General features: G+C 58.7%; 56 protein-coding genes and 1 pseudogene. 24 read left to right on the top strand and 33 right to left on the bottom strand.

What is annotated here, in order from left to right; genetic code table 11:
• Nucleotides 1-456: 456 nt before the first annotated feature.
• Nucleotides 457-1,233: an enoyl-CoA hydratase gene (locus tag DK391_RS29485; protein WP_109481536.1), complete on the bottom strand. Its 777-nt coding sequence runs from the start codon at nucleotides 1,231-1,233 to the stop codon at nucleotides 457-459.
• A gap of 136 nt (nucleotides 1,234-1,369) precedes the next feature.
• Here DK391_RS29485 and paaN point away from each other — a divergent pair, with 136 nt between their 5' ends.
• The 5 genes from paaN to paaK all read left to right on the top strand — a co-directional run bounded on the left by paaN (nucleotide 1,370) and on the right by paaK (nucleotide 7,080).
• Complete coding sequence (gene paaN, locus DK391_RS29480; RefSeq protein ID WP_109481535.1) at nucleotides 1,370-3,061, top strand: phenylacetic acid degradation protein PaaN; 1,692 nt, start codon at nucleotides 1,370-1,372, stop codon at nucleotides 3,059-3,061.
• Nucleotides 3,062-3,200: 139 nt separating this feature from the next.
• Entirely contained in the window at nucleotides 3,201-4,403 is a 1,203-nt protein-coding gene (pcaF, locus tag DK391_RS29475; RefSeq protein ID WP_109481534.1) for a 3-oxoadipyl-CoA thiolase, read from the top strand.
• 42 nt (nucleotides 4,404-4,445) lie between these two features.
• Nucleotides 4,446-5,237, top strand: coding sequence for a 2-(1,2-epoxy-1,2-dihydrophenyl)acetyl-CoA isomerase PaaG (gene paaG, locus DK391_RS29470; protein WP_109481533.1), 792 nt, complete (start codon nucleotides 4,446-4,448; stop codon nucleotides 5,235-5,237).
• A gap of 1 nt (nucleotide 5,238) precedes the next feature.
• Nucleotides 5,239-5,700, top strand: a complete 462-nt coding sequence (gene paaI / locus DK391_RS29465) for a hydroxyphenylacetyl-CoA thioesterase PaaI (RefSeq protein ID WP_162600947.1) — start codon at nucleotides 5,239-5,241, stop codon at nucleotides 5,698-5,700.
• 75 nt (nucleotides 5,701-5,775) lie between these two features.
• Complete coding sequence (paaK, locus tag DK391_RS29460) at nucleotides 5,776-7,080, top strand: phenylacetate--CoA ligase PaaK (RefSeq protein WP_109481532.1); 1,305 nt, start codon at nucleotides 5,776-5,778, stop codon at nucleotides 7,078-7,080.
• Nucleotides 7,081-7,158: 78 nt separating this feature from the next.
• Here paaK and DK391_RS29455 read toward each other — a convergent pair whose 3' ends face one another.
• A complete protein-coding gene (locus tag DK391_RS29455; RefSeq protein WP_109481531.1) occupies nucleotides 7,159-8,391 on the bottom strand; it encodes an MltA domain-containing protein in 1,233 nt (410 codons plus the stop codon).
• Between DK391_RS29455 and DK391_RS45010 the strand changes: the two genes are divergently transcribed.
• Nucleotides 8,312-8,482 carry a hypothetical protein gene (locus DK391_RS45010; RefSeq protein ID WP_204117463.1) on the top strand — a complete coding sequence of 57 codons (171 nt, stop codon included), beginning with the start codon at nucleotides 8,312-8,314 and terminating at the stop codon, nucleotides 8,480-8,482. The two genes, DK391_RS29455 and DK391_RS45010, sit on opposite strands and share 80 nt — an antisense overlap.
• A gap of 35 nt (nucleotides 8,483-8,517) precedes the next feature.
• Here the strand turns inward: DK391_RS45010 and apaG are convergent, their stop codons facing one another.
• Nucleotides 8,518-8,892 carry a Co2+/Mg2+ efflux protein ApaG gene (gene apaG / locus DK391_RS29450; protein WP_109481538.1) on the bottom strand — a complete coding sequence of 125 codons (375 nt, stop codon included), beginning with the start codon at nucleotides 8,890-8,892 and terminating at the stop codon, nucleotides 8,518-8,520.
• A 267-nt stretch (nucleotides 8,893-9,159) separates the two neighbouring features.
• Between apaG and rpe the strand changes: the two genes are divergently transcribed.
• The 7 genes from rpe to DK391_RS44495 all read left to right on the top strand — a co-directional run bounded on the left by rpe (nucleotide 9,160) and on the right by DK391_RS44495 (nucleotide 15,234).
• Entirely contained in the window at nucleotides 9,160-9,843 is a 684-nt protein-coding gene (gene rpe, locus DK391_RS29445; RefSeq protein ID WP_109481530.1) for a ribulose-phosphate 3-epimerase, read from the top strand.
• 1 nt (nucleotide 9,844) lies between these two features.
• Entirely contained in the window at nucleotides 9,845-10,567 is a 723-nt protein-coding gene (locus tag DK391_RS29440) for a phosphoglycolate phosphatase (RefSeq protein WP_109481529.1), read from the top strand.
• Nucleotides 10,568-10,977: 410 nt separating this feature from the next.
• Complete coding sequence (trpE, locus tag DK391_RS29435) at nucleotides 10,978-12,471, top strand: anthranilate synthase component I (protein ID WP_109481528.1); 1,494 nt, start codon at nucleotides 10,978-10,980, stop codon at nucleotides 12,469-12,471.
• A 188-nt stretch (nucleotides 12,472-12,659) separates the two neighbouring features.
• Nucleotides 12,660-14,003 carry a site-specific integrase gene (locus DK391_RS29430; RefSeq protein ID WP_109481527.1) on the top strand — a complete coding sequence of 448 codons (1,344 nt, stop codon included), beginning with the start codon at nucleotides 12,660-12,662 and terminating at the stop codon, nucleotides 14,001-14,003.
• 198 nt (nucleotides 14,004-14,201) lie between these two features.
• Complete coding sequence (locus DK391_RS29425; RefSeq protein ID WP_109481526.1) at nucleotides 14,202-14,624, top strand: hypothetical protein; 423 nt, start codon at nucleotides 14,202-14,204, stop codon at nucleotides 14,622-14,624.
• Between the two features lie 51 nt (nucleotides 14,625-14,675).
• Nucleotides 14,676-14,888, top strand: coding sequence for a hypothetical protein (locus tag DK391_RS29420; RefSeq protein ID WP_109481525.1), 213 nt, complete (start codon nucleotides 14,676-14,678; stop codon nucleotides 14,886-14,888).
• Nucleotides 14,889-14,964: 76 nt separating this feature from the next.
• Nucleotides 14,965-15,234, top strand: a complete 270-nt coding sequence (locus DK391_RS44495) for a hypothetical protein (RefSeq protein WP_162600946.1) — start codon at nucleotides 14,965-14,967, stop codon at nucleotides 15,232-15,234.
• Nucleotides 15,235-15,676: 442 nt separating this feature from the next.
• Here DK391_RS44495 and DK391_RS29415 read toward each other — a convergent pair whose 3' ends face one another.
• The 23 genes from DK391_RS29415 to DK391_RS29330 all read right to left on the bottom strand — a co-directional run bounded on the left by DK391_RS29415 (nucleotide 15,677) and on the right by DK391_RS29330 (nucleotide 29,744).
• The gene (locus DK391_RS29415) at nucleotides 15,677-15,883 is read right to left on the bottom strand and encodes a hypothetical protein (RefSeq protein ID WP_162600945.1); all 207 of its coding nucleotides are present in this window, start codon (nucleotides 15,881-15,883) and stop codon (nucleotides 15,677-15,679) included.
• A gap of 53 nt (nucleotides 15,884-15,936) precedes the next feature.
• Nucleotides 15,937-16,569 (bottom strand): hypothetical protein, encoded by a 633-nt coding sequence (locus tag DK391_RS29410; protein ID WP_109481523.1) that lies wholly within the window; start codon nucleotides 16,567-16,569, stop codon nucleotides 15,937-15,939.
• A 730-nt stretch (nucleotides 16,570-17,299) separates the two neighbouring features.
• On the bottom strand, nucleotides 17,300-17,950 hold the full coding sequence (locus DK391_RS29405) for a hypothetical protein (RefSeq protein ID WP_162600944.1): 651 nt from the start codon (nucleotides 17,948-17,950) through the stop codon (nucleotides 17,300-17,302).
• A 9-nt stretch (nucleotides 17,951-17,959) separates the two neighbouring features.
• Nucleotides 17,960-18,160, bottom strand: a complete 201-nt coding sequence (locus DK391_RS29400; RefSeq protein WP_109481521.1) for a hypothetical protein — start codon at nucleotides 18,158-18,160, stop codon at nucleotides 17,960-17,962.
• An 18-nt stretch (nucleotides 18,161-18,178) separates the two neighbouring features.
• Entirely contained in the window at nucleotides 18,179-18,418 is a 240-nt protein-coding gene (locus tag DK391_RS44490; RefSeq protein ID WP_162600943.1) for a hypothetical protein, read from the bottom strand.
• A gap of 249 nt (nucleotides 18,419-18,667) precedes the next feature.
• Nucleotides 18,668-19,966 (bottom strand): hypothetical protein, encoded by a 1,299-nt coding sequence (locus tag DK391_RS45440; RefSeq protein WP_109481520.1) that lies wholly within the window; start codon nucleotides 19,964-19,966, stop codon nucleotides 18,668-18,670.
• Nucleotides 19,963-20,562 carry a hypothetical protein gene (locus DK391_RS29390; protein ID WP_109481519.1) on the bottom strand — a complete coding sequence of 200 codons (600 nt, stop codon included), beginning with the start codon at nucleotides 20,560-20,562 and terminating at the stop codon, nucleotides 19,963-19,965. The genes DK391_RS45440 and DK391_RS29390 overlap by 4 nt, the downstream gene beginning before the upstream one ends.
• Before the next feature lie 56 nt (nucleotides 20,563-20,618).
• Complete coding sequence (locus DK391_RS44485) at nucleotides 20,619-20,849, bottom strand: hypothetical protein (protein ID WP_162600942.1); 231 nt, start codon at nucleotides 20,847-20,849, stop codon at nucleotides 20,619-20,621.
• A gap of 37 nt (nucleotides 20,850-20,886) precedes the next feature.
• Complete coding sequence (locus tag DK391_RS29385; RefSeq protein ID WP_109481518.1) at nucleotides 20,887-21,411, bottom strand: hypothetical protein; 525 nt, start codon at nucleotides 21,409-21,411, stop codon at nucleotides 20,887-20,889.
• 231 nt (nucleotides 21,412-21,642) lie between these two features.
• A complete protein-coding gene (locus tag DK391_RS44480) occupies nucleotides 21,643-21,879 on the bottom strand; it encodes a hypothetical protein (RefSeq protein WP_162600941.1) in 237 nt (78 codons plus the stop codon).
• The gene (locus DK391_RS29375; RefSeq protein WP_109481516.1) at nucleotides 21,876-22,139 is read right to left on the bottom strand and encodes a hypothetical protein; all 264 of its coding nucleotides are present in this window, start codon (nucleotides 22,137-22,139) and stop codon (nucleotides 21,876-21,878) included. The genes DK391_RS44480 and DK391_RS29375 overlap by 4 nt, the downstream gene beginning before the upstream one ends.
• A 9-nt stretch (nucleotides 22,140-22,148) precedes the next feature.
• Complete coding sequence (locus tag DK391_RS44475; protein WP_162600940.1) at nucleotides 22,149-22,349, bottom strand: hypothetical protein; 201 nt, start codon at nucleotides 22,347-22,349, stop codon at nucleotides 22,149-22,151.
• A gap of 9 nt (nucleotides 22,350-22,358) precedes the next feature.
• Nucleotides 22,359-22,679: a hypothetical protein gene (locus tag DK391_RS44470; protein ID WP_162600939.1), complete on the bottom strand. Its 321-nt coding sequence runs from the start codon at nucleotides 22,677-22,679 to the stop codon at nucleotides 22,359-22,361.
• A gap of 41 nt (nucleotides 22,680-22,720) precedes the next feature.
• Nucleotides 22,721-24,736, bottom strand: coding sequence for a lytic transglycosylase domain-containing protein (locus DK391_RS29370; RefSeq protein ID WP_109481515.1), 2,016 nt, complete (start codon nucleotides 24,734-24,736; stop codon nucleotides 22,721-22,723).
• A gap of 18 nt (nucleotides 24,737-24,754) precedes the next feature.
• The gene (locus DK391_RS45000; protein ID WP_204117462.1) at nucleotides 24,755-25,522 is read right to left on the bottom strand and encodes a hypothetical protein; all 768 of its coding nucleotides are present in this window, start codon (nucleotides 25,520-25,522) and stop codon (nucleotides 24,755-24,757) included.
• The gene (locus tag DK391_RS29360; protein ID WP_109481514.1) at nucleotides 25,515-25,739 is read right to left on the bottom strand and encodes a hypothetical protein; all 225 of its coding nucleotides are present in this window, start codon (nucleotides 25,737-25,739) and stop codon (nucleotides 25,515-25,517) included. The genes DK391_RS45000 and DK391_RS29360 overlap by 8 nt, the downstream gene beginning before the upstream one ends.
• A 72-nt stretch (nucleotides 25,740-25,811) precedes the next feature.
• Nucleotides 25,812-26,138, bottom strand: coding sequence for a hypothetical protein (locus DK391_RS29355; RefSeq protein ID WP_109481513.1), 327 nt, complete (start codon nucleotides 26,136-26,138; stop codon nucleotides 25,812-25,814).
• A 15-nt stretch (nucleotides 26,139-26,153) separates the two neighbouring features.
• Nucleotides 26,154-26,492, bottom strand: a complete 339-nt coding sequence (locus DK391_RS29350; protein WP_162600938.1) for a hypothetical protein — start codon at nucleotides 26,490-26,492, stop codon at nucleotides 26,154-26,156.
• 1 nt (nucleotide 26,493) lies between these two features.
• Nucleotides 26,494-26,649, bottom strand: a complete 156-nt coding sequence (locus DK391_RS44465) for a hypothetical protein (RefSeq protein WP_162600937.1) — start codon at nucleotides 26,647-26,649, stop codon at nucleotides 26,494-26,496.
• Between the two features lie 30 nt (nucleotides 26,650-26,679).
• Nucleotides 26,680-27,291, bottom strand: coding sequence for a hypothetical protein (locus DK391_RS29345; RefSeq protein ID WP_109481511.1), 612 nt, complete (start codon nucleotides 27,289-27,291; stop codon nucleotides 26,680-26,682).
• Nucleotides 27,288-27,794, bottom strand: a complete 507-nt coding sequence (locus DK391_RS29340; RefSeq protein ID WP_109481510.1) for a hypothetical protein — start codon at nucleotides 27,792-27,794, stop codon at nucleotides 27,288-27,290. Before DK391_RS29340 ends, DK391_RS29345 begins: the two co-directional genes overlap by 4 nt.
• A gap of 6 nt (nucleotides 27,795-27,800) precedes the next feature.
• Complete coding sequence (locus DK391_RS29335; RefSeq protein WP_109481509.1) at nucleotides 27,801-28,022, bottom strand: hypothetical protein; 222 nt, start codon at nucleotides 28,020-28,022, stop codon at nucleotides 27,801-27,803.
• 429 nt (nucleotides 28,023-28,451) lie between these two features.
• Nucleotides 28,452-29,744, bottom strand: a complete 1,293-nt coding sequence (locus DK391_RS29330; protein ID WP_109481508.1) for a hypothetical protein — start codon at nucleotides 29,742-29,744, stop codon at nucleotides 28,452-28,454.
• Nucleotides 29,745-30,830: 1,086 nt separating this feature from the next.
• Between DK391_RS29330 and DK391_RS29325 the strand changes: the two genes are divergently transcribed.
• The 5 genes from DK391_RS29325 to DK391_RS29305 all read left to right on the top strand — a co-directional run bounded on the left by DK391_RS29325 (nucleotide 30,831) and on the right by DK391_RS29305 (nucleotide 34,847).
• The gene (locus tag DK391_RS29325; RefSeq protein WP_109481507.1) at nucleotides 30,831-31,418 is read left to right on the top strand and encodes an aminodeoxychorismate/anthranilate synthase component II; all 588 of its coding nucleotides are present in this window, start codon (nucleotides 30,831-30,833) and stop codon (nucleotides 31,416-31,418) included.
• A gap of 15 nt (nucleotides 31,419-31,433) precedes the next feature.
• Nucleotides 31,434-32,462 carry an anthranilate phosphoribosyltransferase gene (gene trpD, locus DK391_RS29320; protein WP_109481506.1) on the top strand — a complete coding sequence of 343 codons (1,029 nt, stop codon included), beginning with the start codon at nucleotides 31,434-31,436 and terminating at the stop codon, nucleotides 32,460-32,462.
• Between the two features lie 10 nt (nucleotides 32,463-32,472).
• Nucleotides 32,473-33,258 (top strand): indole-3-glycerol phosphate synthase TrpC, encoded by a 786-nt coding sequence (trpC, locus tag DK391_RS29315; protein ID WP_109481505.1) that lies wholly within the window; start codon nucleotides 32,473-32,475, stop codon nucleotides 33,256-33,258.
• A 30-nt stretch (nucleotides 33,259-33,288) separates the two neighbouring features.
• Nucleotides 33,289-33,915, top strand: coding sequence for a CYTH domain-containing protein (locus DK391_RS29310; RefSeq protein WP_109481504.1), 627 nt, complete (start codon nucleotides 33,289-33,291; stop codon nucleotides 33,913-33,915).
• 125 nt (nucleotides 33,916-34,040) lie between these two features.
• Nucleotides 34,041-34,847, top strand: coding sequence for a uracil-DNA glycosylase (locus tag DK391_RS29305; protein ID WP_109481503.1), 807 nt, complete (start codon nucleotides 34,041-34,043; stop codon nucleotides 34,845-34,847).
• A gap of 146 nt (nucleotides 34,848-34,993) precedes the next feature.
• Here DK391_RS29305 and DK391_RS29300 read toward each other — a convergent pair whose 3' ends face one another.
• The 4 genes and pseudogenes from DK391_RS29300 to DK391_RS29285 form a co-directional block, all read right to left on the bottom strand.
• Nucleotides 34,994-35,590 (bottom strand): NAD(P)H-dependent oxidoreductase, encoded by a 597-nt coding sequence (locus tag DK391_RS29300; protein ID WP_109481502.1) that lies wholly within the window; start codon nucleotides 35,588-35,590, stop codon nucleotides 34,994-34,996.
• Nucleotides 35,591-35,769: 179 nt separating this feature from the next.
• A pseudogene (locus tag DK391_RS29295) lies at nucleotides 35,770-37,563 on the bottom strand (PDZ domain-containing protein).
• An 85-nt stretch (nucleotides 37,564-37,648) separates the two neighbouring features.
• Nucleotides 37,649-38,374 (bottom strand): DsbC family protein, encoded by a 726-nt coding sequence (locus DK391_RS29290; RefSeq protein ID WP_109481537.1) that lies wholly within the window; start codon nucleotides 38,372-38,374, stop codon nucleotides 37,649-37,651.
• A 223-nt stretch (nucleotides 38,375-38,597) separates the two neighbouring features.
• Nucleotides 38,598-39,770 (bottom strand): UbiH/UbiF family hydroxylase, encoded by a 1,173-nt coding sequence (locus tag DK391_RS29285; protein ID WP_109481501.1) that lies wholly within the window; start codon nucleotides 39,768-39,770, stop codon nucleotides 38,598-38,600.
• 425 nt (nucleotides 39,771-40,195) lie between these two features.
• Between DK391_RS29285 and ychF the strand changes: the two genes are divergently transcribed.
• Nucleotides 40,196-41,290 carry a redox-regulated ATPase YchF gene (ychF, locus tag DK391_RS29280; RefSeq protein ID WP_109481500.1) on the top strand — a complete coding sequence of 365 codons (1,095 nt, stop codon included), beginning with the start codon at nucleotides 40,196-40,198 and terminating at the stop codon, nucleotides 41,288-41,290.
• A gap of 93 nt (nucleotides 41,291-41,383) precedes the next feature.
• Here ychF and DK391_RS29275 read toward each other — a convergent pair whose 3' ends face one another.
• Together DK391_RS29275 and DK391_RS44460 are read right to left on the bottom strand one after the other, a co-directional pair.
• Nucleotides 41,384-41,593 (bottom strand): hypothetical protein, encoded by a 210-nt coding sequence (locus DK391_RS29275; RefSeq protein WP_162600936.1) that lies wholly within the window; start codon nucleotides 41,591-41,593, stop codon nucleotides 41,384-41,386.
• A 69-nt stretch (nucleotides 41,594-41,662) separates the two neighbouring features.
• Nucleotides 41,663-42,112 carry a hypothetical protein gene (locus DK391_RS44460; RefSeq protein ID WP_162600935.1) on the bottom strand — a complete coding sequence of 150 codons (450 nt, stop codon included), beginning with the start codon at nucleotides 42,110-42,112 and terminating at the stop codon, nucleotides 41,663-41,665.
• Between the two features lie 21 nt (nucleotides 42,113-42,133).
• Between DK391_RS44460 and DK391_RS44455 the strand changes: the two genes are divergently transcribed.
• Nucleotides 42,134-42,448: a hypothetical protein gene (locus DK391_RS44455; RefSeq protein ID WP_162600934.1), complete on the top strand. Its 315-nt coding sequence runs from the start codon at nucleotides 42,134-42,136 to the stop codon at nucleotides 42,446-42,448.
• Nucleotides 42,449-42,458: 10 nt separating this feature from the next.
• On the opposite strand, the gene DK391_RS44450 is transcribed toward DK391_RS44455, so the two are convergent.
• Nucleotides 42,459-43,013 (bottom strand): hypothetical protein, encoded by a 555-nt coding sequence (locus DK391_RS44450; RefSeq protein WP_162600933.1) that lies wholly within the window; start codon nucleotides 43,011-43,013, stop codon nucleotides 42,459-42,461.
• Nucleotides 43,014-43,343: 330 nt separating this feature from the next.
• Here DK391_RS44450 and ugpB point away from each other — a divergent pair, with 330 nt between their 5' ends.
• The 4 genes from ugpB (at nucleotide 43,344) to DK391_RS29245 (ending at nucleotide 47,574) form a co-directional block, all read left to right on the top strand.
• Complete coding sequence (gene ugpB, locus DK391_RS29260; protein ID WP_109481496.1) at nucleotides 43,344-44,669, top strand: sn-glycerol-3-phosphate ABC transporter substrate-binding protein UgpB; 1,326 nt, start codon at nucleotides 43,344-43,346, stop codon at nucleotides 44,667-44,669.
• A 74-nt stretch (nucleotides 44,670-44,743) separates the two neighbouring features.
• Nucleotides 44,744-45,628 carry a sn-glycerol-3-phosphate ABC transporter permease UgpA gene (ugpA, locus tag DK391_RS29255; protein WP_109481495.1) on the top strand — a complete coding sequence of 295 codons (885 nt, stop codon included), beginning with the start codon at nucleotides 44,744-44,746 and terminating at the stop codon, nucleotides 45,626-45,628.
• Entirely contained in the window at nucleotides 45,625-46,470 is an 846-nt protein-coding gene (ugpE, locus tag DK391_RS29250) for a sn-glycerol-3-phosphate ABC transporter permease UgpE (RefSeq protein ID WP_109481494.1), read from the top strand. Before ugpA ends, ugpE begins: the two co-directional genes overlap by 4 nt.
• Nucleotides 46,471-46,482: 12 nt before the next feature.
• Complete coding sequence (locus DK391_RS29245; RefSeq protein WP_109481493.1) at nucleotides 46,483-47,574, top strand: sn-glycerol-3-phosphate import ATP-binding protein UgpC; 1,092 nt, start codon at nucleotides 46,483-46,485, stop codon at nucleotides 47,572-47,574.
• Nucleotides 47,575-47,709 lie beyond the last annotated feature (135 nt).

Raw genomic sequence — 47,709 nt, 5'->3', positions numbered from 1 at the left:
AACTCTTCAGTTCAAACCTGTTACTGTTTTTCGGTTTCGTTAGAAACCGGTCGCTCACTCAAAATCACTGACGAAAGATCTGATTACTCAAACCTTCCTCAATTACTTCTGTGTGAGACTCGATTACTTTCGCTATCTCGGCGACCCGAAGATCACCGCGCGTCGCCATCGAGCACCCACACTTATCGGCTGTTGATTTTTAAAGAACATTCGCGGGAAGCGCCTTGCTTTCACCGCGTTGCTGCGTCAGCAGCAGAGAAACGAGATTATGAAGAACCTTTTTCGTTTCGTCAACCGGTTTTTTAACTTCTTAACCCGTCGACTCCACTGGAAAGCTTGTCAATACTGGCTTTCCGGCCTTCCCCGTCTCTTTCGCACCGCGTTGTCCGCAGCGCGAAAGACCGGAATTCTAGACACTCAAGGCATCACTTGCAAGCGGTTTTTTGAGCAATGTCATCAACGATGCTTAAAGAGAGGTTTGCGCTTCTCGACGAAAGCGGCCATCCCTTCTTTCTGATCTTCCGTCGCGAACAGCGAATGGAACAGTCGACGCTCGAAATGCACGCCTTCCGCCAATGTCGACTCGTACGCGCGGTTGACCGACTCCTTCACCATCATTACCGCGGGCATAGGGAACTCGGCGATAGTTGCCGCCGCTGTGATTGCCTCGCCGATCAGATCCGCTGCAGGAATCACGCGCGATACCAATCCAGATCGCTCGGCCTCCGCAGCATCCATGAAACGTGCGGTCAGGCACATGTCCATCGCCTTGGCTTTCGAGACCGCACGTGGCAAACGCTGCGTACCACCGGCGCCGGGCATGACGCCCAGCTTGATCTCTGGCTGACCGAACTTCGCGGTGTCCGCGGCAAAAATGATGTCGCACATCATCGCGAGTTCACAGCCGCCGCCCAGGGCGAAACCGGCTACCGCCGCGATGATCGGTTTGCGAACTGATCGGATAGCTTCCCAGTTTCGGGTGATGTAGTCGCCCTTATATACATCCATATAAGAGTAGGTCGCCATCATTCCGATATCTGCGCCCGCTGCGAACGCTTTTTCGCTCCCGGTGATGACTATCGCGCCAATGCCCTCATCCGAATCGAAAGTTCGCAGCGCCTCACCCAGCTCATCCATCAGAGCGTCATTGAGCGCATTCAGCGCCTTCGGACGATTCAACGTGATCAGACCGACGCGGCCCCGCGTCTCAACCAGAATGTTCTCGAATGCCATCCACTCCTCCTAAGTGTTTACCAGCAGGCGCAAGGGACTCGCGCCACATCCCAATAATGCTAACATTCACCAACCAACCGGTCGGTCAATAAATCGACAAGGTTTTCTCTAACGTTCAGTGAGCCTTTTGCCCGCCATGACCCATCCACTCTTTACGAAGCACGAAGACACGCTGCAGAAAGCCCTCGCCGCCATCGAGACCCGCGGCTACTGGAGCCCGTTCTCCGAAATGCCGAGTCCCAAAGTGTACGGGGAAACTGCAAACGCAGACGGCGAATCGGCGTTCAAGACCCATCTGAACAATAACTTCGAACTCGATCAGCCGAGCACAGGCGAGACCGTCGGAACGGAGCAATCTCCTTTCGGCTTCCCCCTCGGCATTCGCTATCCTCAATCGACGCCCGACGCGCTGATCACGGCGGCGGCGCAAGCCCAACGCGGATGGTGCGAAGCAGGCCCGCAAGCCTGGATCGGCGTGAGCCTCGAGATCCTCGCGCGTCTCAACCGCCTGAGTTTCGAGATCGCCTACGCGGTGATGCACACCACAGGCCAGGCTTTCATGATGGCTTTCCAGGCAGGCGGTCCTCATGCTCAGGATCGCGCCCTCGAAGCCGTCGCTTACGCCTGGGATCAGCTGCGACGCATTCCCGCCGACGCTCATTGGGAAAAGCCGCAAGGTAAGAACCCTCCGCTCGCGATGCAAAAGCGTTTCAACATCGTGCCGCGCGGCACGGGCCTCGTTCTCGGATGCTGCACGTTCCCGACGTGGAACGGCTACCCCGGCCTGTTCGCGGACCTGGCAACGGGCAATACCGTCATCGTCAAGCCCCATCCGGGCGCGATCCTCCCGCTCGCGATCACCGTGCGTGTCGCCCGCGACGTCCTACGCGAAGCAGGCTTCGACCCGAATGTCGTGACGTTGCTCGCGACTGAGCCGAACGACGGCGAACTCGTCCAGAACCTCGCAAAGCGCCCGGAAATCAAACTGATTGACTTCACCGGCAGCACGCAAAACGGCACCTGGCTGGAACGCAATGCGCACCAGGCGCAGGTGTTCACTGAGAAAGCCGGCGTCAACCAGATCGTGATCGACTCCGTCGATGACATCAAAGCGGCCGCACGCAACATCGCTTTCTCGCTGGCGCTGTATTCCGGCCAGATGTGCACAGCGCCACAAAACATCTACGTTCCGCGTGACGGCATCCGCACAGCCGAAGGCACGATTCCGTTCCAGGCCGTCGCGGACGCAATTGGCAGCGCTGTCCAGAAGCTTGGCTCGGATGCCGCTCGCGCTGTCGAACTGCTGGGCGCAATCCAGAACGAAGGTGTCGCGCAGCGCATCGACGAAGCGCGCAAACTTGGCCCTGTTCTCGCAGATAGCCAGTCGCTCGAACATCCGGCATTCGCGGGCGCCCGTGTGCGTACACCGCTGGTGTTGCAACTCGATGCCGCGAAGGACGAAACCAAATTCACGAAGGAATGGTTCGGCCCGATCTCATTTGTGATCGCGACCGACTCCACCGAACACTCCCTCGACCTCGCAGGCAGCATCGCCGCGGAGCATGGGGCGCTGACGTTCTCCGTCTACAGCACAGACGACAAGGTGATCGAAGCAGCAACGCAAGCCTCGATTCGAGGTGGTGTAGCACTCTCCATCAACCTGACGGGCGGTGTATTCGTCAATCAGTCTGCCGCGTTCTCGGACTTCCACGGCACGGGCGCCAACCCCGCGGCAAATGCAGCACTCGCCGATGCCGCTTTCGTCGCCAACCGCTTCCGCGTCGTTCAAAGCCGGGTTCATGTTGAACCGAAGGCCGTTGCCGCGTAAGTCGACCGAACGGCATAGGACGTTTGACCGACGTTTTGGCCTATAACTTCTGGCCGACTCAACGTGCGTCAGACGTCGAACTAATATGCAGTCCAAGGGCCGGCACGCTTGCCGGTCCGCTCTTCGCAGGAACTCCGACATGACCGACGCTTTTATCTGCGACGCGATTCGCACTCCCTTCGGCCGCTACGGCGGCGCTTTGAAAGACGTCCGCGCCGACGATCTCGGCGCCGTCCCGATCAAGGCGCTAATCGAACGTAATCCGGGCGTGGATTGGCGTGCGCTCGACGACGTGATCTATGGCTGCGCCAACCAAGCCGGTGAAGACAACCGGAACGTCGCCCGCATGTCAGCGCTGCTCGCCGGCTTGCCGACTGACGCGTCCGGCACGACGATCAACCGCCTTTGCGGCTCCGGCATGGATGCCGTCGGCACCGCGGCCCGCGCTATCAAGGCGGGCGAAGCGAGCCTGATGATCGCGGGCGGCGTCGAGAGCATGACGCGAGCCCCGTTCGTGATGGGTAAAGCGACGTCGGCGTTCTCGCGTCAGTCGGAGATTTACGACACGACGATCGGTTGGCGCTTCGTCAACGCACAGATGAAGCGTCAATATGGTGTGGATTCGATGCCCGAGACAGCCGAAAACGTCGCTGTCGACTTCAACATCAGCCGCGCAGATCAGGATGCGTTTGCGCTGCGTAGTCAGGAGAAGGCTGCACGCGCTCAACGCGATGGCACGCTCGCGCCCGAAATCGTCGCTGTCGAGATTCCGCAGAAAAAGGGCGAGCCTGTTCGAGTGATGCTCGACGAGCATCCCCGCGAAACGTCGCTCGAAGCGCTCGGCAAATTGAAGGGCGTTGTTCGTCCGGATGGCTCGGTGACGGCAGGCAACGCATCGGGCGTCAATGACGGTGCTTGCGCGCTGCTCATCGCCAGCCGCGCAGCGTCGGAGCAATACGGCCTGCGGCGCCGCGCTCGCGTGCTCGGCATGGCGACGGCAGGTGTCGAGCCCCGCATCATGGGTATCGGGCCGGCGCCCGCTACGCAAAAGCTGCTGAAGCAACTCAACATGACGCTCGAGCAGTTCGATGTGATCGAACTGAACGAAGCATTCGCATCGCAAGGTCTGGCCGTTCTGCGTCAACTCGGCTTGCGCGATGACGACCCGCGCGTCAATCCGAACGGCGGCGCCATCGCGCTGGGACACCCGCTCGGCGCATCCGGTGCGCGTCTGATCACGACGGCGCTATATCAGCTCGAACGCATCAGTGGCCGCTATGCATTGTGCACGATGTGTATCGGCGTCGGGCAAGGTATTGCACTCGCCATCGAGCGCGTCTGAACAAGACGACATACGAAACCGCAGGAGACGAGGAGACAACCGATGTCCTATGAAGCGATTCGCGTCGACATCGACGCCGCCGCGCACGTCGCTACCGTGACGCTGAACCGCCCTGACAAGCTGAACAGCTTCACGCGTGCGATGCATCAGGAGCTGAGCGCAGCGCTCGACGAAGTCGAAGCTGCGGGCGCACGGGCGCTCGTGCTGACAGGTGCCGGCCGCGGCTTCTGCGCCGGACAGGATCTGGCCGATCTCGATTTCACGCCGGGCGCCATGACGGATCTCGGCGACCTGATCGACCAGTACTTCAATCCGTTGATCCGTCGTCTGCAAGCCCTTCCGCTGCCCGTCATCGCTGCCGTGAACGGTACGGCTGCGGGCGCGGGCGCAAATCTGGCGCTCGCCTGCGACCTCGTGCTGGCCGCACGCTCTGCGAACTTTATTCAGGCCTTCGTGAAGATCGGGCTTGTGCCCGATTCAGGTGGCACGTGGTTCCTGCCGCAGCGGGTCGGGATGGCTCGCGCATTGGGACTGGCGATCACGGGAGACAAGCTGGGCGCCGAAAAAGCGGAAAGCTGGGGACTTATCTGGCAAGCGATCGACGACGCCGACCTCCAGGGCGCAGCGGCTCAGCTTGCAGCGCAACTGGCACAGCAGCCCACGCACGCCATCGCCGCCATCAAGCAAGCGATGCGCTCGAGCGCAACACAAACGCTCGATCAGCAACTCGATCTCGAACGCGACATGCAGCGCCAACTCGGCGCATCGCATGACTACGCGGAAGGGGTCCGTGCATTCATCGAAAAGCGCGCACCACGCTTCGAAGGCCGCTGATATGTCCACGCAACCCAACCCGAGCAACGCAATGACGCCCGACGAACTCGCCCGCGCAACCGCTGAAGCCATGTATGCGAACGACGCGTGCAGCAAGGCACTCGGCATCGAAATTCTCGAAGTTCGTGCGGGCTACGCGCGCCTTTGCATGAGCGTACGGCCCGACTTCCTGAATGGACACGAGATCTGTCACGGCGGTCTGATGTTCACGCTGGCCGACTCTGCATTCGCGTTCGCCTGCAACTCGTACAACATCAATACCGTCGCCGCCGGCTGCTCGATCGAGTTTCTGCGCCCGGTGCAAGGCGGTGACGTCCTGACGGCGGAAGCCGTCGAACAGACATTGAGCGGTCGCAACGGCATCTACGATATTCGCGTGACGAATCGCGCGAACGAAACCGTTGCGATGTTCCGCGGCAAGTCCGCGCAGATCAAAGGCACGGTGATCCCGGTCGACGACTGACGGGCAACCTCACCCTATCAAGCAATTGCGTCGCCTTTCGCGCGGCATCCTATTCTGAAAGCAAGGAGACATTCGATGACTAACCCGCTTCCGCTCGATCCAATCGAAAAGGCGAGCCGCGACGAACTCGCTGCACTTCAGCTCGAACGGCTGAAATGGTCGCTCACGCACGCGTATGAAAATTCGCCCGTCTATCGCCGCAAGTTCGATGAAGCTGGCGTGCATCCGTCGGAAGTGAAGACGTTGTCCGACCTGTCGCGCTTCCCCTTCACCACGAAAAAAGATCTGCGCGACAACTATCCATTCGGTCTGTTCGCCGTGCCGCAAGACCAGATTTCGCGGATTCACGCGTCATCGGGCACGACTGGCAAGCCGACTGTGGTTGGCTATACCGCGCGAGATATCGACAACTGGGCAAACCTCGTCGCACGTTCGATCCGCGCAGCAGGGGCACGGCGTGGCGACAAGGTGCACATCAGCTACGGCTACGGCCTCTTCACGGGCGGTCTCGGCGCGCATTACGGTGCGGAACGCGCGGGTCTCACGGTCATCCCGTTCGGTGGCGGCCAGACCGAAAAGCAGGTTCAGCTGATCCAGGACTTCCGCCCGGACATCATCATGGTGACGCCGAGCTACATGCTGTCGATCGCCGATGAACTGGAGCGCCAGGGCATCGATCCCAAGACGTGCTCGCTGCGCATCGGCATCTTCGGCGCTGAGCCGTGGACCAACGACATGCGCCGCGCGATTGAAGAACGCATGGGCATCGACGCTGTCGACATCTACGGCTTGTCCGAAGTCATGGGTCCAGGCGTTGCGTCGGAATGCGTCGAAACCAAAGACGGCCCGACCATCTGGGAAGACCACTTCTATCCCGAGATCATCGATCCCGAAACGGGCGAAGTACTGCCCGACGGTGAACTCGGTGAACTCGTCTTCACGTCGCTGACCAAGGAAGCGCTGCCCATCATTCGTTATCGCACGCGCGATCTCACTCGTCTGTTGCCCGGCACTGCCCGCACGATGCGTCGGATGGAAAAGATCACGGGCCGCTCGGACGACATGATGATCATTCGCGGCGTCAACGTCTTCCCGACGCAGATCGAAGAACTGCTGCTCAAACAGCATGCGCTCGCGCCGCACTATCAGATCGTGCTGACCAAAGAGGGTCCGCTCGATGTCATGACGCTGAACGTCGAACCGTGCCCGGAGACGGCACCGGACAAGACCGCGCTCGAAACCGCAAAACAGGCGCTTGCTTACGACATCAAGGCGTTGATCGGTGTGACGGCGAATGTGGTGCTGCAAGGCGTGAACGGCATCGAGCGCTCAGTGGGCAAGGCCCGCCGCGTGATCGATAAACGCAAGGCTGGCGCATAAAAGCAAACAGCCCGACGGCAATCAATCAAACCGTCGGGCTGTTCAGCCTGACTTAAAGTCAGGCCGAAATCACACAGATCAGGAGTTTGGCAGCAGCAGCCACATCCGGCCACCTTGCTTCATCTTGCCGGCGAGATCGCCCGCTTCGGCGCCGAGGCCCCAGAAGTAATCGGCTCGCACCCCGCCCTTGATTGCCGATCCGGTGTCCTGTGCGAAAACGAGACGATTCATCGGCGAATTGGTCAACGGGCGCGGGGTCTGAAGGAAGACGGGCGTGCCGAGCGGAATCGACGCCGGATCCACGGCGATCGAACGCTCTGGCGTAAGCGGAACACCCAGTGCGCCGATCGGGCCATCGGCCCCGCCGGATGGCGCAGCCTCGTTAGACGGCATTTCGCGGAAGAACACGAAGCGCGGATTCGTATCCAGCAGGCCGTCCACACGCGTCGGGTTCGCCCGAGCCCAAGCCTTGATGCCTTGCATGGTCGCCTGTGCCGGCGTCAGTTCACCGCGATCGAGCAGCCAACGACCAATCGACTTGTATGGCTGGTTGTTCGTGCCGCCAAAGCCAACCCGCATCACGCTGCCGTCTTCCATCACGACGCGTCCCGAGCCTTGCACCTGGAGGAAGAAAGCCTCGATTGGATCGTCGACCCATACGAGTTCGTTGCCATTCAATGCACCCGAGCGCTCGAGTTGCGCCCGCGCCGGCATCGCGGAACCCGGACGGTACGCCGAAGGCCAACGATACAAAGCCGTCTGATACACGCCATGCCGCACGCGAGACCCGCGCAGCAGCGGCTCGTAGTAGCCTGTCACGAGTCCGTCGAGGGTGCCGTCGGTGTTCGCGAACTGGAATGGCGTGAAGTACGTTTCGAAGAAGGTGCGCGCGCTTGCTACGTCCAGGTCATCCAGCATCAGCGCGGCCGCGCAGGCGCGCCGCCACGTCGGCTGGCTGGCGAGGCGCACGCAATTCTGGCGCAGCGCCGCAGCCGCGCCGATCAGCGAATCGTCCTGCCAGCCGGGCACCTGCTGCCACGCGACAGGCGTGAGCCGCTGCGCGGCCATCTGACCGGGAATAACGGCAGCCCCGGTCGGCGGCGAAACGGTCGGTCTTACAACACCGCCGCCTCCGCACGACGCCAGCAGCACAGCAAGCGACAGCGCTCCCGCCCAGCCCACAGCCCGGCTGGCGAAACGCATACAATGTTTGTTCTCGATGGAAACTGCCATGTCTGATCTGTTCGACGAATACCCGATGCTCATCTTCGCGCTGGAATCGCTCGTAGCGCTTTTCCTGCTGATTTTCATCGTTGTGTGGACGGCGTCCGGCAAGAAAAAGAATGCCGCGCGCCAGAAGCAGGATGCAAAACCGGTCCCGCCGCAGCAACCGCGTGGCTGACTGACCCGCCGCGGCAGCCTAGGTTCAATACGCTTTCAATGCAGCGTACGCGGCATGCGCAGAACGAATTCGGGCACTGGCGCGTCCCAGCGCTCGCCATCTTCCGCGACGCAGAAGTATTCGCCACGCATTGTCCCGACGGGCGTCGCGATCACGGCGTAACTCGTGTACTCGAACTGCTCGCCCGGCTTCAGCAACGGCTGATGCCCGACCACGCCGAGTCCTTTCACTTCCTGAACACGGTTTTCGCTATCCGTGATAACCCAGTGCCGCGCGATCAGCTGCGCAGTCACCTGACCGGTATTGCGGATAGTGAGCGTGTAGGCAAAAGCGTATTTCCGATGCTCCGGGTCCGACTCTTCGGCGATGTAGCGAACCTGTGAAGACACGCTGAATTCGTACTGACTCATGCTGATTCCGATGGTGAGCGAAGCGCGCAATCGATTCACGCGAGGCCGCATGCAGGCGATTCGGCGCGAATAGCGGCACGCCGCGGCACAGGCGTTGACATGGTTTGGCATTCTGCTTGATGCAGCGCGGCCCCGCAACCGCTAAGGCTTGCGGGACAAGACCCCGACGATCCCGAAAGCCCGGCAGCACCCGTGCCGCGTCCAGGGCCACGCCACGCCTACCAGCGCTAAAATAGCGCTTTTCCGTCTCCTGCCCCCCCCCACGCCATGACTCAATTCCGCATCGCTCCCAGCATTCTGTCTGCCGATTTCTCGCGGCTCGGCGAAGAAGTCCGCAACGTCGTCGCCGCAGGCGCCGACTGGATTCACTTCGACGTGATGGACAACCATTACGTGCCGAACCTGACCATCGGTCCGCTCGTGTGCGAAGCCATCCGTCCGCACGTGCAGGTGCCCATCGACGTGCATCTGATGGTGCGCCCCGTCGATCGCATCATCCCCGACTTCGCGCAGGCCGGCGCGAACGTGATCAGCTTCCATCCGGAAGGCTCGGACCACATCGACCGCTCGCTGTCGCTGATTCGCGATCACGGTTGCAAGGCGGGCCTCGTGTTCAATCCCGCCACGTCGCTGAACTATCTCGACCACGTGATGGACAAGGTCGATCTCGTGCTGATCATGTCGGTGAATCCAGGCTTTGGCGGCCAATCGTTCATTCCCGAGGCGCTGAACAAGCTGCGCGAAGCGCGCGCGCGCATCGACGCGTACAAGGAAAAGACCGGCCGCGAGATTCATCTCGAAGTGGACGGCGGCGTGAAGATCGACAACATCGCGGAAATTGCAGCGGCGGGCGCGGATACGTTCGTGGCCGGCTCGGCGATTTTCGGCCACCCGGACTACAAGACGATCATCGATCAGATGCGCGGCAAGCTGGCATCGGTTGGACGCTGAGATGGAAACGACGCCTCATTACCCCGCTCCCGCGTTCACGACCGGGAAGATTCGCGCAGCCATCGTCGATCTCGACGGCACGATGGTCGATACCGCTGACGACTTCACGGCATCGCTGAACGGCATGCTCGCCCAGCTCGACGCGGACGAAACCACGCGCGAAGAAGTGATGGACTATGTCGGCAAAGGCTCCGAGCATCTGATCCGCAGCGTGCTCGCGCCGCGTTTCGAGGCGGAGCTGGCGCAGTCGCGCTTCGACGAGGCGCTCGCGATCTATCAGGAGGAGTACGCGAAGATCAATGGTCTGCACACGCGGCTCTATCCTGACGTCGAAGCGGGTCTGATCGCCTTGCGCGATGCCGGAGTCAAGCTAGCCTGCGTGACCAATAAGCCGCATCGCTTTGCCACGCAGCTGCTCGAACACCACGGACTGCTGCAGTACTTCAGCGTGGTGCTGGGCGGCGACAGCGTCGCGGCAAAAAAGCCCGATCCGCTGCCGATGCTCACCGCCTGCAAGGCGCTAGACGTGCCGCCGCAGGAAGCCGTCGCAATCGGCGATTCGCAGAACGATGCGTTCGCGGGCCGCGCGGCCGGCATGGCGACACTGACCGTACCGTATGGCTACAATCACGGCGAGTCTGTGCAAACCATAAAATCGGATGGTATAGTTGTGTCGCTGTTGGGCGCCGCCAAGGCGATCGCAGCGCACAATGCAGTAGAATGAGCGCTACCCAAGTAGTAACCAAATCACCGACTTAACTAAAAGTCTTCTCTCATGTTTCTGAATAAAAAACGGAGTCTGAGCACGATCGACCGGGGAGCCTGGCCCTGGCGTCGCTGGTCGCGCTGATACCTCGCCCGAGGTACGCTGAAGCTCGTCTTTGGCACCCGTTTTTTACTTCGCTGCGCTCACGCGCTTTTCCGAAACGCCGGTTTGACCGGCACGATACCGCTGCACTCAGTTTCAGCTAGCCGTCGTGTACCTTGCGTACTATCGTCGTGCTGTGAAGCCGTGCATGCGTTCGGGAAAGCGCGCGCCGGTCTCCCAACCTGTGACGAGCACATTCGACCGGTAACGCAGCCCCGCTTTGTCCGACGCACCATGGCGCCAGGACGCACGAACAGGATCGGAACATGACCGAACTCGAATTTCAGTCCCTCGCGAACGAGGGCTTCAATCGCATCCCGCTGATCGCCGAAGCGCTGGCCGACCTCGAAACGCCGCTGTCGCTGTATCTCAAGCTCGCGCAAGCCGAGCGCAACGGCGCGAACTCGTTTCTGCTCGAATCGGTGGTGGGCGGCGAACGGTTTGGCCGCTATTCGTTCATCGGTCTGCCGGCCCGCACGCTGATCCGCACCACGAACGGCGTGACGGAAGTCGTCAAGGACGGCAAGGTCACCGAGACGCACGAAGGCGATCCGCTCGAATTCATCCAGCAGTTCCAGGGCCGTTTCAAGGTGGCGCTGCGTCCGGGCCTGCCGCGTTTCGCAGGCGGTCTGGCCGGTTACTTCGGTTATGACGCGGTGCGTTACATCGAGAAGAAGCTCGCGCACTCCGCCCCGCCGGACGATCTGAACCTGCCCGACATCCAGCTTCTGCTGACGGAAGAAGTCGCCGTCATCGACAACCTCGCGGGCAAGCTGTATCTCGTGATCTACGCCGATCCGACGGCGCCTGAAGCGTACACGCGCGCCAAGCAGCGTCTGCGTGAACTGAAGCAGCGCCTGCGCACCACCGTTCAGCCGCCCGTCACGTCGGCGAGCGTGCGCACTGAAATTTTCCGCGAGTTCAAGAAAGACGATTACCTCGCCGCCGTGCGCAAGGCCAAGGAATACATCGCCGCGGGCGAACTGATGCAGGTGCAGGTCGGCCAGCGTCTGACCAAACCGTATCGCGACAATCCGCTGTCGCTGTATCGCGCGCTGCGTTCGCTGAATCCGTCGCCGTATATGTATTACTACAACTTCGGCGAATTCCATGTGGTCGGTGCGTCGCCGGAAATTCTGGTGCGTCAGGAAAAGCGCAACGAAGACCGCATCGTCACGATCCGTCCGCTCGCCGGCACGCGCCCACGCGGCAATACGCCCGAGCGCGACGCCGAACTCGCGACCGAACTGCTGAACGATCCGAAGGAAATCGCCGAACACGTGATGCTGATCGACCTCGCGCGCAACGACGTGGGCCGCATCGCGCAGATCGGTTCGGTTTCCGTGACCGACAAGATGGTGATCGAGAAGTACTCGCACGTGCAGCACATCGTCAGTTCAGTGGAAGGCAAGTTGAAGCCGGGCGTGACCAACTTCGACGTGCTGCGCGCGACGTTCCCGGCGGGCACGCTGTCGGGCGCACCGAAAGTCCGCGCGATGGAACTGATCGACGAACTCGAACCGGTGAAGCGCGGCCTGTACGGCGGCGCGGTCGGCTACCTGTCGTTCACCGGCGAAATGGACCTCGCGATCACGATCCGCACGGGCGTGATCTGCAACGGCAATCTGTATGTACAGGCAGCAGCGGGTGTGGTCGCCGATTCGGTGCCTGAATCCGAATGGCAAGAGACCGAAAACAAGGCACGCGCGGTGATGCGCGCCGCCGAGCAGGTGCAAGACGGCCTCGATAGCGACTTTTGATCCGGAGAAAGACCATGCTGCTGATGATCGAAAATCAGCACATGCATTTTCCCTCACTCGCGCTCACACGGGTTTCCTTGCTGGACGGGGGTTTGGCGCACGTTTCGCCCGCTGCGCTTGCCCCCCAGTGAGGGAAAAACGGGGGAAAATTGGTGGAAATTCTGGTGTCCACGGAGGGACAGCAAACCATGAAAACCACCAAAGCCCTGACAGCCAAAGTCATCAACGATGCCAAGCCAGCGGGCAAGCCGTACAAGCTCGCTGATTTGAACCGGCTGTACATTCTCGTTTCCGTTGCTGGGTCTAAAACTTGGTACTGGAATTACCGGCTAGACGGAAAAGACCTGAGTTATGCAATCGGAAAATGGCCGGAAATCACGATTGCTGATGCGCGTGCAGCGCGGGCAGCGGCTGAAAAACTGGTCGAACAGGGTATTAATCCCACGGCCAGTAAAAAACAGGCTGTGCAGCAAACCAAGGTAGAACAGGCCACCACGTTTGGGGGTATTGCCCAAGAGTGGATTGACCAGAATGCGGCTGATCCCGCAAATCCGGTAGATAAACAGCCCGGAAAATGGTCCCGGTATTACAGCCAGCAAGTGCGCAACTTCATGGGCCGATACGTGATTAATGCACCCATCGGCCAGCGCCCTATCAAGAGCATCACCAGCGCCGATATTTTCCAGCTAGTCAAAAGCGTGGGGACGCGTGATAAAGCGCAAGGCGATGAACGGAAAGCCAACGGCGCGCCCTCCATCGCGGTATTAATCAAGCAATGGTCATCGGCGGTTTTCGCTCTTGCTGTCGCCACCCAGCCGGCAGACAGTAATCCGGCAGAGGGTTTCAAAGTCTCGCTGGCTGTCAAGAAACCCAAGTCCCGGCCAAACAAGGCGCTAGACGAAAATGAATTGCGGGCTGTCCTTTCAGCACTGAGCCAGTACACGGTGAAAAAGGACGGACGTAAATACGCGGGCCAGCGTGACACTTGCATTGCCATTGAACTGCTGTTACTCACGGCTGTTCGTACTGTCGAATTACGAAAGGCCCGCTGGTCTGAATTCAACTTCCTCAAAGCCGAGTGGACCATCCCCGGTGAGCGCATGAAAATGGGTCTGCCGCATGTCGTGCCGTTATCTACCCAAGCCATCGCGCTATTGCAGGAATTGCGGCTGATTAATCCCCCGGCCAAAGCCGATGGTGACGGCTGGTTATTTCCGAATCGCAGAAGGGGGAGCGCCGATTGCATGAGCGCCACCACGATTAATCGTGCGCTGGGCAATATGGGTTTCAACGGCGAGCGGGCATTCAGGGCGCACGGTGCGCGTGGGACTGCCAGCACGACTCTGCACGGTCAAGATTATGACCCGTTGATTGTCGATTCAGCGCTGGCGCACAAACAGAAAGGCGTGGCCGGGATTTACAACCAAGGGAAGTACCTGAAACAACGGCGGGCCATGATGCAAGCCTATGCCGATCATCTGGACAGCCTGAAAACCGTTTCTGACGAACCTTACACAGTGTTAAGTTTGTAACGCTTGTCGTCTGAAACTCTATTGCACTTCGTCTCACTCGCGCTCACTATATCAATCAGGCAAGGCAAACAACCTTGCTTGTGCACCCCCGGAATGGAGTCCGATCTACCTAGCCACGGCTGGGGCGGACTCCATTTTTGTTTGTCCGCGTGATCGGCTCCCCGGAATCGTTCTTTAATACGACTAATGGAGTAAATCATGACGGTTCAAATCATCCCGGCTCAGCCGGGTATCAGGGTTTTGAATCTCGCTCTTGACGAGTTGCCCCCCGATTGGCAGACGGCATTGTCAAATGCCGATCATGTTATCGGCTGGCGCGTTGATACCGATAAAGATTCGTTTCCCACTCCGATTACTCAGCAAAGTGGATTCGGCTTCAATCGTGACATGCTTGACGATTGCATCCTGACATGGCGAAGGGTGCTTATCTATCCCAGTGGATATGTTGAGGTTTACGGCTGGCCTAATCACGAAAGTTTTGAAGCGTTCTATACGTCGCTGCTGAAAGAGATTGCAGACGAAAAACGGCACGACAAAAAGCTGGCAGCGGACAGGGCGCGACGCGAACAGAAGCGGGCAGAGAAAGCGGCTCAGCAAGCAATCGACAAGGCAGCAGCATAAGCACGTGCGCCCTCACGCGGGGGCGCTTTTTTCTACATTTAGGAGTACATCATGGTTCAGGAAAATCCCGACTACAGCAATCCTCTGGTGAGCATCCCTCAGCGGGCCATCATCAGAAGCCTTGAATACACGATAGGGATTATCAGGCAGTCCATCAACGAAATCAGCGCGTGTGCAGACGCGCCCGCAAAAGCGGAAACACTGTCTGTGATGAAAACCGCGCTAAAAGACCTGAAAGACATTCAGAGCAAACACACTTTCTGATGTGCGTGCGCCCTTGCGGGGGCGCTTTCTACCACCTACGCAATGGAGTGCGGCATGTGCAACAGGACGGCCAATCATGGGAGTCACGATCAACAAACCACCCCGGCGAACGATGAAAGGCCACCGGGCCACCAGCGGTAACACCCGGCCCTTGCCAGTTCTGCTGTCGCTCGATCAACCGGGCAGACTGCGTGTAGGTCACTTGCTGACCCTGTTGAGCATCAGCAGTCCAGTGCTGTACGCACGCCTCAAAAACGGGCTGATACCCAAGGCCGATGGTGACGATGGACGGCCTTACTGGAATACGTCAACCGTGCGGGACTACCTAGCCGGGGGCAACAAATGAGCGGCCTAGTGATGTTCCTGTGTTGGTGCGTGCTGCTGCCCCTGTCATACCGGCTGATCGGCATATGCGCGGCTGTGCTGGCGCGGCTGGGGGGAGGCTAGCATGGGCATTCAAATCAACGGCAAGCGCTTAGACAGCGCCAGCAAGCCCCAGCGAGAGCCACCGGAAAAGCGACGGCATAAGCGCACGGGCAGCGCACGCGCTAGGCCAGTGAATCAGACGATGCTAGACAGCGATGGACGGCTCAGGGCGGGCCATATGCTGGCCTTGCTGGGCATCAGCAGTCCCACGCTGTACGCACGCCTCAGACGGGGTGAAGTGCCGCCAGTGGACGGCCATGATGGTACAGGCCACCCCTACTGGCTGGCGTCAACAGTGCGGGCGTGGCTGGAAAGCCTCAGCAGTTGATTGCAAATGCACTAAGGCTGGCGGGGGCAGGGCATCACTTGCGCTGTACCCTGTGTGGTGCCCATTCATGCCAATGCGGGCTTTTTTCGTCAATCCACGTGCGGGCCTCTTGTTCGTCAGCAAAGTCGTTTATCTGCTGCTCGTATCCATCGGGCCACGTCACGCGCACGAAGTACCCGGAACCATCTTTCAGTTCTACAGGCTCGAATACAGGCTCTTGCTGCTGATCATCGCTGCTCATATCACCCCCGGTTAGTCCGCCAGCGCCGATCATAGCCCAAAACCGCACCAGCACTACATACAACGCTCTCCAAGGGTCATGCTCTGGTCTAGCGTCATGTTGTTGCTCAGTTCCATGTACGTGCGCGGTACGCTCGCCCCCGGCCTCCAGCTAATCAACACCGGCTGTCCTGCACTGCCTTGCACTTCGTATGTCACCTTGCCCCCACGGTGTACGCATTCACCACGTATCTGCACGCCAGCACTCTCCAGCGCCTGTTCGATGTTCGCCGCGCACACCTCAGAGCCACTAGGGCAATCAGCGGTGTTAAAGCCTAGCTGTACCAGCGCCCCCATTGAATCCATGTTCGTGCGAATCATGGCCGTACTACTGGCAAACACCAGAATGCCGTCCTGATGTTCGCTATCGACACGCACCCATTTGACGGGCAATCCAGCGGTGTTAGACAGTGCTGCGCTGGTGTTGAGTGTGGGCAGCAACGCCGCCACCAGACGGCCTATCTTGATATTGGGCGTGCCGCACGTATAGCTGTTGGCATCGTCGGTTCTGCCAGTGCATATGTACGGGTCATGGTGCGCCTGTACAGCCTGTGCAATACGCTGTGTGAGGTCGGGACTAGCAGAATGGGCAGCAGCGGCCACCAATAGGCCAGCGCTGCATAACATGCGCGATATGCGTCTAAACATGGTCTCACTCCTTATAGGCTCTGCGGGGCTACTGCGTGTGTTGTCACTACAGGCGTATGTGTGGGCGGGGCGCTGGACATGCAAGGCCACACGAAGTAAATCATAGCCTGTGCGATTGCGAGTTAACAGCCCTAAAAACAGGGCTTTTCCTGCGTGTGCCGTGCGTGGTGCTGATTGGCAATAACTAACACTCATCGCGCCCAGCCTTGTGCTGTCTGGTTTTGGCGGGTGATGTACTGCGCACTTGCGGGTTTTTCCCCCAGTTTTTCCCTCAAAAAGCCTGTGCAACAAATGTTGTCAGGCGCGTGAGCATGTGTGCGTGGGAGGCCACACGCGGGGGCCAGCGCGTGATTGCCAGCGAAGTACAAAAACGCACTTGCATGGTTTCGCCGGGAAAACTTCCAAAATTTCGCAGTCCGCACGGACGGCCATCGCCGAATAATCCGGGCTTTGAGCAACGGCGAACTATGGTGGACTATGGTGTTTGAGTACTAGCTAGGTGATGCGCCAGCATCGTATTGGGCCTATATGCTGGTCTACAGCCCATAGGACGGGATTCTGCTGGGTGCTGATATGTGTTTGCACTGTGTACGTGTTTGCACGTCCCTACAGGCTTCTAATACGCTCTTATACCGTCTATAGGTCTACTCTGTTTGATACTTCAAAATCTCTCTCGCGGCTTCGCCGCCCCCGCCAAAAAAATTGCGAAAGGGGGTCTATAGTGGACGTTTCAGGTCATTTCCTTCACGACGGTTTTTCTGTACGTGCGGTGTCCCCCGCTGCATGCGAGTGAATCGTCCATGTTCTCCAGCGCCTCTAACGCGGTCTGCATGGTATTGAGTTTTTCCTTCTGAATTGCTGGTTCCAGTGCGGCCTTACGTGCGTGATACCCGGCTTTACCCAATCGGCTCACACAGGCTTTACATCTACTCTGCAAGCCGTCCCGCATCGCCCGGTTGGGGTAAAACGCTGATGCTTCTAATATCTGCTTACAGGCGGAACATCGCTTTTTTTCCGTCTCTAGTTGCTCGGGCGCTGTGTGGACTACCTGTGGCTTGTTCAGGATGCCGTAGACCGTTTGATAGCTCTTGCCCATGCTCTTGCTTATCTGCTTTACACTCTCGCCCGCATCAGCGCGTTTGTGCATTTCCTGTACTGCATCGGGCGCTGTTGTCCACTTGCGGCCACCATCGCGAGCGATTAAAAGCGCCTGTCCGCGTAATAGCTTCTCTTTGGCCTTCTGCTCTGCCGTCTTTTCCGGCTTGGGCTTATCAGGCGCTGGCGGTAGTGATTCGTTTGTGCCGTGCTGCCAGTGTGCTACGGGCGGACCATCGAATAGCGGCTGGCGCTGGTTGAGAAAATGCATACGCGGCTTTTCCACGTGTCTCTCCTACTGCTGCTGCTGTTGCAATTGCGTCAGAATCTGCTTTGCCTGTGTCTCTGTTATGGGCATGTGGTCCACGTCCCATTTGTAGACCCCCCACCAGTGTTTGCAGCGGATAACCGTGTTATTCGGCCCTACCTCTACCTCTGCGCGGTGATGGCGGTCTGTGCGTGCGCGTTCCTGCAAATATCCAATGGTGTAGTACATGCTGGCCTCCTACGGCGGTTATTCGCTGTATTGCTGTTCGCGCTTCATGCGCAAGCGAAATTGCCGCACACGCTGGGTAGACACACCTAGTGATGCACTGATTGCTTTGGTGGACAGTCCACGGTCGATCATCTGTCGTATCTGTGTGGCCTGTTCGTACCGTTGATTGTTTGGCGCTTCCCGCTCTACAGGCTTGCCCTCAAAGACAATACGGGCTGTGCGCTCTTGCCATTCGACTACGTGTAGCCGTTCGCTCATGATCTAGCCTCTCTGTATGCACGCTAGCGCGTGTACTACCTGATGTACTGCGGCTGGTTGTCCATCTAATGTCCATCTGAATTCATCGCCAGCAACAGCGCATTCAATGCGGGTGTTGGCGCTTCCCAGTATTACTGTGATATGTCCGCTGCGCCTAGCGGCATCAGCTATTGAAAGTACGCTCTCTTTTCTCATGGTCCTTAGTGCATTTGCAATTGAATGCTCGCTCAGTATTCCTAAACTATGTGATCAAGTTAAAAACAATGATCCTTCCATTGCCACCAGCACGCCATAGGAAAAACAATCACTTAAGTCATCAGCCCGCTTATAGGCTTTCTTGTCGCCTAAGCTAAAGCTGGTGACTTGCGATAACAGGTGATTACGTACTATGCCCTTGTACTCTGTTGTCTTGTCGAATGCGTATTGACTGAGTTTCACCCGCTGCTGAAACACTGGCCCGCTGGCAAGGCTCGCACGCCCGCTCTTACCCATTTGAGTGAGATTCGCATCAATGGCTATTACGTCCCAGCCCGCTTTTTCCCCATGCTGTAGCAGCATGCTGCCGCTGGCCTTGTCTTCGATGTACACCCCGCCTGATCCATAGCGGGCTTTTGTTGCTCGCGCTAGCTCCTCCAGACGGATGAAAATGCTGGGCATCCACGCTACCTGCAAATCGCTGGTGATCTGCCGTATATCCCAATCCAGTACAGTGAGTGGCGCACCAGCGCCGTACACGTTCTTTGCCCAGAAAACCACGCCCGTACCATCGTTCTCCGCACCATCTTTTACAGCAGTGTCTACGGTCGCAAACACGTACTCAACATTCTGCGGGACTTGTGCGCCGTGACCGTCCACCAGCAAATCAGGTGTTTTGAACAGCGATTCGCCCGCCCAATTCACAAACTCCGCTTCATATTCCTGCAAGTACACCAGCGGTGCGTACTGGGTCTTTAGCAACACCACTGCTTGCGGGTCGAGTATCGGGTTATCGGCTGTGCGCTTGTGAAACTCCTTCCATATAACCGGCCACTTTCCAGACGGTTCCTTGATCGTGCATGCTTTATAGAAAAATGCGGTGTCATCTGCTCCCAGCGGCGTACCGGCCAGAATTGCATCCCCATTGCGGTCTAGCAACGTGGGGGCAATGGACAGATTGAATTTGTTTTCGAGGTCATCAACCAACGATGCCTCATCAATAAGCGCCTTGTGATACCAGCGGCTACGGCCAGCATGTTCATCCTGCAAAGACCACATTTCAATCTGACCGCCGCTTACTAGCTCGATCATCAAATCTGTTTTGTTACTGGATTTAATGACCGGCTTGAGCGTGCTAACGATGCTCTGATAGACAGGCAGTGCGCGTGTGAGGTCGGGAAAGAAAAATCCTATGCGCTGGCCTTGGCATGCCCAGTTCTCTGCGGCCACCTCCAGTAATGCGGTCTTTCCGAATCGACGGCCAATGCGTAATACCGTGCGCTTGCCCAAGCCCGCATACACTTCACGCTGGCCCGCATGTAGCGGCATGAGTCGGACATTGCGCCCGTTCATGATTGGCCCTCATTCGGTTCTACGTCCTGCACGTCTGAATGATTCGCGCCACCAACAATTTTTAGAACAGGCTGGCCCGCTGGTACAAATGGCAATGCCACACCCGGTAATGCCGCTGGTGCATCGGGGCTGTTGATAAGATTGATTGTGATGTTTTGCTGATTGTCTTCACCATCGCCCGCAAATTCAGCGAGACCCTTGGTGATCAAAAATTTGATGCTGTCGCCCTTCTGTTTGGCCGCGTTAAGACGGTCTGCGGGGCTTACCTTGGTGTATCCCTCAAGCGCTTCGTCTGGTAGGCGTACAAGCGAATCAGCAAGGCCATGCAAGCGGATTCTATTGGCCTTCAAGTACTGATCATTCAGTGCATCATCAACAGCCAGACGGCGGCGTACCGTCCACGGCGTGGGCATCCCCTGATGCTTGCATGCGGTCGTGAGGTCTTCACCCGATGCCACCCATGCAAAAAGTTTGTCGTATGTCTCTTGCGGGTAAGCCTTGTTGGTAATGCGCTTACCACGTGGTGATGCTTTGGCCTTCCCCGTTGTTACTGCAACTGCCTTCTGCTGCGGCTTGTTCGTAAAATTCACGGCCACGATTGCACCTGTTCATCTGCTGGCCTCCATGCCTGTTGTTGATTGGATTGCTGCTCTTACTCGCGTTCGCGTTCGCGTGGCTTGGGGCATCGCTCAGCCAGCACATCCATATGTGTTGCTGCTGCCCTCAACCATGCTGCAATAGTCACGTAGTTACCCCGTTTTTCTTCGCCATATCTGGCGCGTCCCAGTAACTTTAATGCACCCACTAGCACGCCCTCTACAAAGTCCAGGCGTTCTTTAACCGAATGTTCCCGGCCTTCGTACTTCACCTCTGTCTCATCCATGATCGTGCCTTAGTGCATTTGCAATTGTGTGCGTAGCTCACACCAGTACTGCCAGAGCCAAGCGCCGTTCTTCGTCCAGAAACTGCTCTGCAATTCGAAATAGTCCTTTCTCTGTGTGCTCACGCTTGTCACGCAAAAACTTGTCTTTCGTCATGTCTAGCAGGTCGTTCAACATCTGTGTGTTTCTCAGCCATCCATCGCGGCCAGCGTATAGCTCTGTCCACTGCTGGCTAAGCCATAGCAAGCGCTGGCAATCGGCTGGTGATGCACTCACTGCCTGAATCTGGGTTTGGCGGTATGCGTCAAACTTAGCTAGTGCTTCCTCTGTGCTTACCTCTGGTACTCGTACCGGGTAATCGACGTGCAGGAATTCAGCCACTACCGGCTCATTCACAAACTGCCCGCCCATGATCCACAAGTGTTCATCGCACTCCGGTACGTACAGTGCGGTGATAGCCGTGTTCTCTACTCGCACAGCCACACCATGTACACGCTGGTGACCTAGCTCTATCCAGCCTGTGCGTGCCCGGCTCTTGAGTCCTTCCAATGTATGGTTTTTCATCACTAAATCCTTTTCCGCCCTATGGACGGCATTTCCTCATCGGTGGCGCACCCGCTTGCGCGGTCACTCAGGTCCAGCATGTGCTCATCACTACAGGGCGTGCCGTTATCCCACCACTTGTATTCACCATCGGCTACTTTCTGGCAGTCGATACGATGAAATTGCCCGTCCACTATCAACGTAATCAACGTCTGAGGCTTTGCCCGAAATAACCGAATCACGATGTACTCCCTACTCCTGCACTAGATGCATGGTCGGTGCGCGTTGCAGCATAAACAGCGAGCGCAAACAATGTAGTTCTCTTGCGACTCGCGCACATGCGGCGTCTACTAGATCATCGTTGCCCATGATGTTGTTAGCCCTAGCGCGTGCAAAAGCTGCGTGTGCGGCCTCCAGTACTTCTAGGGCTTCCAGCATTTCACGATACTGGCGCGGCGTGAGTGCTGGTGCGCTAAATACATCGCTCATGATGCTTTCTTGCCGGGTGCTACTGATACCACCTGTGTGGGTTCTACAGGCTCTTGCGCGGCCTCCGCTTCCGGTTGATCATCTGGTACGCCCAGTGAAGCGCGATAGGCGTCAGCGCGTTCGTTAAGACCGTGCATCAGCGTTGTCATGTGCTCCTGCCGTTTGTACACAGGCGAAACACTTTCAATGATTCGATGCACTTTTTGCATTTCCAGTTCGCGGAAACACGAAACGTGGTTTTCAATATCAGCGGCTTTCATGGCTGCTCCTTAGCTCTTGACTGCGCTGCGTTCATCGGACTTGGGCGGCTTGTCGTTCCCTACTGCGCCATTGGGGTGAGTGTTGGTCACTCGTTCCGATCTGTTCGTGTCGGGGATACGCGAATACTGCTCATGCGCGGTGCCTGTATGGTGCTTTGCGCTGTCACTGCCCGCGTTGTATTCGTTACGCCCGCTAGACTTGTCGCTCATGATGGTCTCCTATGCAAAGGTCAACACAATGTCTGATCCGCTCTTGCTATTCATGTACAGCAGTTGCGAACTGGTGTACGCGATAGACAGGCCGGTGGCGGCATACGCGGCATTGTTGACCGGGTAGTTAACAGGTACAGCGCCAGCTACTGGCGGTCGGCTGCTTTGCTTGCCGCTGTAGATCAAAGTGCTACCGCTATATAGCTGCACGTCCCACGGACGGCTGCTGCTGATGCCGGTAATCGTTGCGGCTGGCGGTGCGCTGATAACAACTTTCGGAACACCCCCACCTGTATAACCCGTTCCAATCACTGTCAAAGTGCTGCTCATGATGATCTCCAAAGTAGTCCTAAAGTCTGTGTACGAAAAAATTATTGTGGCAATCCACCAGAAGTAATTGAAGTGTTACTGCCCGCTGGTGCCGTGACAGTGACATGAATGTTATACGGTGCATACGGCACTGGATTGGCGTTAGTTGAACGTGTCGGCTGCTGTGGATCGGGCGAACGATAACGCGCACCCCCACCCTCCATTGCAAAGACTTTAGCTTGCTCTATTGCGGCTTTGAGTTTCGCGTTATCTGCCATCCACTTGTCTTTGTCGGCTTTTGCTTCTGCCTTGGGGTCATGTACTACCGGCATGTACGGGTTCGCGTTCGCCTGTTCCTTAGCATCTGACGCGGCCTTGGCTCGCTCATCATCTGCCGTGTACGGTTCGATGGTTGGCGCGTTCTCAAATGCACTCGCTTGCTGCTGTGCTGGCTGTTGCGTCGCTTGGGCCTTGTCCATCTTTGCGAGATAGCTTTTCACGCTATCGGGCAAGCCCTGCTCATCCCACACACCACCATGCTTTTTCAGGTACTTATCGACATTGCCTTCACCCCAGTTATAGGCGGCTTCCCGTTCGTGCAGGTTACTGCCGTACTTCTTTTCGAGGTCTTTGTACTTACGGCGTGCTGCGTCCCGTTCCTGTTGTTCGTTATCGGGATCGGCCACGCCGTACCGCTTGAGGTCGGCGGGTGAAAACTGATAAGGCCCGCGTGCTTGCCATCCCTCTGCTGTCACAGGACCAGTCAAGTTTTTACCGTTGCTGCTCTCTACTGCGCGTGTGGCATCCAACAGCCGTTTTTCATCGTCGCTCTCAGGCGTACCGGGCGTGCTGGGTTTGCTCTGTGGCGGTCCATAGAGAAAGTCGTGAATGTCGTGAGAGCTCTGTTTGAATCCATCCACCAGACGCCCGCCAAAATCAATCACGGCCTTGTCATCCGGGGCCATCTTTTTCGGGGCGGTCGTGACTTTTGGAAGGAATGGCGCAATGTACTTATCAACAAAGGCTGTTACTGATTTGAAGTCGTCTGTGAGTTCCTTAATAGCCTTGTCGATCTCATCAGGTTTGATGCTATCTACTAGGTCTGCGAAGTCGTCCGCTGCATCCTCAACCATCGGCGCAAAGCGCAAAAACGCTTTCTCTAGGTCCAGCTCTACCCGGCCAATATCGGCCTCAATCTTTTGACGCGTGGCCGTTGCATCATCAAGAATCTTTTGATCGGCTGCGAGTTTGGGGACCAGTGCCGTGTATTGCTTGAGCATGTCCGAGTAGTCACCAGCGCCATATGAACCGGCTTGCCTTAGCTGGTTCTCATCGGCAAAGCGGGTGATGCCCATAGCCTCTGCCCATTGCCCACCCTGCGGCCCCATAGCCTTGAATCGTGCGCCAGCCTTCTGCAAAAACTCTGCTGCAAGCTCGCTAGGCGATTCGGATTGAATCTCCTGCGGGGTGATACCAGCGGCTTGCAGGTACTGCCATTGCGATTGATTGGTCTTTGCTGTTGCCATCTTAGCCAGCAAATCGGAATCACCCCCGGCCTTTTCAAAGACCGTATCGAACGCCTTAGCCTCACCCGGTTTCAATCCCAGCTTGCGGTTAAGGATGTTCTGGTTCGCAAGGTCATCAGCGCCGCCCTTCACGCCCGCATAGATGCCACCCGCTACCGCGCCCACTGCGCCAACAGTCGCGCCAAAGATACCCAGCGAGTTAAAGCTAAGGCCAGTGCGTGCGATGTTGCCGAATGTACGCGATGACTTCTCAAGCTCACGCGAGATGCTGCGCCAGCTACGGTCTGTTTTCTCTGCTTCTTTGCTCACGCGAACAAACACGCCGGATGACTGGCTGCTAAATTTCGGGTCGGTCACGCCTTTGCTTAGCTTTTCAAAAGTACCCTCAAGGTCTTCGAATGCATCGCCCGCTTGACGGATGCCCGAATTGGTTTCAGCCCATGCGTTACCCTGTTCGGATAGTTCTTTCTGGTACTGCTGAAAACTCGCAACGAACGCAAACCAATCCTCTGCATCAATTGGAATCTCTAAAATCTTCTTCCCTTCGGTCATGATGCGCTCTCCGGTCTATTAGATACTGCCCGCTGTCAGGCCATAGGGGTTGGCTGCGGTGACCGTGGGGATGGTCCCGGCTACGAGATTGCTGGCGCTGGGCAACAACGTAGACCCGCCCGAACTGCCCGCCACTACCGCGCCTACTGTTGCACTCGGACCACTCCATACAGGCGGGTTAGGAGTCGGCAATCCATTTGCAATTTTGTTCATCAGCGAGTTATAGACCTGTTGCGCTTCGTTGATGGTGATAAGCGGCTGGAGAAAATCAAATTGCCAAGTGTGTTGCACCTGATGACTCTCGCCCCCCGATATGTCACGTACACGCAAGAGCAAACAATTGGAGAACACTTGACCGGGGGTGACAATCACGTAGGTTCCACCAGCGTTGTTATGCTGCAAAAGCGTTTGTTGCAGTACAGTGAGTGTGGCGAGTTTGGCCGGATAGCCCCCGGCTGTCTGCACAGGGCAATTCATCTGCATCGAAATTTGCAACGGCTGGGCAATCACTGCGTTCGCGGCAGTGGCAGCATTTGCAAACGGGTACTGTCCAATCTGGTTTTCAATCAGTGTAGTACCGGGCAAGGGCTTCCAGTGTGCAAAGAACTGGTCGAGCGCTGGCAGAGCATTGCCACTGCTCAGCAAGCCCTCTGTGTAGTCTGCGGCCTGAGTGACAGCGACAATGGGCAGCATCTGGCCGGGGATTTGAGAGGCAACACCATTCACCAGCATGATTGGGCTGATCTGGTAACCCAGCTTGAAAACCTCGTATGCGAGACTAGGCATTGTGGCCTCCAGTCGCCCATTCCTGCGGCCCCAAGAGTCTTTCCACGTGCTGGCGCAAGCCCTCACACACAGGGTTATGCGGGTCGGCGTTGATAAGGTCGCGCACCTCCAGCACTGCCCGCATTGCCAGCGGGTCGGCTAGCTGGTCACGCTTCATGTTCGCCACTGCCATGAGTCGCATGTACTGCGCGAACTGCTCACCAAAACTGATTTCCATCGCTCACCCGCTCTGTAGTCCTGAAAGTTGCGCAAGCAATTGCGTGGACTTCATGTAACTTCTCAACTGCTGCTAGTGCTTCACGGCTCCCGCTGCCTCTGCCTGTGCCGCTTGTACTTCCTGCTCTTGCTCAATCGCTATGCATTGGCTGGTTACATCGTTGATACACCACAACATACGCTTACGCTCTACTTCAAGCGTTACCCATGTTTCACGGTCACCAATGGCAAGGTCACGCGCTTCCGCAAGGGCATCAGTAGCACGCTTCAGCCGTCGAATAATCGCGTGCCGGATTTCCAGCGGGTTACCCGGCTGCGCGTGTATCTCTGTAACTTCCTCGCCAATGCGAGTCACCACGCCCATTAGGGTGCTGATGCGCTGGGCTTCATGCTCTTTCATGTCGGGCCTCTGCGGCTAGCTCAGAATCAATGCGGGACAGCTAGTGATTGCGCCGCTGCCGTTACGGCTCACTGCCGGTTGCGTGACCGTGCGTGTCACGTTGCCGTACACGTAGGTGCATGCGAATGAATCGACTACCCCATAACGTGCATTTGCAATCAGCGTAGTCCACTGGCCTTGCGCACCAGACGGCCACAAAATGGACGCGCTGGCAATGATGCCGTTAGCGTCATACGTGACTGCTGACAGGCTGTAGCTGCCGCTGTTGGTCCAGTCGATCAACGACCAGTTACGCATGGCCTGTTCTACCTGCGGACGACCAATTGCAAACTCATTGAATTGGGCATCGGCCATTTCAGCCCCCGTACAGTTTGCGCAAGCGGTCACGCTCTAGCTCTTGCCTGAGTTTGTATTCCTTAAGAGACAAACCACGCGCTGGCGCTTTCTGCAACTTGTTCGGATGACTGCGACTCATGCCGTTGGTTTTCATGTTCTTAAGATTGCTGCTCATGATGCGCTCCCCTTGCTGCTCTCGCCCTGCCTAGAAACGTTGTGGCTTACCGTCAACAGCAATACAAGTACCTTGAATCTGGCCTTTTAGTGGATTCATCCATAGCGACTTAGGACCAACAAATTCCGTCCATTCGCGGCCAGACTGATCCACGGTTTTAATTTCCTTCATGATGCCCTTGCGGTGCGGCTCTGCCAGTACTTCGTCAAGAATGCCCGGTGTCTTCAATCTGCCCATTCCATCGCGTACACCATCGCGCATGATCTGCAATTGCTCATCACTTGCACGCAAACAGTCCGCACGCGTGTAATTAACCGTGTGCTCTGTCAGCACGTCCAGCAAGGCCCGTTCATACGTGGCGGGTGTCTGGTGAGACTGCGGAAAGACCGGGCAAATACCGGCTACCTGCATTGCACGGTCCAGCCTGTCACGTTTGGCCTGAAAGGCTTCACGCTCGCCGGGTGCGAAAACCTCTTTGGGCTGTTGATAGTTGTATCCAACAGGGTCGGCCTCAATAGTCCCGCGTCGCGTCACAAACGGACCACCTTGCATGTAGCCCACGTGGTTTGCGCGCTCTGCGTCAAGCTGCTGACGCGCCCGGTACAATTCTTCTTCGGACTTAAAGCTGTGAATGGCGTTCATAGCTTGATAGCCTCCGGGTGATCAACAAAGTACTCATCCATCTTTCGCTTGGCATAGGCCGGGTCTTTGTTGAGATTAACCATCAGGCCCGCCGTGGCGCGGTACGGGTCCATCCAACGCTTCCTGCCGTCCACGGACCTAAAAGTACTGACTTCACGGCCAGTGCGGTCAATCGTGATCGTCTCAACCAGTCCGTCACGTGATACCGAGTCGGTACGTGCGTTCTCTGGCGGGATGGTTCCATGCTTAACCGCATAGTCCACACCCGCTGCCGTGAGGCTCTTACGGTCGGCTTCCCAGTAGCGTCCAACAATGCTGTCAATCTGCATATCGGTTTCCCGATCAACACCAACGGGGCGGACGGCATCGGCTCGCGCTGCTGCATCTGCACGGGCTTGCTCAAGCCTCTGGGCTTTAAAGTAATCGTCCACACGCTTTAGGTCCGCTGCGCGTCGATCAATCTCTCGAATGTCCATATCCCATGAGGGTTTTTTGATAGCCATGATCTGCTAGCCTCCCTTTAAATTCACTTCGACCAGAAAGCCTGTCTGATTGCGCAAGGTCTGCTCTACTTCCGCTGCGGCTACGCGGTGTCCGTTTCCGATCCAGAAAACATTGTTCGTGAGTCGGTCCAGTTTCGCGTAGATACCGTTATTGATAGGGCAAAGAGCAATACCGCATTGCCTTGCCTGTTTTTCCATCAAGTGCATCATTGTCTGTACGTCGATCATGGCTTAGCCCTTTGCAAATCGGTTCTGTGTCTGCTGCTGCTTTGCCTGTGCAAACTGCTCTACCAGTTGCGGCTCATCGCGTAGCCAGTAGTAAAAGCTCTGGCGGGTGATACCTGCGTTCTTACACGCGCTATCCAGCGTCATACCCGTTGATACCTCTGCCAGAATCCCGCTAACTACTGAGTCGGATACGCTTCTGCGGGGTGTCGTCATGTTCGCGCGTCCACTTCAATTGACATTTGTTAAACGCTAGTGTGCGCGTGACACAATTCAGCGAACGACTATTTTCGACGGAGTGTTAGGTACGTTACACAGAATAGGAGTCCTACACGCAATCATCTGCAAATGCACTAAGGCTCTATGCGGGCTTGGTGCTGGCCGTACTGCTGTTGGTATTGGCCGATGCTCACCAAGCCAGCCAGCGCAATCCTAGTGGGCTACGGCCATCAATTCGAGTACTCGGGAAAGGATCGGCTCATTGTCCAGCCAGCTTTCCATTTCGGGCTGGTACTTCGAGTACTTGCGTAGATGTTCCAGCCGGGTACGCCCGCCCCATTGCCCGCCCTCCTGATGGTCTAGCCAGTGTTGATCCCAGCTAAACAGGCCAATGGCCGTCTGTAGGTCACGCTCATACAGCGGAATATCCAGCTTCATGCCAGCGGGGGCCATCGCTATCAACTTCATTTGCTGCGCACTGGTCGGCGTGAATGTCCGCTCGTTGTCCAGGTGCTTCCGGTACTTGTCGATGAACGTCTGACGGTGACTCATGATCATGGACAGCGACCAATCGCCAGCGCTCCACATGTCAATCAGCACAATGTGCTGGTATCGCGGATTGGTGAGCCACGCCATGAACGCCAGCGGGTCTATCCCGGCATTCTTCAATTCATGTTCAAGGCGCTGGGCTGTCCGCTCATCATCGGCTGTTAACTCGCCTTTCACACAGGGGGTGTTTTCCCCGTTGTCATTCAGGGTGATGAATTCCAGCTTTCTTTCCAGACAGATTTTCAGGAAAGGTTCTGATGCGCGTTCTTTCTTTTGGGTTTTGACTTTCCCTGCTCCCTTGCTGGCGTATTCAGAGAGGGATTCAGGGGTGAGCGTCAGCGAATCCCCGTTTTGTATATTTAGTTCTTCTGTATCTAAACCTTCTACTGCATCTGGTAGTAATGGTTGGGCTTTGTCCCAGTTGATCAACTGGGCTTTATCCCATCCAAGAATGATTCTCATCTGGGATGAACTGGGCCAGCCGTCGAGACCATTAGAACGACCGGCTAGAATCAGCCGGATATGCAACACGGTTTTAGCCCGGTACTTGATAACCTGTCCATTAACCGGGTGACGGCCCCTGTGCATTTCGACCTGATTCAGCCGTTCGAGAATTTGCAATGCCGTGCGAGTCTGATCAACAGAAAGCGCACATGCGCTGGCTATTTCCTCATAGGTAGTCAGCCACCAGAAAGCACGATTACCCCAGCGCCCGCCCTCTCGCTGCACTTCTAAACGCGCTGGATTATCGCCGGATTTGTTGCGCTGGTTGCGCATTACCAAGTGAGAAAAGACTTTCGCCACGTTATACGGCACGCGGCAATGTTGGGAGAATAATTCGAGATATTCAGACTTTGGACGGATGCACTTGTCCGGCTTGTCTACCTGACTTAGTGCATTTGCAATTGAGTGCTGCGCGGCTTCTACGGCTTGATGTTCTACGAGCGAATTATTCATTTTTGCCACCTGCGACCAAGGTTAAAAATACTTTGCCTTCGTCTGTGTTTAGTGGCTATAATCAAGCCACGAGCTTTTATTTTTAAGCCACTCGAATCTATCTCACTTGGATTCGGTGGCTTTTTTCTTTACCGAATAACTTTCTCAAAGCGCCTTAGAGGGAATGACCGGCTGTGTTAGGTCCACGATTCGATTTCCAAAGGTAAAAACCGAATCGCTGTCATTCCCTCTAAAACGCCTCACTACCTAAAGCACTTGAGTGGGGGCGGGCCAGTGTTAAACCTAGTGAATCCGTCCCCTCGAAAGACAGACTCAACGCCCCCAATCAAATGCTCTACAAAGCAAAAACCCGCATAAAGTACTTTAGAGGGGCAGGCTGGCATAGCCACAAGCCCAAACCCCCAACCAAGGTTTAAGCCTGTACATGCCCCTCTGAAACACTTTAATGCGGGTTCTGTTCGGTTGGAATCTGTCGGTTTGCCGTCCGACAAACAAAATCTTACTGCCGTCTCAAAAATCGCACCTGATAAAAAATTGCCCCTACTGAGAGGGGCGAATAAACTAAATCAGCAAAGGTGCGCTGGTGTATCAGGCCAGCGCGATTACAGAATAGACCTGTTTGACAAACGCGCAAAATCAGTCGAAAAACGCACTTGCATAAAAAACGGCATATTTCGACCCAAAAACCCCTCTATATCGGCGGGCTTATATAAAACCGGTTGAATATTGTTTTGCCATATACCGGCCTTAGTGCATTTGCAAACGACTGCGCCAGCAAGAGCCAGCGCCCCCGGCCAGCGGTTTACGATATGATCGGGCCATGCGACTCACAGCACATTTCCCCTTCGGTCTGATCCTCCACGGTTGGCGTTGATCGTCTAACCGGGCGCTTGCGCGTCCCCGTCTTTCCCCCACGGTTTCCCCCATGAGCATGCACAGCCCCTTTTCCCCCGGCTGTGGCGTAGCCTGTTTTGGCCTTTGCTGGCGGGCCTTCCCGGCTTTTGGTGGAAAAACGGTGGAAAAACGGCCCTGATGGCGGTGGAAAAAACCCGCTCTACCCTATTTTTCAAGGCTTAGGAGGCAAAAATGCTGCTGATGATCGACAACTACGACTCGTTCACCTATAACCTGGTCCAGTACTTCGGCGAACTCGGCGAAGACGTGCGGACCTATCGCAACGACGAAATCACCCTCGACGACATCGCGAAGCTCAACCCCGAGCGCATCTGTCTGTCGCCGGGACCGAGCAATCCGCAACATGCGGGCATCACGCTCGACGTGCTGCGCGAGTTTTCCGGCAAGTATCCGATTCTCGGCGTCTGCCTCGGCCATCAGGCAATCGGCGAAGCGTTCGGCGGCCGAGTGGTGCGCGCGCAGACCATCATGCACGGCAAGGTGAGCCAGATCGAAACCGACTGCAAAGGCGTGTTCGCCGACCTGCCGAAGCATTTCACCGTCACCCGCTATCACTCGCTCGCCATCGAACGTGAGTCGCTGCCCGATTGCCTCGAAGTGTCCGCATGGACCGACGACGGCGAGATCATGGGCGTGCGCCACAAGACACTGCCCGTGGAAGGCGTGCAGTTCCATCCGGAATCGATCCTGTCGGAACATGGCCACGCGTTGCTCGAAAACTTCGTGAAGCAGTCGAAGGCTGCCGCACGCAGCGCATAACAAGGAGACGTGACCATGATTACGCCGCAAGAAGCGCTGCAACGCACGATCGAGCATCGCGAGATTTTCCACGACGAAATGCTGCACCTGATGCGCCTGATCATGCGCGGCGACATGTCGCCCGTGATGGCAGCGGCGATCATTACCGGTCTGCGCGTCAAAAAAGAGACCATCGGCGAAATCACCGCGGCCGCCACGGTGATGCGCGAGTTCGCACGTCACGTCGAGGTGCAGGACAACTCGAACTTCGTCGATATCGTCGGCACGGGCGGCGACGGTTCACACACGTTCAATATCTCGACGGCAACGATGTTCGTGACGGCCGCGGCCGGCGCGAAGGTCGCGAAGCACGGCAATCGCGGTGTGTCGAGCAAGTCGGGCAGCGCGGATGTGCTCGAAGCGCTCGGCGTGAATATCGATTTGCAGCCGGAACAGGTGGCGGCATCGATCGCCGAAACGGGCATGGGTTTCATGTTCGCGCCGAACCATCACCCGGCGATGAAGAACATCGCGCCCGTGCGCCGCGAACTCGGCGTGCGGACCATCTTCAATATTCTCGGGCCGCTGACCAATCCTGCCGGCGCGCCGAACCAGTTGCAGGGCGTGTTCCACCCGGATCTCGTCGGCATTCAGGTTCGCGTGATGCAGCGTCTCGGCGCGAAGCACGTGCTGGTCGTGTATGGTAGGGACGGCATGGATGAAGTGTCGCTCGGCGCGGCCACGCAGGTCGGCGAACTGCGCGACGGCCAGGTGCGCGAGTACGAGATTCACCCCGAGGACTTCGGCATGCAGATGGTGTCGAACCGTACGCTGAAAGTGGCGGACGCGACGGAATCGAAAGTGCTGCTGCTCGAAGCGCTCGACAACAAGCCGGGCGTCGCGCGCGAAATCGTCACGCTGAACGCGGGCACGGCATTGTACGCAGCGGACGTGGTGGATTCGATCGCGAGCGGCATTGAGCTGGCGCGCGAAGCCATCGCCAGCGGCAAGGCGCGTGCGAAGGTCGACGACCTCGTCCGCTTCACGCAGCAATTCAAGAAATAACGGGATTCAAATGAGCGATATTCTCGACCGCATCATCGGCGTCAAGCGCGAAGAAGTGCGCGCCGCGCAGCAAAGCGCGCCGCTCCAAGAACTGCGTCTGCAGGCATCGACGCGTGATCTGCGCGATTTCGTCGGCGCGATTCGCGCGAAACATGAAGCGGGTCTCGCCGCTGTGATCGCCGAAGTCAAGAAAGCCAGCCCGTCGAAAGGCGTGCTGCGCGACCACTTCGTGCCTGCGGACATCGCGCGTTCTTACGCGAAACACGGCGCGGCGTGTCTGTCCGTGCTGACCGACGTGCAGTTCTTCCAGGGCAGCGCGGCGTATCTGGAGGAAGCGCGCGCCGCCTGCGAACTGCCCGTGCTGCGCAAGGATTTCATCGTCGATCCGTATCAGATTCTGGAAGCGCGCGCGATGGGCGCCGACGCGATCCTGCTGATCGTCGCCGCGCTCGAAACCTCGCAGATGCAGGATCTCGAAGCGTACGCGCATTCGCTGGGTCTCGCGGTGCTGGTCGAAGTGCACGACAAGGACGAACTGGTCGAAGCGCTGACGCTGAAAACACCGCTGATGGGCGTGAACAATCGCAATCTGCGTACGTTCGAAACGTCGATCGACACAACGCTCGGCCTGCTGGACATGATGCCGGACGACCGCATCGTCGTGACGGAATCGGGCATTCTGTCGCGCAGCGACGTCGAGCGACTGCGTGCGATGGACGTGAACTCGTTCCTCGTCGGCGAAGCGTTCATGCGTGCGGAAGAGCCGGGCGCTGAACTCGCGCGCATGTTCTTCTGATTCTTTCGACTTCAGAAAGCGAGCCGCACGATGGGCATGGAGCAGGAAATCAAGCTGGCGTTGCCGCCCGATCAGGTCGGTGCAGCAACGCAATGGTTCATCCAGCGCACGGGCGGCGCGGGCCGCACGATCACGCTGGAAAACAGCTACTACGATACGCCGTCGCTGACGCTCGCGCGCGCCAAAAGCGCGGTGCGCGTGCGCCGCACGCCGGATGGCTGGCTGCAGACGTACAAGACCGTCGGCACGTCGAGCGGCGGCTTGCATAGCCGGCACGAGTGGGAAATGCCCGTCAAAGGCAACGCGCTCGAAATCGACGCACTGCTCGAAGCATGCGACGACGCACCGTCGAAAGCGGCACTCAGCAGCGCGCGTGACGAACTGATTCCGCTTTTCAGCACGAATTTTTCGCGCACGATCTGGCATGTAACGATTGACGGCACGGACATCGAAGCCGCAATCGACCAGGGCGAAATCCTCGCGGAAGTGAACGGCGAAACGCGCCATGCGCCGATCTGCGAAGTCGAACTGGAATTGAAGCATGGCGACGCAGGGGCATTGCACACGTTGTCGGCGGAACTGGCGCAAGCCGTGCAAGGCTTGCGTCCCGACGATGTGAGCAAGGCGCAACGCGGTTATCGGCTGCGTGAAATGTAATCACGGCGCAGCGCAGACGTCGCTTGCGCGAGAGCAGCGCGCGGCAAGCGACAAAGGCAGCAAATAGCGAACACAACCGCTCCGAACCTTGAGCGCGCCCGCGTTTGCTGCCACACTAGCCCGCCATGAATTCCGCAAAACGCTCCCAGACTCCGCCGACGCAAACTTCGCTCTTCGCAGACGAGCAAGCCGCGCCCTCTGCCGCCGCCAGCTTCCAGACGCTCGAATCGCAATTCGACGCGCTGCCGTCCGCATGGCGCACGCATCTGAAACCGTTCACCGATAGCGACGCCTATGCGCCGTTGTGCCGTTTCGTCGATGGCGAGCGCGCGGCAGGCAAAACCGTCTATCCCGCCGATGTCTTCCGCGCGCTGCGGCTCACGAGTCCCGACGACGTGAAGGTCGTGATTCTTGGCCAGGACCCGTATCACGGCGAAGACCGCGGGACGCCGCAGGCGCACGGTCTGGCGTTTTCGGTACCGCCTTCTGTCCGCCCGCCGCCGTCGCTGCGCAATATCTTCAAGGAAATCGCCGCGAGCTTGGGCCATGAAGCGCCGCAACACGGCTGCCTCGATGCGTGGGCGCGCCAGGGCGTGCTGCTGCTCAATACGGTGCTGACGGTCGAACGCGATCACGCCGCGAGCCACGCAAAACGCGGCTGGGAAAAATGCACCGACACGCTGATCCACGAACTCGCCAAGCGTCACGACGGCCTCGTTTTCATGCTGTGGGGCGCGCACGCGCAGGCCAAACGCGCGCTGCTCGAAGGCAAGTCGCATTACGTGCTGGAAGCGCCGCATCCTTCGCCGCTGTCCGCGCATCGCGGGTTTCTCGGCTGCGGACATTTCGCGCTCGCCAACGAATTCCTCGACAAGCACGGCCGTCCGGCCATCGACTGGCGTTTGCCTGAAACGGGTGAAGTGTTCGCCTGAGCGGCATCACGCAGTCGCGCGTCGACACACGCCGCCAGGCAAAAAGCCAAAAGCAAAAACGCCACGGAATTGTGTTCCGTGGCGTTTTTTCGTTTGTCCGCACGACGCAGCCGATAGCTGCATCGCGCTGACGAACCTTGAATCGCTTACGCTGCGGCGATCGCTTCGCGCGCACCGGCCAGTGCCGCGCTTGCTGCGTCCGGGCCCATGTTCAGGCCTTCAGCGTAGATGAAGTTCACGTCGGTCATGCCGAGGAAGCCGAGGAACGTCTTCAGGTAAGGCGTCTGCGAGTCGCCCGGCGTGCCGAGGTAGACGCCGCCGCGTGCCGACACCACGAACACCTTCTTGCCCTTCACCAGACCTTCGGGGCCGTTTGCGCCGTACTTGAACGTGATGCCAGCGCGTGCGATGAAGTCGAAGTACGTCTTCAGTTGCGACGAGATGCCGAAGTTGTACAGCGGCGCGCCGATCACGACGAAGTCGGCGGCTTGCAGTTCGGCGATCAGCGCTTCGCTGCGTGCTGCGATGGCTTGCTGTTCAGCCGTACGTTGTTCAGCCGGCGTGAAGAATGCGCCGAGAATCGCGTCGTCGAGGTGCGGCAGCGCGTCTTCGTGCAGGTTGCGGACAACGACTTGCGCGCCCGGATTCGATTGTTGCAGCTTTGCCGTCAGTTCGTTGGCCAGCAGCGTCGATTGAGCGCCTTGCGAGCGAGCCGACGAGTTGATTTGCAGGATCGTGGTCATTCTGTGACTCCAGTGAGGGGCGCGCTGTGTTGCGCGAATGGAGCCATTGTGTTTTTTTACCCGACCGGGAAAAAGTAGCGCGGCAGCGAAGGATTGTTGCAACGGTAGAACAATCCACTGCCGCGCTTTTATCGTACGGATCGCGGCGCAGGCGCTTTGATCGACGATTCATGACCAACTTATTTGCTGCCGAGCCAGCGCTTGCGCGCCGTTACGGCGGACGCCCGCTTGTCATTGGGCGTGAGTTTGTAGCGCGAGACTTCCGGGCCGTCCAGCTTGACCTGCGCGACACGCAGTTCGTCGCGCCGGAACGCGTGCACTTCGACCTTCGCGCCGGGCTGGTAGCGCGACAGCAGCGCGTCGAGATTCGAACCCGTGACGCGCAGGCCGTCGACGGCGATCAGCACGTCGCCCGCCGAGAGTCCTGCCTTCTGCGCAGCGCTGTTGTCGTGCACCGCCGCCAGCGTGCAGTCCGCGCCGCCGCGCACGCGCGCGCCGAGCGACGGCTTGCCCTTCGGATCGAGCTCAGGCTCGAGCGTCACACCGAACGACGCCAGCATCGTATCGAGCGGCAGATCGCGCGTGCCGCGCACGCCTTCCGCGAAAATCTCCGACAGATCCGCGCCCGTGGCTTCGGCAAACAGCGCCTCGACTTCGTCTTCCGCGATGCCCTGGCTCTTGCCCTTGTAGAAATCGCGTCCGTAGCGCTGCCACAGCAGACGCATCACGTCGTCGAGCGATTTGCGGTTCTGTGTCTGCGCGCGGATCGTGAGGTCAAACGCGAGCGCCACCAGCGAGCCCTTCGTGTAGTAGCTGACGATCGCGTTCGGTGCGTTCTCGTCCTGACGGTAGTACTTGACCCACGTATCGAACGAACTTTCGGCGACCGTCTGCTTCAGGCGTCCGCTGCCGCGCAGCACGCCGCCGATCGTCTTGCCAAGCAGCGTGAAGTAGTCGGCTTCCTTGATCAGGCCGCTGCGCACCAGCATCAGGTCGTCGTAGTAAGACGTGAAGCCCTCGAACAGCCACAGTAGCGTGGTGTAGTTTTCCTGCTTGAGATCGTACGGCGCGAACACGGCCGGCTTGATCCGCTTCACGTTCCAGGTGTGGAAGTATTCGTGGCTGCAGAGGCCAAGATACGTGCGATAGCCGTCCGTCGTCTCGTCACGGCCCACCACGGGCAAATCCGAGCGGTTGCAGATCAGTGCCGTCGACGCGCGATGCTCCAGCCCGCCATAACCATCCGAAACAGCTTGCGTCATGAACACGTAGCGGTCCATCGGCGCCTTCTTCGTGCGCGGCTCGAACAGCGCGATCTGCGCTTCGCACACGCGCTGCAAATCGGCTGACAGCCTCGGCATATCGAGTCCGACCACGCGCCCGGCGATCACGATATCGTGCGGCACGCCATGTGCCTTGAAGGTGCCGAGCGCGAATTCGCCGAGCGTAACGGGATGGTCGATCAGTTCGTCGTAATTCTGCGCTGTGTACTCACCGAAGCCATAACGCTTCGTGCCGCGCCCTTCCGTGAGCGCCGTGGCGACACGCCAGTCGCGGAACTGCGGGCCGGCCGGCTTCTGAATATCGACGACGCACGCTGCGTCCTCGAAACCCTGCGGCGAAAGAAACACGCTCGTGCCGTTGAAGAAGCCCGTCGTATCGTCGAGATGCGCGGCGCGCACCGACATGTCCCACGCGTACACCTCGTAGCGCAAGGTGAGCGCGCCCTTGACGGGCGCTGCCTGCCACGCGTGCTTGTCGGTCTTTTCGACCCGCACCTTGCGGCCCGCGTCGTTGAAGGCGCGCAGCGTGACGATGTTGCGCGCGAACTCGCGGATCATGTAGCTGCCGGGAATCCACACGGGCAGCATGAAGCGCTGGCCTGCGGGATCAGGCTCGGCGACAGTCACGGTGACTTAGAAAATATGGGCGGCGGGTTGCTTCGGTACGATGGTGTAGCGAATCGGCTTCATCGGCGCTTGTGTGTGAAAACTCGTGAAGAAAAGACAAGAGGCGCCACGCGCCTCCTTTCAAACCGCTTTAACCAGTGCGGACGGATCAGCGCACCGACGACAGCGCCTTGTCCAGTTCGTCCGCAGGCACGGCGCCCGGCAGGCGGCGGCCATCGGCGAGGAAGACGGTAGGCGTGCCGCTGACGTTCATCGACTGGCCGAGCGCCAGGTTCTTGTCGAGTGCGGCCGTATCACAGGTGCCCGGTGCCGTCGGCGCGCGGTGATCCTGCATCCATGCTTCCCAGGCCTTCGCGCGGTCGGCGGAACACCAGATCGACTTCGACTTCACCGTCGAATCCGGCGACAGCACCGGATACAGGAACGTGTAGATGGTGATGTTATCCATCGACTTCAGCGTCGTTTCCAGCTGCTTGCAGTACGGGCAGTTCGGATCCGAGAACACGGCGATCTTGCGGCTGCCGTTGCCCTTCACCACTTTTACAGCGTTCGCGAACGGCAGGCTCGCGAAATCGATGCGATTGGTTTCGGACAGGCGCGCTTCCGTCAGGTTCTTGCGCGTTTTCGCGTCGATCATGTCGCCGAGAATCAGGTGGTCGCCCGTTGCGTCGCTGTAGACGATCTGCGAACCGAGGTTGACCTCGTACAGCCCGTCGATCGGCGACTTCGACACGCTCTTGATCGTCGCTTCGCTCAGACGCGACTGCAGGGTGGACTTGAGCTTGTCGGTGGTCTGGTCGGCCTGTGCCGAACAGCCGAGGCCGAGGGTCGCGACGGCCAGCGCCAGCGCGGCGATACGGATGCGATTCTTCATGCTGCTGCTCCTGATTCGATTCGGCGCGCGGCCCGTTTGCCGCTCGATTGCGCCTGTGTTCAAGTTCTGCGCGGGGTGCTTTCCGGCTGCCGGCTGTATTGCCGGCGTGGTTTCGTTGGCAACGATGCGCGTCGGACGCATCGTGCAGTGCTTCGCAAATGGTATGCCTTGCGTTCGATCCTGTCAGTCGTGCGCGCCGCCCGGCGTGAGCACCGCCGAATCGTCAGCCCAGCGCCGCCGACACCAGCCAGCGCTTGACCAGCGGCTGCGCGCCGACGAACGCCATGCCCGTGTTTCGCACGGCGCGCGCAACATTGCCCGGCAGCGCGAACAGCTTTTGCAGGCCATCGGTGGCGACGGTCAGCGCGCGGATGTCTTCGCTGCGCGAGCGCTCATAGCGGCGCAACAGCACGGTATCGCCGATGTCACGGAACGCCTCTTTCTTCGCGATCACGTCCACCAGCGACGCCACGTCGCGCAAGCCCAGATTCATGCCCTGTCCGGCGAGCGGATGGATCAGATGCGCGGCATCGCCGATCAGCGCGACGCGCGGCGCGACCAGTTTGTCGACGGTTTGCAGCGCTAGCGGGAAGCCTTGCGGCGGCGTAACGCATTCGAGCGCGCCGAGCGCGCCCATCGTCACGCGTTCGACTTCGGCAGCGAGTTGCGCCGGATCGAGCTTGATGAGCGTATTGGCGTGATCCGCCAGCGCCGACCAGACCAGCGACACATGGCCATTGGGCAGCGGCAGCAACGCGATGATCTCACCATCGCGGAACCACTGGTACGCCGTCTCGCCGTGCGGGCGCTCAGCCTTGAAGTTCGCGACGACGCCCGTTTGCCGGTAGTCGCGCCGATTCACCTTCGAGCCGATCTGCGCACGCACCCACGAATGCGCGCCGTCCGCGCCGACCACGAGATCCGCTTCGAGCACATTGCCGTTTGCAAGGCCGATGGTCGCGCCGGAGGTCTTCACGTCGAGCCCCTGAGCACGCGTGTCGAGCCAGGTGAGGTTAGGCTGGAAGCGCAACGCGGCATCGAGCGCCTGCTCGATCAGCGACGATTCCGCGATCCACGCCAGTTGCGGCACGGAAGCCTGGAACGCCGAGAAATGCAGTTCGGCGTGGGCGTCGCCGTAGACACGCATGTCGTAGACGGGCGCGAGCCGCGATGCATCGAGCGCCTGCCACACGCGCAGGCGTTCGAGCAGCGCCTGCGAACTCGCGGAGAGCGCGTAGACGCGCGAGTCGAACACGGCGTCGGCGGGCAGCGGCTGGCAGTGCTGCGCCAGCAGCGCGACGCGCAGCCCGCTTTGCGTGAGCGCCAGCGCCGCCGTCTTGCCGACGAGCCCGCCGCCGATCACGGCGACGTCGAAGGACTGATGGTGAGCATTCATCCGGCCATTATAGCCGCGAGGGGTGCCGGGGACGGATCGGCGCGGCGGGCTTTCGGCGCCGTTTGGGCGTTGTTTGCGCGGAGATTGATGCAGGTCGGACACACATGTCACGGATCGCCGGTTTCGCGCGCAGGCCGCGTCGTGGGCGCTGGCGTGCGCTGCCATTCTTCGGCTGCCGCGAAAGCGCCGCCGGACGGGGTTACAATTGCGGTTTTCGGTTATCCGGCACCCCGGCACGCATTTGCGGCGCGGCGGTGTCTGACGACAGTCCGCCTGTGCTGCCTGTTTTCAGTGTGTGCTTTGAGCACGCGCCTGGCGCCAGCGGACTTGCGGGCCGCGCCCAGCTTCGTGCAGCGCCTTGTGTAGCCTGTAGCCCGCACTCTGTTCGCCGAAGCCCGTCACCACCTGATTTGTAGAGAACCTTCATGAGCCTCAAATGCGGCATCGTCGGCCTGCCTAACGTCGGCAAGTCCACTCTGTTCAACGCGCTGACCAAGGCGGGCATCGCCGCCGAAAACTATCCGTTCTGCACGATCGAGCCGAACGTCGGCGTGGTCGAAGTGCCGGACCAGCGTCTGACGGCGCTCGCCGAGATCGTCAAGCCGGAGCGCATCGTGCCCGCCGTGGTCGAATTCGTCGATATCGCCGGTCTCGTGGCGGGTGCCAGCAAGGGTGAAGGGCTCGGCAACCAGTTTCTCGCGAACATCCGCGAAACGGACGCGATCACGCACGTCGTGCGCTGCTTCGAAGACGAGAACGTGATTCACGTCGCGGGCAAGGTCGATCCGATTTCGGACATTGAAGTGATCAACACGGAACTCGCACTCGCCGACCTCGCAACGGTCGAAAAGGCGCTGACGCGCTACGCGAAGGCCGCGAAGTCCGGCAACGACAAGGAAGCGGTGAAACTTGCCGCCGTTCTGGAAAAGGTTCGCGTGCAGCTGGATCAGGCCAAGCCGGTTCGCGGCCTGGGTCTGACGGAAGAAGAAGCGCTGCTGATCAAGCCGTTCTGCCTGATCACGGCCAAGCCGGCGATGTACGTGGCGAACGTCAAGGACGACGGCTTCGAGAACAATCCGCATCTCGACGCGGTGCGCAAGTACGCTGAATCGGAAAACGCGCCGGTGGTTGCTGTGTGCGCAGCGATCGAAGCGGAAATCGCCGATCTCGCCGACGAAGACAAGGAAGTGTTCCTCGCCGACATGGGCATGGAAGAGCCGGGCCTGAACCGCGTGATCCGCGCGGGCTTCAAGCTGCTCGGCCTGCAGACGTACTTCACGGCAGGCGTGAAGGAAGTGCGCGCGTGGACGATTCATATCGGCGATACGGCGCCGCAGGCAGCGGGCGCGATTCACACGGACTTCGAGCGCGGCTTCATTCGCGCGCAGACGATCGGCTTTGATGATTACATCGCGTTCAAGGGCGAGCAAGGCGCGAAGGAAGCGGGCAAGATGCGCGCGGAAGGGAAGGAATACGTCGTGCATGATGGCGACGTGATGAACTTTTTGTTCAACGTTTGAAGCGGCTTCGACGAAAGTTGAACAAAGGGCGCGGCCATTCGCGCCCTTTGCCACCGCGAGAGTATCGCTACCAGAAGCGACCCGCCGGGCGCTTCATAACACATCCAGACTTTCGACATCGATCAGCACGGGCACCTTCGTTCCTGGTTGATGCTGAACCGTCGCCCTGACCGATTGCCCCCAGAGAGGGCGGACGATGTCGTCGATATATCCACCCGGCACCTTGATGCGCATGCTGTCGACTTTAACCGTGTTTGATGGCCGATCAGCCCCGCTCAGCACCCCTTCCACCATTTCCAGCATTCGATCCGCCCCGGCAGACTGCTCGCCGGACAATTCTCATCGGGTTCGCCGAAACGGAACCTGATGCGCCTAGCCCTTCTGGATCACGGTAAAGCCAACCAGACTCACGTTTGCACCGTCGGGCGCAATCTGCCTCAGCAAACCGACGAAGTTGCTCATGTACGCGTCGTCGTTGATACGGTTGCGCAATTCAAGCCAATCGCAGTTATCGGCAGTTCGTATGTCGTCGAGCAGCGTCGGCAAAATGTCATCGGGACCACGCAGTCCCTCCAGCGAAGCTTGAACTCCCAAACGATAGTTCAATGTGAAGCTGCCAGCACGTGGCGCGGTCATGTACAAGCCCGGATAGTCTTTCCCGCGCCCTGGCCTGTTCTGAAAAGGAAGGCCCATCAAACGCTCCGTCGTACGCCGCACCAGATTGCCGATGTTTTTCGCGCGATCGAGATAATGCCTGACGGCAATCACGCCGAAGGACACTCCCTTTCCAGACAAGGAAACCTGTAATTCGTTTCCAAGCAAGGCGTCTCCTCGTACAGCCAGATGCCGGTCAAAGTGGACCTGTTCGAGCACGTCTCGCACTTCATCCAGAAGTGCTTCGGGTCCAGATCCAAGCAGTGCCTGCGCAACCAGCCGCTCGGCGCGCCTGAGTTGTCTGCATCGCAATGCGAGCGTCGCGGCACTGCGGAGCAGCACCGTGCGAGTGGGTTCCGACGAGTCGGCACACGGCAGCATCCCGGCCGCGCGCTCCTCGAGATCGAGAGCGAGTTCCGTTTCCGCGAGAAAGCGCGCTTCGTCGCCATGCGACTGAAAATACATTGCTGCGTCAGCGTGCTCCATCGCCTGCCTATGAAGTGACGCAACCTGCTCATGCATCTCCATCAGGGGATTTCCTCTTCCCTACCGCGACTATTGGTTTGCCAAACTCCGCAACGACAGCCAGACCTTCACCGCGTCCATCACTTGGCGCCATCTGCTTCAGCTTGCTCTTGAGCCGTGAACTGACGCGCGATTGTCCCTCAAAGATACCGGAGACCTCCAGGCGCATCGTGCTCTGGAACGGTAGATCTCCTTGTGCCATACCGATCCAGAAGTCAAAACCCGTACCCTTTGCTGACCGCTCGACGACCTTATAGCCATGAACATGATTGAGCACGGCAATGGCGACCGCGTACGCGCCATTTTCAGCGGCGACGTCCTTGTCACGATAGGTCGCCGTGGCCTGCACTGGCGGCGACGACCAATGGAAGTGCGCATGCGGCGCCTCACAACCGCTCAATGCCGCCCGAGTCGGAACTGGGTGCCCATTCTGTTCAAAACAGAACGACGCGGCCTCACAACACATCGCGCCGAAATATGGCGTCAATGCCTCGAATGCCCGATTGTCTGCATCTAGCCGAATTGCTGCACCCTTCTCTGCCATCGACACCACCTGCGAAAAAAGACGGTCATTGATTCTTGCATGCCACCAAAGCTCGAAGGCAAGCGCCAGATTCCAGGAGTGTGTCGAATCCTTTCGAAAACATGCTCGGTGAGTCAAACCGCTTCACCAGACCAAGCGATGCTACATTTCAGCTTTCACCGGACTGTTTGCACCAACAACTAGCACGCATCTGACAATTTCGACGCTTTCCTGTCATCGACCACAACTAGAATCGCGCGACCGTTCAACGCGCATTCCCGCGCAACTTCGTTGCATGGGATCAGAGTAAGGCGCTAAAGCGCCAACTCTGATCGACAAAGGAGACTCTCGATGCATTGCAAGCCGCTCTTCCGTTCGCTTTCCGTCGCAGCCGTTCTATCGCTTGGTGCATATCAAAATGCCCAGGCAGCCACCGAAATCCAGTTCTGGCACGCGATGGAAGCTGCACTCGGCGAACGCCTGAACACGATCGCCAACGACTTCAATGCATCGCAGAGCGACTACAAGATCGTTCCCGTCTTCAAGGGCAGCTACGATCAAACCCTGGCAGCCGGCATCGCCGCCTATCGCAGCGGCAACGCGCCCGCAATCCTGCAGGTCTACGAAGTCGGCACGGCAACGATGATGCAGGCGAAGAAGGCCATCGTCCCCGTCTCAGACGTGTTCAAACAAGCCGGCATGACGCTCGACGAAAAAGCGTTCGTGCCGACCATCGCCAGCTATTACAGCGACTCGAAGACCGGCCATCTGATCTCGATGCCGTTCAACAGCTCGACGCCCGTCCTCTACTACAACAAGGACGCCTTCAAGAAGGCCGGCCTCGATCCGAACTCGCCGCCCAAAACGTGGGCCGAGGTCGAGCAGGACGCGCAAAAGCTGAAGGCAGCAGGCATGTCGTGCGGCTACTCATCGGGCTGGCAAAGCTGGATCCAGCTTGAAAACTACAGCGCGTGGCACGGCGCACCGTTCGCGACGAAGAACAACGGCTTCGATGGCGCCGACGCGCAACTCGAATTCAACAAGCCGCTGCAGATCGCGCACATCACGTTCCTGCAGAAAATGGCGAAGGAAGGCACCTTCACCTACGCAGGCCGCAAGGACGAACCGGTGTCGAAGTTCTATAGCGGCGACTGCGGCATCATCACGAACTCGTCGGGCTCGCTTGCGACGATCCGCAAATACGCCAAGTTCGATTTCGGCACGGGCATGATGCCGTACGACGCAAGCGTCAAGGGCGCGCCGCAGAATGCGATCATCGGTGGCGCGAGTCTTTGGGTGCTGTCGGGCAAGGATCCGGCCGTCTACAAGGGCGTCGCGAAGTTCCTCGCCTATCTCAGCTCGCCGCCCGTCGCCGCCAAGTGGCATCAGGACACGGGTTATCTGCCCGTCACCACGGCCGCTTATCAGCTGACGCAGCAACAGGGCTTCTACGAGAAGAATCCCGGCAGCGACACGGCTATCAAGCAGATGCTGAACAAGCCGCCTCTGCCCTACACGAAGGGCCTGCGTCTGGACAACATGCCGCAGATCCGCACGATCATCGACGAAGAACTCGAACAGGTCTGGGCCGACAAGAAGACGCCGAAGGATGCGCTCGATTCGTCAGTGTCGCGTGGCGACGAACTGCTGCGCCGCTTCGAGAAAGCCGGTAGCTGATCCGCAAAGCAGGCGCGCGCTCGCCGCACTGGCGTGAGGCGCGCCTCATCCGCTCACTGTTGGGAAGGACGTCGATGGACAAGCGTTCCCGCTTCGGCACCAGCTTTCTGCCCTATCTGCTCGTCGCGCCGCAGCTTGTCATCACGCTGCTGTTCTTTCTGCTGCCCGCAGGCGAAGCACTCTGGCAATCCACCCAGACGCAGGACGCGTTCGGCACGTCGAGCGAATTCGTCGGTCTGGGCAACTTCAAGCAATTATTCGGCGATCCGCTGTATCTCGCCTCATTCGAAACGACGCTGATATTCTGCGCGCTCGTCACCGTATCGGGCCTCGTGATCTCGCTGTTGTTCGCCGCCTGCGCAGATCGCGTGACGCGCGGCGCAAAGGCGTACCAGACGCTGTTGATCTGGCCGTACGCCGTCGCGCCCGCGATTGCCGCCGTGCTGTGGTCGTTCCTGTTCAACCCGAGCATCGGCCTCGTGACCTATTCGCTCGGCAAGGCGGGGATCGTCTGGAACCATGCGCTCACTCCCGGACAGGCGATGTTCCTCGTCGTGCTCGCGTCCGTCTGGAAGCAGGTCAGCTACAACTTCCTGTTCTTCTATGCCGGCCTGCAAGCCATTCCGCGCTCGCTGATCGAAGCGGCTGCCATCGACGGCGCCGGCCCCGTGCGGCGCTTTTTCGGCGTCGCCCTGCCACTGCTGTCGCCGACCACGTTCTTCCTGCTCATCGTCAATCTCGTCTACGCGTTCTTCGATACCTTCCCGATCATCGACGCCGCAACGGGCGGCGGCCCCGGCCAATCGACGCGCACGCTGATCTACAAGATCTTTGCCGAGGGTTTCCAGGGACTCGACATCGGCAGTTCGGGCGCGCAATCGGTGGTGCTGATGGTGATCGTCGTCGGGCTGACCGTGGTGCAGTTCCGCTTTATCGAGCGGAGGGTTCAATACTCATGATCGAGAATCGCCGCGGCTTCGATATTTTCTGTCACGTCGTGTTGATCATCGGCGTGCTGCTGGTCGTGTTTCCCGTCTACGTCGCGTTCTGCGCGGCCACGATGAACGAGCACGAAGTGTTCAACGTGCCGCTGTCGCTCGTGCCGAGCACGCATCTGTTCGAAAACATCGCGAACATCTGGACGCACGGCACGGGCAATGCGGCCAGTCCGTTCGGCACGATGCTGATCAACAGTCTCGTGATGGCGCTGGTGATCGCGATCGGCAAGATCGCCGTGTCGATCATCTCGGCTTTCGCGATCGTGTTCTTCCGCTTTCCGGGCCGCAATGTCGCGTTCTGGCTCATTTTCATCACGCTGATGCTGCCTGTCGAAGTGCGCATCTTTCCGACCGTGCAGGTCGTGTCGTCGATGCATCTGAGCAATACCTACGCCGGCCTCACGCTGCCGCTGATCGCGTCGGCCACCGCGACGTTCCTGTTCCGCCAGTTCTTCCTCACGCTGCCGGACGAACTGATGGAAGCGGCGCGTATCGACGGTGCCGGTCCGCTGCGCTTCTTCTGGGACGTGGTGTTGCCGCTGTCGAAGACGAATCTCGCGGCGCTGTTCGTGATCACCTTCATCTACGGCTGGAATCAGTATCTGTGGCCGATCCTGATCACGAATGAGCAGTCGCTGACGACGGCCGTGGTCGGCATCAAGAGCATGATCGCTTCGGGCGATACCGCCACCGAATGGCATCTCGTGATGGCGGCGACGCTGCTCGCGATGTTGCCGCCGCTCGTCGTCGTGCTGGCCATGCAGCGCTGGTTCGTGCGCGGTCTCGTGGATGCGGAAAAATAAGGATAAAGAGTCATGTCAGCACTGACGCTCAAGGGCGTAAAGAAATCGTACGACGGCAAGCAGAACGTTCTGCACGGGATCAACGCGGACGTCGTGGATGGCGAGTTCGTCGTGATGGTCGGGCCGTCTGGCTGCGGCAAATCGACATTGCTGCGCATGGTCGCGGGGCTCGAAGCAATCACCGAGGGCGAGATTTCGATCGACGGCAAGGTCGTGAACAACCTGGAGCCGAAGGATCGCAACATCGCGATGGTGTTCCAGAACTACGCGCTCTATCCGCATATGACGGTTGCGGAGAACATGGGCTACGCGCTGAAGATCGCGGGCTTGCCGAAAACGAAGATCGAATCGCGCGTGCTGACGGCTGCGAAGATTCTCGAACTGGAGCCGTTGCTGTCGAGAAAGCCGCGCGAACTGTCGGGCGGCCAGCGGCAGCGCGTCGCGATGGGTCGCGCGATCGTGCGCGAACCGGCGGTGTTTCTGTTCGACGAGCCGCTGTCGAATCTCGATGCGCGGCTGCGCGTGCAGATGCGGCTTGAAATCCAGCGGCTGCATGGGCGGCTCAAGACGACGAGTCTCTATGTGACACACGACCAGATCGAAGCGATGACGCTGGCGCAGCGCGTGATCGTGATGAATCGCGGGCATGCTGAGCAGATTGGCGCACCTACTGAAGTGTATGAACGGCCGGCGACGACGTTCGTGGCGAGTTTTATCGGCTCGCCGGGGATGAATCTGCTGAGCGGCTGGGTGACCGACGACGGTGCATTCTTTGAAGTAGCGGGCGAGGGGCCGAAGTTACCGTTGTCGAACGTGCCGTGCATTGGCCGCGAAGTCGCAGCCGGACGTGGATGCATGCTCGGTATCCGGCCTGAGCATATGACGCCCTCTTCCGATCCCGCTGTGGCGACGGCCACGCTTGCCGTCGATTCGTGTGAATTGCTCGGCGCGGATAATCTCGCGCATGGGCGCTGGGGGAAGCACGATGTTACGGTGCGCTTGCCGCATGGGCATCGGCCGCAAGCGGGCGAACGGCTTGAGGTTGCGCTGCCCGTGCAGCATCTGCATTTCTTTGATGAGGAGACGGGGAGGCGGATTAGTTGAGGTTTGGTTTTGGTTTTGGTTTTGGTTTTGGTTTTGGTTTTGGTTTTGGTTTTGCTTTTGTTGGCATCCGCGTTTTCGTGTCGGTCTGCATGCGTCGCCCCTGTGCGGGGCAGCACCTACTTTTCTTTGCCGCGG

This window comes from Paraburkholderia sp. C35, from assembly GCF_003121405.1.
GTDB lineage: Bacteria > Pseudomonadota > Gammaproteobacteria > Burkholderiales > Burkholderiaceae > Paraburkholderia.
The sequence above is the reverse complement of the archived record's forward strand: the minus strand, read 5'-3'. Positions and strand labels throughout refer to the sequence as shown.

Excerpts from the sequence above, each read along its gene's own strand:
- DK391_RS29330 (WP_109481508.1), bottom strand. The coding sequence starts at position 29,744 with ATGAATAATTCGCTCGTAGAACATCAAGCCGTAGAAGCCGCGCAGCAC.
- DK391_RS29410 (WP_109481523.1), bottom strand. The coding sequence starts at position 16,569 with ATGTTTAGACGCATATCGCGCATGTTATGCAGCGCTGGCCTATTGGTG.
- DK391_RS29245 (WP_109481493.1), top strand. The coding sequence starts at position 46,483 with ATGTCAGCACTGACGCTCAAGGGCGTAAAGAAATCGTACGACGGCAAG.
- DK391_RS45440 (WP_109481520.1), bottom strand. The coding sequence starts at position 19,966 with ATGAACGGGCGCAATGTCCGACTCATGCCGCTACATGCGGGCCAGCGT.
- rpe (WP_109481530.1), top strand. The coding sequence starts at position 9,160 with ATGACTCAATTCCGCATCGCTCCCAGCATTCTGTCTGCCGATTTCTCG.
- DK391_RS29350 (WP_162600938.1), bottom strand. The coding sequence starts at position 26,492 with ATGGCCGATGCCCAATTCAATGAGTTTGCAATTGGTCGTCCGCAGGTA.
- paaG (WP_109481533.1), top strand. The coding sequence starts at position 4,446 with ATGTCCTATGAAGCGATTCGCGTCGACATCGACGCCGCCGCGCACGTC.
- DK391_RS44490 (WP_162600943.1), bottom strand. The coding sequence starts at position 18,418 with ATGAGCGAACGGCTACACGTAGTCGAATGGCAAGAGCGCACAGCCCGT.
- DK391_RS44485 (WP_162600942.1), bottom strand. The coding sequence starts at position 20,849 with ATGGATGAGACAGAGGTGAAGTACGAAGGCCGGGAACATTCGGTTAAA.
- DK391_RS29285 (WP_109481501.1), bottom strand. The coding sequence starts at position 39,770 with ATGAATGCTCACCATCAGTCCTTCGACGTCGCCGTGATCGGCGGCGGG.
- DK391_RS44450 (WP_162600933.1), bottom strand. The coding sequence starts at position 43,013 with ATGGCAGAGAAGGGTGCAGCAATTCGGCTAGATGCAGACAATCGGGCA.
- apaG (WP_109481538.1), bottom strand. The coding sequence starts at position 8,892 with ATGAGTCAGTACGAATTCAGCGTGTCTTCACAGGTTCGCTACATCGCC.
- DK391_RS29415 (WP_162600945.1), bottom strand. The coding sequence starts at position 15,883 with ATGAGCAGCGATGATCAGCAGCAAGAGCCTGTATTCGAGCCTGTAGAA.
- trpC (WP_109481505.1), top strand. The coding sequence starts at position 32,473 with ATGAGCGATATTCTCGACCGCATCATCGGCGTCAAGCGCGAAGAAGTG.
- paaN (WP_109481535.1), top strand. The coding sequence starts at position 1,370 with ATGACCCATCCACTCTTTACGAAGCACGAAGACACGCTGCAGAAAGCC.
- DK391_RS29300 (WP_109481502.1), bottom strand. The coding sequence starts at position 35,590 with ATGACCACGATCCTGCAAATCAACTCGTCGGCTCGCTCGCAAGGCGCT.
- ugpA (WP_109481495.1), top strand. The coding sequence starts at position 44,744 with ATGGACAAGCGTTCCCGCTTCGGCACCAGCTTTCTGCCCTATCTGCTC.
- paaI (WP_162600947.1), top strand. The coding sequence starts at position 5,239 with ATGTCCACGCAACCCAACCCGAGCAACGCAATGACGCCCGACGAACTC.
- DK391_RS29275 (WP_162600936.1), bottom strand. The coding sequence starts at position 41,593 with ATGCTGGAAATGGTGGAAGGGGTGCTGAGCGGGGCTGATCGGCCATCA.
- DK391_RS29290 (WP_109481537.1), bottom strand. The coding sequence starts at position 38,374 with ATGAAGAATCGCATCCGTATCGCCGCGCTGGCGCTGGCCGTCGCGACC.
- DK391_RS29400 (WP_109481521.1), bottom strand. The coding sequence starts at position 18,160 with ATGTACTACACCATTGGATATTTGCAGGAACGCGCACGCACAGACCGC.
- DK391_RS29355 (WP_109481513.1), bottom strand. The coding sequence starts at position 26,138 with ATGAAAGAGCATGAAGCCCAGCGCATCAGCACCCTAATGGGCGTGGTG.
- DK391_RS44465 (WP_162600937.1), bottom strand. The coding sequence starts at position 26,649 with ATGAGCAGCAATCTTAAGAACATGAAAACCAACGGCATGAGTCGCAGT.
- ugpE (WP_109481494.1), top strand. The coding sequence starts at position 45,625 with ATGATCGAGAATCGCCGCGGCTTCGATATTTTCTGTCACGTCGTGTTG.
- trpE (WP_109481528.1), top strand. The coding sequence starts at position 10,978 with ATGACCGAACTCGAATTTCAGTCCCTCGCGAACGAGGGCTTCAATCGC.
- DK391_RS44455 (WP_162600934.1), top strand. The coding sequence starts at position 42,134 with ATGCCGGTCAAAGTGGACCTGTTCGAGCACGTCTCGCACTTCATCCAG.
- DK391_RS44495 (WP_162600946.1), top strand. The coding sequence starts at position 14,965 with ATGGGAGTCACGATCAACAAACCACCCCGGCGAACGATGAAAGGCCAC.
- DK391_RS45000 (WP_204117462.1), bottom strand. The coding sequence starts at position 25,522 with ATGCCTAGTCTCGCATACGAGGTTTTCAAGCTGGGTTACCAGATCAGC.
- trpD (WP_109481506.1), top strand. The coding sequence starts at position 31,434 with ATGATTACGCCGCAAGAAGCGCTGCAACGCACGATCGAGCATCGCGAG.
- DK391_RS44470 (WP_162600939.1), bottom strand. The coding sequence starts at position 22,679 with ATGAGCAGCACTTTGACAGTGATTGGAACGGGTTATACAGGTGGGGGT.
- DK391_RS29430 (WP_109481527.1), top strand. The coding sequence starts at position 12,660 with ATGAAAACCACCAAAGCCCTGACAGCCAAAGTCATCAACGATGCCAAG.
- DK391_RS29455 (WP_109481531.1), bottom strand. The coding sequence starts at position 8,391 with ATGAAAATCAGCAGGAAAAGCGCTACGAGCGATTCCAGCGCGAAGATG.
- ugpB (WP_109481496.1), top strand. The coding sequence starts at position 43,344 with ATGCATTGCAAGCCGCTCTTCCGTTCGCTTTCCGTCGCAGCCGTTCTA.
- DK391_RS29385 (WP_109481518.1), bottom strand. The coding sequence starts at position 21,411 with ATGAAAAACCATACATTGGAAGGACTCAAGAGCCGGGCACGCACAGGC.
- DK391_RS29345 (WP_109481511.1), bottom strand. The coding sequence starts at position 27,291 with ATGAACGCCATTCACAGCTTTAAGTCCGAAGAAGAATTGTACCGGGCG.
- DK391_RS44480 (WP_162600941.1), bottom strand. The coding sequence starts at position 21,879 with ATGAGCGATGTATTTAGCGCACCAGCACTCACGCCGCGCCAGTATCGT.
- DK391_RS29420 (WP_109481525.1), top strand. The coding sequence starts at position 14,676 with ATGGTTCAGGAAAATCCCGACTACAGCAATCCTCTGGTGAGCATCCCT.
- pcaF (WP_109481534.1), top strand. The coding sequence starts at position 3,201 with ATGACCGACGCTTTTATCTGCGACGCGATTCGCACTCCCTTCGGCCGC.
- DK391_RS29370 (WP_109481515.1), bottom strand. The coding sequence starts at position 24,736 with ATGACCGAAGGGAAGAAGATTTTAGAGATTCCAATTGATGCAGAGGAT.
- DK391_RS29310 (WP_109481504.1), top strand. The coding sequence starts at position 33,289 with ATGGGCATGGAGCAGGAAATCAAGCTGGCGTTGCCGCCCGATCAGGTC.
- DK391_RS45010 (WP_204117463.1), top strand. The coding sequence starts at position 8,312 with ATGTCTGATCTGTTCGACGAATACCCGATGCTCATCTTCGCGCTGGAA.
- DK391_RS29340 (WP_109481510.1), bottom strand. The coding sequence starts at position 27,794 with ATGGCTATCAAAAAACCCTCATGGGATATGGACATTCGAGAGATTGAT.
- DK391_RS29440 (WP_109481529.1), top strand. The coding sequence starts at position 9,845 with ATGGAAACGACGCCTCATTACCCCGCTCCCGCGTTCACGACCGGGAAG.
- DK391_RS44475 (WP_162600940.1), bottom strand. The coding sequence starts at position 22,349 with ATGAGCGACAAGTCTAGCGGGCGTAACGAATACAACGCGGGCAGTGAC.
- DK391_RS29360 (WP_109481514.1), bottom strand. The coding sequence starts at position 25,739 with ATGGAAATCAGTTTTGGTGAGCAGTTCGCGCAGTACATGCGACTCATG.
- DK391_RS29425 (WP_109481526.1), top strand. The coding sequence starts at position 14,202 with ATGACGGTTCAAATCATCCCGGCTCAGCCGGGTATCAGGGTTTTGAAT.
- DK391_RS29305 (WP_109481503.1), top strand. The coding sequence starts at position 34,041 with ATGAATTCCGCAAAACGCTCCCAGACTCCGCCGACGCAAACTTCGCTC.
- ychF (WP_109481500.1), top strand. The coding sequence starts at position 40,196 with ATGAGCCTCAAATGCGGCATCGTCGGCCTGCCTAACGTCGGCAAGTCC.
- DK391_RS29335 (WP_109481509.1), bottom strand. The coding sequence starts at position 28,022 with ATGATCGACGTACAGACAATGATGCACTTGATGGAAAAACAGGCAAGG.
- DK391_RS29325 (WP_109481507.1), top strand. The coding sequence starts at position 30,831 with ATGCTGCTGATGATCGACAACTACGACTCGTTCACCTATAACCTGGTC.
- paaK (WP_109481532.1), top strand. The coding sequence starts at position 5,776 with ATGACTAACCCGCTTCCGCTCGATCCAATCGAAAAGGCGAGCCGCGAC.
- DK391_RS29375 (WP_109481516.1), bottom strand. The coding sequence starts at position 22,139 with ATGAAAGCCGCTGATATTGAAAACCACGTTTCGTGTTTCCGCGAACTG.
- DK391_RS29485 (WP_109481536.1), bottom strand. The coding sequence starts at position 1,233 with ATGGCATTCGAGAACATTCTGGTTGAGACGCGGGGCCGCGTCGGTCTG.